The 47,768-nt window shown below is 72.0% G+C and carries 37 protein-coding genes; 23 read left to right on the plus strand and 14 right to left on the minus strand.

Going from position 1 to position 47,768, the window contains the following annotated elements; genetic code table 11:
• The first annotated feature begins 280 nt into the window (after window positions 1–280).
• From ACZ6D7_RS42965 to ACZ6D7_RS42985, 5 genes are all read left to right on the plus strand, one after another.
• Complete coding sequence (locus tag ACZ6D7_RS42965) at window positions 281–1,591, plus strand: glycoside hydrolase family 10 protein (RefSeq protein WP_469503317.1); 1,311 nt, start codon at window positions 281–283, stop codon at window positions 1,589–1,591.
• Window positions 1,592–1,674: 83 nt separating this feature from the next.
• Window positions 1,675–2,730, plus strand: a complete 1,056-nt coding sequence (locus ACZ6D7_RS42970; protein WP_469503238.1) for an LCP family protein — start codon at window positions 1,675–1,677, stop codon at window positions 2,728–2,730.
• A 114-nt stretch (window positions 2,731–2,844) separates the two neighbouring features.
• A complete protein-coding gene (locus ACZ6D7_RS42975; protein ID WP_469503241.1) occupies window positions 2,845–3,201 on the plus strand; it encodes a YciI family protein in 357 nt (118 codons plus the stop codon).
• A 46-nt stretch (window positions 3,202–3,247) separates the two neighbouring features.
• Complete coding sequence (locus ACZ6D7_RS42980; RefSeq protein ID WP_469503243.1) at window positions 3,248–4,534, plus strand: RNA polymerase sigma factor; 1,287 nt, start codon at window positions 3,248–3,250, stop codon at window positions 4,532–4,534.
• Window positions 4,535–4,734: 200 nt separating this feature from the next.
• Window positions 4,735–6,774 (plus strand): cell wall-binding repeat-containing protein, encoded by a 2,040-nt coding sequence (locus ACZ6D7_RS42985; protein ID WP_469503245.1) that lies wholly within the window; start codon window positions 4,735–4,737, stop codon window positions 6,772–6,774.
• A 33-nt stretch (window positions 6,775–6,807) separates the two neighbouring features.
• On the opposite strand, the gene ACZ6D7_RS42990 is transcribed toward ACZ6D7_RS42985, so the two are convergent.
• Window positions 6,808–7,974 (minus strand): class I SAM-dependent methyltransferase, encoded by a 1,167-nt coding sequence (locus tag ACZ6D7_RS42990; RefSeq protein WP_469503247.1) that lies wholly within the window; start codon window positions 7,972–7,974, stop codon window positions 6,808–6,810.
• A gap of 262 nt (window positions 7,975–8,236) precedes the next feature.
• On the opposite strand from ACZ6D7_RS42990, the gene ACZ6D7_RS42995 reads away from it, so the two are divergent.
• From ACZ6D7_RS42995 to groL, 4 genes are all read left to right on the plus strand, one after another.
• Window positions 8,237–9,103 (plus strand): polysaccharide deacetylase family protein, encoded by an 867-nt coding sequence (locus ACZ6D7_RS42995; protein WP_469503320.1) that lies wholly within the window; start codon window positions 8,237–8,239, stop codon window positions 9,101–9,103.
• Window positions 9,100–9,912: a polysaccharide deacetylase family protein gene (locus tag ACZ6D7_RS43000; protein ID WP_469503250.1), complete on the plus strand. Its 813-nt coding sequence runs from the start codon at window positions 9,100–9,102 to the stop codon at window positions 9,910–9,912. The genes ACZ6D7_RS42995 and ACZ6D7_RS43000 overlap by 4 nt, the downstream gene beginning before the upstream one ends.
• A 244-nt stretch (window positions 9,913–10,156) precedes the next feature.
• Window positions 10,157–10,465, plus strand: a complete 309-nt coding sequence (groES, locus tag ACZ6D7_RS43005; protein ID WP_020132158.1) for a co-chaperone GroES — start codon at window positions 10,157–10,159, stop codon at window positions 10,463–10,465.
• 112 nt (window positions 10,466–10,577) lie between these two features.
• Entirely contained in the window at window positions 10,578–12,200 is a 1,623-nt protein-coding gene (gene groL / locus ACZ6D7_RS43010) for a chaperonin GroEL (RefSeq protein WP_469503252.1), read from the plus strand.
• 120 nt (window positions 12,201–12,320) lie between these two features.
• Here groL and ACZ6D7_RS43015 read toward each other — a convergent pair whose 3' ends face one another.
• The 7 genes from ACZ6D7_RS43015 to ACZ6D7_RS43045 all read right to left on the minus strand — a co-directional run bounded on the left by ACZ6D7_RS43015 (window position 12,321) and on the right by ACZ6D7_RS43045 (window position 17,487).
• Complete coding sequence (locus tag ACZ6D7_RS43015; RefSeq protein WP_469503254.1) at window positions 12,321–12,962, minus strand: DUF6082 family protein; 642 nt, start codon at window positions 12,960–12,962, stop codon at window positions 12,321–12,323.
• Window positions 12,959–13,591, minus strand: a complete 633-nt coding sequence (locus ACZ6D7_RS43020) for a DUF6879 family protein (protein ID WP_469503256.1) — start codon at window positions 13,589–13,591, stop codon at window positions 12,959–12,961. The genes ACZ6D7_RS43015 and ACZ6D7_RS43020 overlap by 4 nt, the downstream gene beginning before the upstream one ends.
• The gene (locus ACZ6D7_RS43025) at window positions 13,584–13,853 is read right to left on the minus strand and encodes a hypothetical protein (protein WP_469503259.1); all 270 of its coding nucleotides are present in this window, start codon (window positions 13,851–13,853) and stop codon (window positions 13,584–13,586) included. Before ACZ6D7_RS43025 ends, ACZ6D7_RS43020 begins: the two co-directional genes overlap by 8 nt.
• A 223-nt stretch (window positions 13,854–14,076) precedes the next feature.
• Window positions 14,077–14,799, minus strand: coding sequence for a DUF4352 domain-containing protein (locus ACZ6D7_RS43030; RefSeq protein WP_469503262.1), 723 nt, complete (start codon window positions 14,797–14,799; stop codon window positions 14,077–14,079).
• 268 nt (window positions 14,800–15,067) lie between these two features.
• Window positions 15,068–15,775 carry an ester cyclase gene (locus ACZ6D7_RS43035; RefSeq protein ID WP_469503264.1) on the minus strand — a complete coding sequence of 236 codons (708 nt, stop codon included), beginning with the start codon at window positions 15,773–15,775 and terminating at the stop codon, window positions 15,068–15,070.
• A gap of 113 nt (window positions 15,776–15,888) precedes the next feature.
• Window positions 15,889–16,662, minus strand: a complete 774-nt coding sequence (locus ACZ6D7_RS43040) for an SDR family NAD(P)-dependent oxidoreductase (protein WP_469503267.1) — start codon at window positions 16,660–16,662, stop codon at window positions 15,889–15,891.
• 156 nt (window positions 16,663–16,818) lie between these two features.
• On the minus strand, window positions 16,819–17,487 hold the full coding sequence (locus ACZ6D7_RS43045; RefSeq protein ID WP_469503269.1) for an MOSC domain-containing protein: 669 nt from the start codon (window positions 17,485–17,487) through the stop codon (window positions 16,819–16,821).
• An 80-nt stretch (window positions 17,488–17,567) separates the two neighbouring features.
• Between ACZ6D7_RS43045 and ACZ6D7_RS43050 the strand changes: the two genes are divergently transcribed.
• On the plus strand, window positions 17,568–18,467 hold the full coding sequence (locus tag ACZ6D7_RS43050; RefSeq protein ID WP_469503272.1) for a LysR family transcriptional regulator: 900 nt from the start codon (window positions 17,568–17,570) through the stop codon (window positions 18,465–18,467).
• A 98-nt stretch (window positions 18,468–18,565) separates the two neighbouring features.
• Here ACZ6D7_RS43050 and ACZ6D7_RS43055 read toward each other — a convergent pair whose 3' ends face one another.
• Window positions 18,566–18,895: a WhiB family transcriptional regulator gene (locus tag ACZ6D7_RS43055; protein ID WP_057584636.1), complete on the minus strand. Its 330-nt coding sequence runs from the start codon at window positions 18,893–18,895 to the stop codon at window positions 18,566–18,568.
• A gap of 379 nt (window positions 18,896–19,274) precedes the next feature.
• Here ACZ6D7_RS43055 and ACZ6D7_RS43060 point away from each other — a divergent pair, with 379 nt between their 5' ends.
• The 4 genes from ACZ6D7_RS43060 to ACZ6D7_RS43075 all read left to right on the plus strand — a co-directional run bounded on the left by ACZ6D7_RS43060 (window position 19,275) and on the right by ACZ6D7_RS43075 (window position 23,793).
• Complete coding sequence (locus ACZ6D7_RS43060) at window positions 19,275–19,886, plus strand: response regulator transcription factor (RefSeq protein ID WP_003948568.1); 612 nt, start codon at window positions 19,275–19,277, stop codon at window positions 19,884–19,886.
• Window positions 19,887–20,290: 404 nt separating this feature from the next.
• Complete coding sequence (locus ACZ6D7_RS43065; RefSeq protein ID WP_469503274.1) at window positions 20,291–20,878, plus strand: sigma-70 family RNA polymerase sigma factor; 588 nt, start codon at window positions 20,291–20,293, stop codon at window positions 20,876–20,878.
• 165 nt (window positions 20,879–21,043) lie between these two features.
• Complete coding sequence (gene guaB, locus ACZ6D7_RS43070; protein ID WP_469503276.1) at window positions 21,044–22,552, plus strand: IMP dehydrogenase; 1,509 nt, start codon at window positions 21,044–21,046, stop codon at window positions 22,550–22,552.
• 116 nt (window positions 22,553–22,668) lie between these two features.
• Window positions 22,669–23,793 (plus strand): GuaB3 family IMP dehydrogenase-related protein, encoded by a 1,125-nt coding sequence (locus ACZ6D7_RS43075; RefSeq protein WP_469503279.1) that lies wholly within the window; start codon window positions 22,669–22,671, stop codon window positions 23,791–23,793.
• 78 nt (window positions 23,794–23,871) lie between these two features.
• On the opposite strand, the gene ACZ6D7_RS43080 is transcribed toward ACZ6D7_RS43075, so the two are convergent.
• Window positions 23,872–24,489 carry a hypothetical protein gene (locus ACZ6D7_RS43080; protein ID WP_469503281.1) on the minus strand — a complete coding sequence of 206 codons (618 nt, stop codon included), beginning with the start codon at window positions 24,487–24,489 and terminating at the stop codon, window positions 23,872–23,874.
• 140 nt (window positions 24,490–24,629) lie between these two features.
• Entirely contained in the window at window positions 24,630–25,838 is a 1,209-nt protein-coding gene (locus ACZ6D7_RS43085) for a nucleotide sugar dehydrogenase (RefSeq protein ID WP_469503284.1), read from the minus strand.
• Between the two features lie 320 nt (window positions 25,839–26,158).
• Between ACZ6D7_RS43085 and ACZ6D7_RS43090 the strand changes: the two genes are divergently transcribed.
• The gene (locus ACZ6D7_RS43090; RefSeq protein WP_469503287.1) at window positions 26,159–27,865 is read left to right on the plus strand and encodes a glycerol-3-phosphate dehydrogenase/oxidase; all 1,707 of its coding nucleotides are present in this window, start codon (window positions 26,159–26,161) and stop codon (window positions 27,863–27,865) included.
• A gap of 227 nt (window positions 27,866–28,092) precedes the next feature.
• Here ACZ6D7_RS43090 and ACZ6D7_RS43095 read toward each other — a convergent pair whose 3' ends face one another.
• The gene (locus ACZ6D7_RS43095) at window positions 28,093–29,097 is read right to left on the minus strand and encodes a serine hydrolase domain-containing protein (protein WP_469503323.1); all 1,005 of its coding nucleotides are present in this window, start codon (window positions 29,095–29,097) and stop codon (window positions 28,093–28,095) included.
• A 432-nt stretch (window positions 29,098–29,529) separates the two neighbouring features.
• Here ACZ6D7_RS43095 and ACZ6D7_RS43100 point away from each other — a divergent pair, with 432 nt between their 5' ends.
• The 8 genes from ACZ6D7_RS43100 (at window position 29,530) to ACZ6D7_RS43135 (ending at window position 45,175) form a co-directional block, all read left to right on the plus strand.
• On the plus strand, window positions 29,530–31,707 hold the full coding sequence (locus ACZ6D7_RS43100; RefSeq protein ID WP_469503291.1) for a serine/threonine-protein kinase: 2,178 nt from the start codon (window positions 29,530–29,532) through the stop codon (window positions 31,705–31,707).
• Between the two features lie 186 nt (window positions 31,708–31,893).
• Entirely contained in the window at window positions 31,894–34,584 is a 2,691-nt protein-coding gene (locus tag ACZ6D7_RS43105; protein WP_469503293.1) for a protein kinase, read from the plus strand.
• 190 nt (window positions 34,585–34,774) lie between these two features.
• Window positions 34,775–36,550 (plus strand): serine/threonine-protein kinase, encoded by a 1,776-nt coding sequence (locus ACZ6D7_RS43110; protein ID WP_469503295.1) that lies wholly within the window; start codon window positions 34,775–34,777, stop codon window positions 36,548–36,550.
• Window positions 36,551–36,608: 58 nt separating this feature from the next.
• Entirely contained in the window at window positions 36,609–38,258 is a 1,650-nt protein-coding gene (locus ACZ6D7_RS43115) for a serine/threonine-protein kinase (RefSeq protein ID WP_469503298.1), read from the plus strand.
• Between the two features lie 92 nt (window positions 38,259–38,350).
• Window positions 38,351–39,961, plus strand: a complete 1,611-nt coding sequence (locus ACZ6D7_RS43120; RefSeq protein ID WP_469503301.1) for a serine/threonine-protein kinase — start codon at window positions 38,351–38,353, stop codon at window positions 39,959–39,961.
• A 46-nt stretch (window positions 39,962–40,007) separates the two neighbouring features.
• A complete protein-coding gene (locus ACZ6D7_RS43125) occupies window positions 40,008–41,606 on the plus strand; it encodes a serine/threonine-protein kinase (RefSeq protein WP_469503303.1) in 1,599 nt (532 codons plus the stop codon).
• A gap of 126 nt (window positions 41,607–41,732) precedes the next feature.
• The gene (locus ACZ6D7_RS43130; RefSeq protein WP_469503306.1) at window positions 41,733–43,364 is read left to right on the plus strand and encodes a succinic semialdehyde dehydrogenase; all 1,632 of its coding nucleotides are present in this window, start codon (window positions 41,733–41,735) and stop codon (window positions 43,362–43,364) included.
• Between the two features lie 29 nt (window positions 43,365–43,393).
• Window positions 43,394–45,175: a GMC family oxidoreductase N-terminal domain-containing protein gene (locus tag ACZ6D7_RS43135; RefSeq protein ID WP_469503309.1), complete on the plus strand. Its 1,782-nt coding sequence runs from the start codon at window positions 43,394–43,396 to the stop codon at window positions 45,173–45,175.
• Window positions 45,176–45,282: 107 nt separating this feature from the next.
• Here ACZ6D7_RS43135 and ACZ6D7_RS43140 read toward each other — a convergent pair whose 3' ends face one another.
• Together ACZ6D7_RS43140 and ACZ6D7_RS43145 are read right to left on the minus strand one after the other, a co-directional pair.
• On the minus strand, window positions 45,283–46,332 hold the full coding sequence (locus ACZ6D7_RS43140; protein WP_469503311.1) for an LPXTG cell wall anchor domain-containing protein: 1,050 nt from the start codon (window positions 46,330–46,332) through the stop codon (window positions 45,283–45,285).
• A gap of 177 nt (window positions 46,333–46,509) precedes the next feature.
• Entirely contained in the window at window positions 46,510–47,559 is a 1,050-nt protein-coding gene (locus tag ACZ6D7_RS43145) for a hypothetical protein (protein WP_469503314.1), read from the minus strand.
• Window positions 47,560–47,768: the final 209 nt, after the last annotated feature.

Below are 47,768 nucleotides of genomic sequence, written 5' to 3' on the forward strand. Positions count from 1 at the left end.
CCCCATCGCGTCGACGCCCTCCTCCGCCTTGCAGCTGCACGCACCACACCCCCGCTCACCGGCGTGCCCAGGCACCGCCGCTTTCCTGCGACTTGTTCGGCCGGACAGGTCCTGGCGGCGCCCGCCTGGCCGGAAGTTGACGTATTGACGGGTGTGGCGGACGCCTCCACACTCCTCCCGAAGTCAATCGGTTGCACGACCGAAACTTTCGGAGGCACCCGCCATGAGATCCTCCAGTTCATCGTTCCGTGCACGCATCGCCACCGCCCTGCTCACCGCGATGGCCGGCGTCGGCGCCCTGCTCACCGCCGGCGCCCCCGCCGCGCACGCCGCCGACACCCCGCTGCGCGACCTCGGCGCCGCCAAGGGCAAGGTCATCGGTACGGCCGTCACCGGCTCCAAGCTCACCGGCACCTACGGCGACATCGCGGGGACCCAGTTCGGCTCGCTCACCCCCGGCAACGCCATGAAGTGGGGCTCGGTGGAGCCGACACAGGGCACCTTCAACTGGGCCGAGGCCGACCAGATCGTGGCCTTCGCCGAGGCCCACGGCCAGCAGGTGCGCGGCCACACCCTGGTCTGGCACAGCCAGAACCCGAACTGGCTGACCAACGGCAGCTGGACGCCGGCCCAGCTCGGCACCCTGCTCCAGAACCACATCGACACCGAGGTCGGCCGGTACAAGGGCAGGATCGCGGCCTGGGACGTCGTCAACGAGCCCTTCAACGAGGACGGCACCTACCGCTCCACCCTCTGGTACAACGGCCTCGGCGCCGACTACATCGCGACCGCCCTGACCCGGGCACGGGCCGCCGACCCGGCCGCCAAGCTCTACATCAACGACTACAACGTGGAAGGCGTCAACGCGAAGTCGACGGCCCTCTACAACCTGGTCAGGTCGCTGAAGGAGCGCGGGGTTCCGATCGACGGGGTCGGCCTCCAGGCCCACCTCATCCTCGGCCAGGTGCCGGCCACCTTCCAGCAGAACATCCAGCGCTTCGCCGACCTCGGGGTCGACGTGGCGATCACCGAGCTGGACATCCGGATGACCCTGCCCTCGGACAGCGCCAAGCTCGCCCAGCAGAAGGCCGACTACAAGGCGGTCACCGCCGCCTGCGTGGCGGTCGCGCGTTGTGTGAACTTCACCGTCTGGGGCTTCACCGACTCCGACTCCTGGGTGGAGAGCACCTTCCCGGGACAGGGCGCGGCGACCCCGTACGACGCGAACTACGCGCCGAAACCGGCGTACTACGGCATCTCCGAGGCGCTCGGGGGCACGACCACGCCGCCGCCTACCGGGGCGTGCACGGCGGCGTACAGCGTCGGGAGCCAGTGGAACACCGGGTTCACCGGGAACGTGACGATCTCCTGCTCGGGCGCCTCGCTCTCCTCCTGGCGGGTGAGCTGGACGTACGGGGCGGGGCAGCGGATCACCCAGGCCTGGAACGCGACCTGCACCCAGTCGGGAGCGGCGGTGTCCTGCCAGAACGCCTCGTACAACGGGTCCGTGCCGGACGGGGGTTCGGTGAGCTTCGGGTTCAACGCGAGCTGGAGCGGCAGCAATCCGGTGCCGACGGTGACACTGGGCTGAGAAGGATGAGATTCTCACAAGAAATCCCGCTCGCGTTCCCCGTCCTAACAGTCCGCTAATAATCCGGACCTACGTTCCTGACCGTGACGCGACATGAGGAGCACGGCGAAGACGGCAGAAGAGCGGGCCGGCGGTCGACAGCGCTGAAGGCCGCCGGCCTCACCCTGGCAGCCGCCCTGGTGCTGGGCATCGGGACGGCGGGCTGGGCCTACTGGCACCTCAACGACAACATCCGCAGCGTCGACATCGACAACGCACTCGGCGACAACCGCCCCGCGCGGGCCGTCACCACCCCGACGCCCTCCGGCTCGGCGTCCGCCACCCCGCTGCCCACCGAGGCCGTGAACATCCTGGTGCTCGGCTCCGACTCGCGCAGCGGCGCGGAGAACCAGGAACTCGGCGGCGGCGACAGCGGCGGCGCGCGCTCCGACACGGCGATGGTCGTGCACATCGACGCGGGGCGGACCGGCGCGACCGTGGTCAGCATCCCGCGCGACACCCTCGTCACCCGCCCGTCCTGCCCCCTGTCCTCGGGCGGCTCCACGGCGGTGGCGTACGGCGCGATGTTCAACACCGCGTACGCGGTGGGCGGGCCGGTCTGCGCGGTCAAGACGGTCGAGTCGATCACGGACGTCCGCATGGACCACTACGTCGAGGTCGACTTCTCGGGCTTCGCGAAGCTGGTGAACGCGCTCGGCGGGGTCACCGTCACCACCGACGAGGACATCGACGACGACGACAGCCACCTGCACCTCGCGGCCGGCACCCATCACCTCAACGGCAAGCAGGCCCTCGCCCTGGCCCGCACCCGGCACGGCATAGGCGACGGCAGCGACCTCGGCCGCATCGGCCTCCAGCAGAAACTGGTCAAGGCCCTGCTGGAGCAGATCGCCTCGACGGACCTGCTGACCAGCCCCACCAAGCTCTACGGGGTCGCCGACGCGGTCACCGGCAGCCTCACCACCGACACCGGTCTGGACTCCCTCGGCGAGCTGATGCGACTCGGCGAGAGCCTGAAGGGCCTGAGCGCCGAGAACGTCAGGACCGTCACCCTGCCGGTGGTCACGGCCCCCTCCGACCCCAACCGGGTGGTGGCCGACGAGCCGGAGGCGACCGAGCTGTGGGAGTCGCTGAAGTAGCGCGGAGAATCTTCCCGGAAAAAAATCGGGGGAGTGTGTCGATCCGGTCGTCTCGCGTTCGACGCAGGGGTGAGAGGCCGGGAACGACCCGGCCCCCGGACCCGAGGAGTCACCATGCCCCGCTACCTGTCCCTCGTGACGATCGACGAGGCCTCCGCCCCCGCCGAGGGCCCCAGCGCCGAGCTGATGCAGCGCATGGGCGAGCTGATCGAGGAGGTCACCAAGGCGGGCGTCATGCTCGACACCGCCGGGCTGACGCCGTCCGCGCAGGGCACCCGCGTGCACTGGGAGGGCGGCAGGATCTCCGTGACCGACGGACCCTTCACCGAGTCCAAGGAGGTCGTCGGCGGCTACGCGATCATGCAGTGCAAGGACATGGCCGAGGCCCTGGAGTGGACCAAGCGGTTCCTGAAGGTGCACGAGGAGTTCTGGACCGTGACCTGCGAGGTGCGGGAGATCGCGGAGGGCTGAGCGTTCCGCTTGGCCGGCCGGCGTGCGGGGTGTTCGATGGTGGGTTGTGGAACAGGAGCTGGAACAGCACCCGGGACAGCAGCCCGCCCCGGACCCCCGTAGCGCCATCGAGACCGTCTTCCGTCTGGAGTTCCCCCGGGTCGTCGCCACCGTCACCCGGGTCGTCCGGGACGTCGGCATCGCGGAGGAGCTGGCACAGGACGCGCTGGTCGCCGCGTTGGAGCAGTGGCCGCGCGACGGCGTGCCGGACCACCCGGGCGCCTGGCTCACCACCACCGCCCGGCGCCGCGCCGTCGACCTGGTCCGCCGCCGCGAGAACTACGCCCGCAAGCTCCAGGAGATCGGCCGCGACCTCGCCGACGTGCCGCCGCCGGAGGAACCCGCCGCCCCCGACGACATCGACGACGACCTCCTCCGGCTCGTCTTCACCACCTGCCACCCGGTGCTCTCCGCCGAGGCCCGCACCGCCCTCACCCTGCGCCTCCTCGGCGGCCTGACGACCCCCGAGATCGCCCGCGCGTTCCTGGTCCCCGAGGCCACGGTCGCCCAGCGCATCGTCCGCGCCAAACGCACCCTGGCCAAGCGGAACGTCGCCTTCGAGGTGCCGTACGGCCCCGACCGCGAGGCCCGGCTCGGCTCGGTCCTCGACGTCATCTACCTGATCTTCAACGAGGGGTACGCGGCCACCACCGGCGACGACCTGCTGCGCCCGGCGCTGTGCGAGGACGCGCTGCGGCTGGCCCGGCAGCTCGCGGCGCTGATGCCCAAGGAGCCCGAGGTGCACGGCCTCGTCTCCCTGCTGGAGTTCCAGACCTCCCGGACGGCCGCCCGCACCGCCCCCGACGGCACCCCGGTCCTGCTCAGGGACCAGGACCGCCGCCGCTGGAACCGCATGCTGATCGCCCGCGGCATCACCGCCCTGGACCGCGCCGGCGCCTCCGCCGGCGGCGCCCCGGGCCCGTACGCCCTCCAGGCCGCCATCGCCGCCTGCCACGCGCACGCGTACACCTACGAGGAGACCGACTGGGCGAGCATCGCCACCCTGTACGGCCTGCTCGCCGCCCGCGCCCCGTCGCCGGTCGTCGAACTCAACCGCGCCGTGGCCGTCTCGATGGCCGAGGGTCCCGCGGCGGCCCTGGAGATCGTCGACACCCTGACCGCCGAACCGGCGCTGCGCGACTACCACCTCCTGCCCAGCGTCCGCGGTGACCTGCTGGCGCGGCTCGGCCGTACGGCGCAGGCGCGGGCGGAGTTCGAACGGGCGGCGGCGCTGACGGGGAACACGCGGGAGCGGGAGCTGCTGCTGGCGCGGGCGCGGGAGTGCGGGCCCTGAGACGCCCTCAAGTCTCTTGAGTCACACGCCTGTTCGCTCGTAACTCTGTTCCCCTCTCCCTGTGTCGGCACTACAGTGATCGAGCCGCTGTGGAACGGCTGTGCGGTCGACGGGGGGTGACCCGGTGGGGGAACACGTCGACCCGGCCCGTCCGCGGCACCACTGACGTCATGTGATCCCCGGGGGTCGACAACTTGAGAATGTTCACGCGCCGCCGTGCCGCGGCGCTCGCCACCGTCGCCGCGTTCGCCGCGGTGGGGCCGCTGGCCACCGCACCCGGCGCCGCCGCCGACGACGCCGGGCCCTGGCCCGGCACCGAGGGCCGGATCCTCACCGACGGCGGTGCGCTGACCGACCCGGCCACCGGCGCGTACACCCAGGTGCCCAACGTGGCCTACCACGCCGCCTGGGCGCCGGACGGCAGCCGTCTGATCAGCGTCGAGAGCCAGATCTCCAGCGTCCGCCCCAACGGCACCGGGAAGATCACCCTGCCGTGGGCCCAGGGCGTGCGCTCCAGCGCCCCGTACGAGGACCTGACGTTCTGGTGGGGCGGCCGCTTCGTCGTCTTCTCCACCGGCGGTCAGATCGTCTACGGCCCCTCCGACGGCGCCTGGGCGCCCGTGCCGCTGATGCCGGCGAGCCTGGAACCGGCGTCCGTCTGCGACAGCGAGCCCACGGTCAACCCCAAGGGCCTGCTGGCGTTCGAGCGCCGCACCGGCGACTGCACGGCCACCGCCGCCGTCCACGTGTACGACTCCGTCGCGAAGACGGTCAAGCGGGTCCTGACCGACGCCGAGCAGCCCGCCTACTCCCCGGACGGCACCAAGCTGGCGTTCGTCCGCAAGGACGCCGACGGCAAGCCCCAGATCTTCACGGCGAACGCCGACGGCACCGCCGTCAAGCAGCTCACCACCGGCCCCCGGTGGTACGCCAACCCCTCCTGGTCACCCACCGGCACGCGGATCGTCTTCGACGCCCACACCTCGCCGTACAGCGACGACGTGCACACCGTCGAGTACATCGACACGGTCACCGGCGCGCTGACCCCGGTGACGGACGCGTCGCGGAGCAACTACGTCAACAACCCCAGCTGGCAGCCGCTGCGCAAGAACGGCACCGGCCGGGTCTGGGGCGCCGACACCTACGCCACCAACATCGCCTCCTCCCGCTGGACCTGGAACACCGTCGGCAAGAGCGAGCCGGGCCTGATGAACGCCAAGGCAGCGGTGCTGGTCAACCGGGACGACCCGGCGTACTCCGTCACCGCGCCCGCCCTGGCCGGCAAGAAGCAGGGGCCGGTGCTGATGACCCCGAAGTCCGGGCTGTCGGCGGCGGTGAAGAAGGAGCTGAAGCGGGCGGTGAAGCCGGGGGCGAGCGTCTACCTCGTCGGCGGCACGTCCATCCTCAGCGGGACGGTCGCCACCCAGCTGAAGTCGCTCGGCTACGTCCCCAAGCGGCTGTCCGGCGCCGACCGCTACGCGACCTCGGTCGCCGTGGCCAAGTCCGTGAGCGGCAGCCCGAAGTACGTGTTCCTGGCCGGCGGCACCGAGTACCGGGCGGCCCTCTCGGCCGCTGCCGCGGCCGGCTCCGACGGCAGCGGCAGCGCGGGCAGCGTCGTCCTCACCAAGGGCAGGACGCTGACCTCGTCGGTGAAGGCGTACCTCAACAGCCTGAACCCGGACAAGACCATGGTCATCACGGTCGGGTCGGCGGCGAAGTACGCGCTGACCCACACGAGTTACTCCCGGTGGCCGTCGACGTACTCCTACTACCCGATCTCGGGCAGCACGGACGCGGCGATCTCGGTGGCCATCGCCCGGTTCTGGTGGACCGCTCCGAGCCAGACCGCCCTGGCCTTCACCGGCTCCTGGCGGGACGGGGTGTCCGCGGCCGCCGCGATGAACGTCTTCGGCCCGGTCCTGTGGACCACCCGCTCCGCCCTGTCGAGCGAGGTCAAGAGCTACCTGCTGCGCGAGTCCGCGAGCACCAACTTCACGGCGGCCTTCGGCAGCACCGGCTCGGTCACGACCGAGGCGCTGAACACGGTGGGCGCCTCGATCAGCGCGGGCAGCAGCCACTTCACGTACCGCCCGTACTACAACGGCGTCATCCCCGCGACCACCGCGCAGAGCACCTTCGCCCTGCGCACCAACGACGGCGAGAGCGCCACGGTGCGACGCTCCACCCCGGTCGCGGCCGAGCCGAACCTGGCGCCGCTGAGGACGCTCCACCGGCAGTGACGGCAGCCGATCGGGCGGCCGGCCCGTCCCGCGTCATGCGGTGGCGGGTCGGCCGATCAGCATGGTCGGGGCGCCGGCCACCCGGGTCAGGAACACGGTGGCCGCGTTGGGCCCCTGTGGCTTGACCTTCTTGCGCAGTTCCTCCGGTTCCACCGCCGAGCCCCGCTTCTTCACGGTCAGGATCCCGACCTCCCGTTCCCTCAACAGGGCCTTCAACCTCTTCACGCTGAAGTGGAGTTGGTCGCTGATCTCGTAGGCGGACGCGTACGGGGTCGGGCGCAGCTCGTCCGCGGTGATGTAGGCGATGGTCTCGTCGATCAGCCCGCCGTCGAGCTCCCGGGCCACCTCGGCGACCAGATGGGCCCGGATGACGGCGCCGTCGGGCTCGTAGAGGTAGCGGCCGAGGGGCCGGACGTCCGGGTTCGGCAGCCCGGCGCCGAGCAGCGTGCGCGGCCCCGGCAGCAGGGTCGCGCGCACGGCCCCCGGCGCGGTGCCGAACCACAGCACGGCCTCCTTCACATCCCCGCCGTCCGAGATCCACTCGGCTTCGGCCTCGGCGGGGATCGCCTCGTGCGGCACACCGGGCGCGATCTTCAGGGCGGCGCGGGGAGCCGCGAGGGCGGCCCCGATCGCCCAGGAGAGGGGCGGGGAGTACGCCTCGGGATCGAAGATCCGGCCGCGGCCGCCGCGCCGGGCGGGGTCCACGAACACGGCGTCGTAGCCGGCCGTGTCGACCTCGGTGACGTCCGCCTCCCGTACGTCGATGAGACCGGCGAGCCCGAGTGCGTCGGCGTTCGCCCGTGCCGCCGCCGCGGTCAGCGGGTCGCGGTCGACGGCGAGCACCCGGATCCCGGCGCGGGCGAGCGCGATCGCGTCACCGCCGATCCCGCAGCACAGGTCGGCGACGGAGGTGATGCCCAGCGCCCTCATCCGCTCCGCCCGGTAGGCCGCGACGCTCGCGCGGGTCGACTGCTCGACCCCGTTGGGCGTGAAGAACATCCGCCGCGCGTCCTCGGCCCCGAACTTGGCCTCGGCCCGCTGCCGCAGTCGGGCCTGCCCGAGGGCGGCGGACACCAGGTCGGCGGGGTGGTCGCGGCGGAGCCGGGTGGCGACGGCGAGTTCGTCGGCGGGCGCGGTGCCGTGCACAGCGTCGAGGAGGGCGCGGCCCTCGGGGGTGAGGAGCGGGGCGAGGTCGTTCACCGGGTCATTGTGGGCCAGTCGGTGGATGGTGTGCCTGCGGTGGCGGTGTCGGGCCGGGATTCCCGGGGCGCGGCTGCGAAGATCCGGCGCCATGGGATCTATCGTACAAAATGATAAAAATAGTGGTTCTGGGGCGGAGGGCGGTACCTCCGGGGTGGTGGACGGTGCCGTTGGGGCGGGGCGTGCTGGTCGGACATCCGCAACGGTGCCCCGGGAGGCCCGCGCCGCGCGCCGGCGTGCCGGGATCCGTGGCGGCATCGCGATGCTGGCCCTGACCGCGATCGGGTCGGGCTGCGCCCAGGGCGGCGCGGACGGCGGCACCGATCCGGCCCCCGGCCGGCGGTCCGGCGCCGCGGCACCCCCCGCCGACGCCCTCCACCGGTACGCCTCCCGGCTCCACGCCGAACGCGCGGCCCGGGTCGCCGCCGCCAGAAGCTGGGGCCTGAAGAAGGTCCCGCTCACCCCGCCGGTGCCGCCCGCCAAGAAGCCGCTGATCACCACCCGCGAGGGCTTCGAGGTCGACGGCCATGAGGAACTCGGCCTGCCGCCGGTCTTCACCACGGTCCCGACCCGGCAGAGGGTCGTCTTCCTCACCATCGACGACGGCGCCGAGAAGGACCCGGCGTTCCTGCGGATGATGAGTGAACTGAAGGTCCCGTACACGGCCTTCCTCAGCGACTACGTCATCAACGACGACTACGCCTACTTCCAGAAGATGCAGGACCGGGGCGTGGTCCTGAACAACCACACGCTCCACCACCCCTATCTGCCCGGCCTGTCCTACCGGCAGCAGAAGCACGAGATCTGCGGCATGCAGCAGGTGCTCCGCGAGAAGTACGGCAAGCGGCCCACCCTCTTCCGGCCGCCGTTCGGCAACTACAACCGCGACACGCTGATCGCCGCGAAGTCCTGCGGGGTGAAGTACGCGCCACTCTGGGCGGAGGAGGTCTTCGTCGACCACTGGGAGTACCGCGAATGGGACCGGGACCTCCACCCCGGCGACATCGTCCTGAGCCACTTCCGGGGCAAGGGCGACTGGAAGGGCACCATGCCCGACATGGTCCGCCGGTTCCTGAACAAGGTCACGGAGAAGGGATACGCGGTGGCACGCCTGGAGGACTACCTGTGAGGACGCGGGGGCTGGTGGCCGCACTGCTGGCGCTGACGGTGACGGCGCTGAGCGGCTGCGCCCAGTCGGTCGACCCGATCGAACGGCTGGGCAAGAAGGCGGCGGAGCGGGTCCGTCCGGAGGACCCCGACGCCCGGCAGCCCCACCGCCGCTGGGGCCTGAGGGCCCCCCTGGCCCCCGCCCCCGCCCGGTCCGCCGGCCCTCTGTCCGGCAGTCCCGGCCAGGCGGCCCTTCCGCCGGTCGTGGACCACGTCCCCACCCGCGACCCGGTCGTCTTCCTCACCTACGACGACGGCGCCGAGCGCGACCCCCGCTTCGTCGACATGGTCCGCGAACTGCGCCTCCCGGTCAGCATGTTCCTCACGGACAGCGTGGTCGGCCCCGGCTACGGGCACTTCGCCCGCCTGCGGTCCGTCGGCGCGAGCCTGCAGAACCACACCCTCGACCACGCCGCCCCGCGTGGCCTGCCGTACGCCGGACAGCGCGCCGAGATCTGCGGCCAGCAGGAGAAGCTGCACGCCCGCTTCGGCCTGCGCCCCCGCTTCTTCCGCCCGCCCTACGGCACGTACGACACCACCACCCTGCGCGCCGCCGCCGACTGCGGCATCACGGCGCTCGTCCTCTGGCGCGCCTCGATGGGCCCCGCCGACCTCACGTACACCCACGGCACCCGCCGTCTGCGCCCCGGCGACATCATCGCCGTGGACCCGGACGAGCTCGGCCCGACCCTGCGGGAGCGCACGACGCGACTGCTGCGCACAGTGCAGGAACAGGGGCTGACGGTGGGGCGGCTGGAGGACTACCTGTAGGCCTCCGTCATCCCGGGCGCCGGGCAACCGAGGACACTCACGCGACCGAAATCAGCGCCGCGCCTCGCGGGGATTGGCACTCCGCTTGACCGAGTGCTAATCGCGGTCATAGTCTCGCTTCTGGCACTCCCCCCTGGAGAGTGCCAATAGCGACGGGCAGGTCCGGCACCCGCGACGACGGATCCACCTGGTCGCCACCTCAGACAGTTAGCCCCGTGAGATCTCCGAAGGGGGAGGTCGGATCGTGACGACCACCAGCTCCAAGGTTGCCATCAAGCCGCTCGAGGACCGCATTGTGGTCCAGCCGCTCGACGCCGAGCAGACCACCGCCTCTGGCCTGGTCATCCCGGACACCGCGAAGGAGAAGCCCCAGGAGGGCGCCGTCCTCGCCGTGGGCCCGGGTCGCTTCGAGAACGGCGAGCGCCTGCCGCTCGACGTCAAGGTCGGCGACGTCGTCCTGTACAGCAAGTACGGCGGCACCGAGGTGAAGTACAACGGCGAGGAGTACCTCGTCCTCTCGGCTCGCGACGTGCTCGCGATCATCGAGAAGTAATTCACCCAGTTCTGCAGTGAACTGCGCCCCTGGCCCCCGCTACTTTGTGAAGCCGGGTGCTGGGGGCGCGGTTCGTTTCACCCACGTTTTCCGAGAGGGCTGAACCGCTCCCATGGCGAAGATCCTGAAGTTCGACGAGGACGCCCGTCGCGCCCTCGAGCGCGGCGTCAACAAGCTTGCCGACACGGTCAAGGTGACGATCGGCCCCAAGGGCCGCAACGTCGTCATCGACAAGAAGTTCGGTGCCCCCACCATCACCAACGACGGTGTCACGATCGCCCGTGAGGTCGAGATCGAGGACCCGTACGAGAACCTCGGCGCGCAGCTGGTGAAGGAGGTGGCGACCAAGACCAACGACATCGCGGGTGACGGTACGACCACCGCCACCGTGCTCGCCCAGGCGCTGGTCCGCGAGGGCCTGAAGAACGTCGCCGCCGGTGCCTCTCCGGCCGCCCTGAAGAAGGGCATCGACGCCGCCGTCAAGGCCGTCTCGGAGGAGCTGCTCGCCTCGGCCCGCCCGATCGAGGAGAAGTCCGACATCGCCGCCGTGGCCGCGCTGTCCGCCCAGGACCAGCAGGTCGGCGAGCTGATCGCCGAGGCCATGGACAAGGTCGGCAAGGACGGTGTCATCACCGTCGAGGAGTCCAACACCTTCGGTCTGGAGCTGGACTTCACCGAGGGCATGGCCTTCGACAAGGGCTACCTGTCGCCGTACTTCGTGACGGACCAGGAGCGCATGGAGGCTGTCCTGGAGGACCCCTACATCCTCATCAACCAGGGCAAGATCTCCTCCATCGCCGACCTGCTGCCGCTGCTCGAGAAGGTCATCCAGACCAACTCCTCCAAGCCGCTGCTGATCATCGCCGAGGACCTCGAGGGCGAGGCGCTCTCCACCCTCGTCGTCAACAAGATCCGCGGCACCTTCAACGCGGTCGCCGTCAAGGCCCCGGGCTTCGGTGACCGTCGCAAGGCGATGCTCCAGGACATGGCCGTCCTCACCGGCGCCACCGTCATCTCCGAGGAGGTCGGCCTCAAGCTCGACCAGGTCGGCGTCGACGTGCTGGGCTCCGCCCGCCGTGTCACCGTCACCAAGGACGACACCACGATCGTCGACGGTGCCGGTGAGACCGCCGACGTGCACGGTCGCGTCGCGCAGATCAAGGCCGAGATCGACAACACGGACTCCGACTGGGACCGCGAGAAGCTCCAGGAGCGCCTTGCGAAGCTGGCCGGCGGCGTGTGCGTGATCAAGGTCGGCGCCGCCACCGAGGTGGAGCTGAAGGAGAAGAAGCACCGTCTGGAGGACGCCATCTCCGCGACCCGCGCCGCGGTCGAGGAGGGCATCGTCTCCGGTGGTGGCTCCGCTCTGGTCCACGCCGTCAAGGTCCTCGAGGGCAACCTCGGCAAGACCGGCGACGAGGCCACCGGTGTCGCGGTCGTCCGCAAGGCCGCCGTCGAGCCGCTGCGCTGGATCGCCGAGAACGCCGGCCTGGAGGGCTACGTCATCACCTCCAAGGTCGCCGAGCTGGAGAAGGGCCAGGGCTTCAACGCCGCCACCGGCGAGTACGGCGACCTGGTCAAGTCCGGCGTCATCGACCCGGTCAAGGTCACCCGCTCCGCCCTGGAGAACGCCGCCTCCATCGCCTCCCTCCTCCTCACGACCGAGACCCTGGTCGTCGAGAAGAAGGAAGAGGAGGAGCCGGCCGCGGGCCACGGCCACGGCCACTCGCACTGACACACGGCATCACCGAGGCCCGGCCCCCACAGGGGTGCCGGGCCTCGGCGCGTCCTGTGCTCCTTGCGCCCCGTCCGAGACGAGTTCAGCTCTGTCCAGTTCACTCTGCCCGAGGCGAGTTCAGCTCTCCCCGTCGCTTTCGCGGACGGCGCGCCGGAACTCCTCGTCCAGGACCTGATGGAAGCGGACCGAGCGCTTTCCCTGAGCCGTCGCCAGACGGCGGTCGCGAGCGCCTTCCCAGAAGCGGCGGCCGGGCGTGCCGCGGAACATGTCCGCGCACACATTGCGCAGGTGCGCCTCGCTGAGCGATCCCGTCTCGAACATGGACTCCCAATGCGAGACGATCATGTTGGTGAAGACGGTCTGCCGCAGCTGCCGCAGGTCCCGGCCCGGTCGGAAGGGCCCCCAGCACTCCATGAAGTCGGGGTCGGCCATGGACATCTTCATCAGCTCGTTGTGCAGCGACCGCAGTCCCTGCTCGCGGTTCGCCTTCGCCTCGCGGCTCTGCACGACGAGGGACGCCGCGATCCCGCCGAGCGCGAGCACGGCGAGGACGGCGGAGATCGCGCCGTAGGTCTGCCCGACCGTGCTCAGCGAGTCCCAGTCCACGTCGTCATTGTCGGCGAGGAGGATCAGGGAGAACGGGGACAGTATGACCAGGGTGAGCACCGCGAGGACCGCGAGCGTGAGGGACAGCGTGTTGACGTGCCGCCGGACGAGGTCGGCGGGACGTGCGGGCCGGGCCGGACCCGGACCCGTCACCGGGCTCTCCCGCTGTGCACGTGCGGAGGGGGCAGCGGGGCGATCTCGCGTGCGAAGAAGTCCGGCAGGTCCTCGCCCATCCGGAAGAGCGAGTCGATCGCGGGCACCACGTCGCCGACGGTCCGGGTGTCGCTGAAGTGACGGCAGCCGTCGCCCACCCCGTCCTCGGTGTACATCACCTCGTAGAGGCAGGCGTCGCCGAGGACGACCAGTTCCGGGAGCGGCCCGTCCTGCTCCCAGTGCCGTACCGCGTCCGTCCCCACGACCCGGATCGCCTCGCCCGCCTGGGCCGCGACACGCAGGGCGTGCAGTTCCCACTGGAGGTACGCGGTCACGGGCAGTTCGACCACCCGCACCCGCCGGTGGACCAGTCCCCGGCGGCTCAGCGCGGCGTAATGATCCTCCAGAGCCGGCCGGTTCGCCTCGAGCAGGCCGAGGGCCGTCTCCCAGTCGCCACGGCGAAACGCCTCCCAGCTCTCCGTCCCCGGTTCCTGGAACTCCTGCCTCCGCTCCAGCTTGTCGAAGCGGTTGATGTCCTCGCGGAAAGTCCGCCAGAAATGATCGAGGTATTCCCGGCGGGTGAGTCGTTGTGCGGGCGCGGTACGCAGATTGCGGAATACGTCATTCATGGGGAATGTCCGCCCGTGCTGCCAGCAGAGTCCTGCGGGGAATGACCACGAGCCTTTCGTCCGGGCTGATCGCCACGCCCTCCGGGAGCCGCTGACCGTAGGCGTCGGTCAGGTCGCGGCCGATCACGGCGATGTCCCCGTTGCCCAGCTCCCAGATGTCCGGGCATTCCGGACTCGCCGACGTCACACCCAGTTCCTGCGGCGAGAGTCCCAGGCGGCGCTTGAATCCGGTCGTCGGGTCGGCTTCCCATGGACGGGCCATGCGGGCTCCCTCGGAGAAGGGGTAGGGCTGTGAAAATAGCAGTCCTTATATGGTTCCAGTACTCTCCGAATTCGCCAATTCCGCCGGCACTCTCGACCGACCCCTCGCTTGGCGTACGGATTTTGCGGATTGCGTCTTATGGGGCCACGGGGGCGCTGCGCACGGAATCGCGGAATCACGGTGCGTCCACTGCCGGGGTCGCTGTCCTTCACCGGACGAGACGCTAGAGGCTCTCTCGGCGTGTCGACTTGCGGATCCGGCATCGGGTCACACCATCAGTGGAACTGCTCACGATCCGCTGGCCGTCCAGGCACCCGATATGGCACGACGGACCTGCGACGGCGCAACGGCCCGCGTCCGGGATCACCACGCAGGACACCGACCGTTGGAGATGGTCAGCGGGCGACGTCCCATGGCCCGTGTCGTCCGCGAAGCCGCTGTTCATCGTGAACTGCACCTTGTTCACCTTCGAGTCGACCGGCACCTCGAACGTCACGAAGCCCAGGCCGGTGTCGCCGGGGGCGAGCGCGATGCTTCCGGGGAAGCCCGGGCCGGCCGCGGTGTCCTCGTAGCTCGAGTCGAACTGCTGCCCCTGCGGGTCCACCAGCCGCGCCCCGTTTCCGGGGGAGTCCGAGTAGACGTCTGTGCCGGTGTTCCTCAACCGGAACTGAACGGCCACGAAGCGCTTTCCGGGATCCGGGGACGAGAACTCGTCCGCGGCATGGGCGGGGTCCACGACCTTCACGACGGTGACGGCGATCGACTTGCCGTCCTCCAGACCCCGGATGCCGAGAGCGTCCCCGACGGCCGCGGTGCCCTGGGACGGCACTGTCGCCGATGCCGCCGGGGAGGACGGGGCTCGTGCGGCGGAGGTACCGGATTCGGCGGAGCTGCTCTCGGGAGAGGTGGTGACCGTCTTCTCGGTGGAGCAGCTGACGGCTGTCACGGTCAGCCCGGCGAGAAGTAAGAGGGAAAGGCGGCGTATCGGTCCTCCTCGGGAGGCTGCGGACCGGTGGGGCTGACTCCATGATCTGCCCACCGGCCGAGCCCCGCACGTCGAGTGCCACGCAGCCGGGACCCGGCCAGGAAGCGGCAGCCGTACGTCTGGTGGCGGGCCGTTATGAAGGTCCGTACCGGGGGCTGCGCGAAGAAGCCCCCGTCCCGGTGCGGAACGGGGGCTTCTCCCTTCGCGGGCGGTGAGTGGATCGAGGGGCTCAGGCCTCCAGCGCGTCCAGCGCCCCCAGCTGCGCCATCAGTCCGAGCCGGTCGTACTGCCACCAGCCCTCGGCGATCTTGCCGTCCTCGTTGAACCGGAAAACGGTCGTCCCCGTCATGGCGACCTTCCGTCCGGTGGCCGCGATGCCCATGAAGTCGCCGCTGTGCGTGGCGTTGCAGGTCCAGCGGGTGCAGACGCGGTCGTCCTCGGAGAGCTGGTCCTCGATGGTGAACGTCATCTCGAAGCCGCCGCGCCACATCTCGACCTCGCGCCGCATCGCGTCCATGCCGATCGCGTCCTGCTCCCTGGACGGATCGTGGTCGTGGTAGCTCTCGGCGAACAGGTCGTCGAGCGGTGGCAGCTCGCCCCGGGTGGCCACTGTCTCGTAGAACCGCCGCGCGGTCGCCGCGTACAGCTTCTCGTCCCGTACGACGTCGAGATCCGTGAACGTCGGCATCTCGTCGCACAGCGCCACCAGCTCCCGGAAGACCTTGTCGGTCTCCGGCAGGTTCGAGTTCCGCATCGCTTCCTCGTACGAGGGGAACTCCACGATCTCGATGAAGTGCGACGAGTCCGAGCGGTCCTTTCCGACCACCGCGTGCGTCGCCGTCCGCTTCCCCTTGGTCTGCTCGACCCATGTGTCCATCAGCCGGTCCATCTCGTCGAACCGACTGGTCCTGCAATCGATGAGCTGTACGAACGTCATGACGCCGCCTCCGGTCCCCCTGGGTCCGGTGTTCTGACACGCCCATCTTCCCACCGGAGCGCCGACGTCACCCATCAGCGGCAGAAGCCGCGGTGCAAGCTGCGCAGAAGCCGCTACTGGGGCCCGTACTTACGGCCGGTCTTCGAGGAGATCCCGCCCAGCAGCGACCGCGGCGTCACCTTCACCAGCCCCATCAGCGCCTTGTACCGCGGATCGGGGATCGACAGCGACTTGCCGCGCGCCAGGTCCGCCAGCGCCGCCGCCACCAGCTTGTCCGCGTCCAGCCACATCCAGCCGGGGATGTTGTCCGTGCCCATCCCGGCCCGCTCGTGGAACTCCGTGCGCACGAACCCCGGGCACAGCGCCATCAGCCGCACCCCGCTGCCCGCCAGGTCCCGCGCCGCGCCCTGCGTGAACTGCACGACCCACGCCTTCGACGCCCCGTACGTCCCGCGCGGCACGAACGCGGCCACCGAGGCCACGTTGACCACACCGCCGCGCCCGCGCTCCCGCATCGCCTCGGCCGCGGCCGAGGTCAGCCGCAGCACCGCCTCGCAGTGCACCTTGAGCATCTTCAGCTCGTCGGCCATGGACACGTCGAGATAGTGGCCCTTGTTGCCGAAGCCCGCGTTGTTGATCAGCAGGTCGACGGGGTTCTTGCGGTCGCCGAGCCGGGCGGCCACCGCGTCGATGCCGGCGTCGGTGGCGAGGTCGGCGGTGAGCACCTTCGCCTCGATGCCGTGCCGGTCGTGCAGTTCGGTCGCCTGCTCGCGCAGCCGCTTGGTGTCCCGTGCCACGAGGACGAGATCGTGCCCGTCCGCCGCCAGTCTGCGCGCGAACGCGGCGCCGATTCCCGCGGTCGAACCCGTAATGAGAGCCGTTGTCATGGCAGAAGGTTAGTGACCCGGACTGCGCGCGTCCGTTCTCTGCACGCGCCCTCCCGAAGGTGAAGGCGACGTGGGCGGCCCCGTCGCGACGCGCGCGCCGCGGCCCCCGCCATGGCTCGGCGAAGGCCGTCCGCGCCCAGTCGCCCTGACGGTCGCTCAGCCGCCGTACCGCTCCACGTACTTACGGGCCGCGGCCCGAGCCTCGGGGTGCAGGGCCTCGCCCGCCGCCAGCAGCCGGGGCAGCAGCTCGCGGTGGGTGGTGGTGGCCTGGAACTCCATCCGGGCCGTCACCTCGTGCTCCGGGACGTGGACGATCTCGATCGCGTCCCCCGCGCGGATCTCGCCCGGCGCGATCACCCGCAGGTACGCGCCCGTCGCCGCCTTCGCGGTGAACCGTCTGACCCAGCCCTTCTCGCCCACGTGCCCCTGGAAGGTGCGGCACGGGATCCGTCCGGAGGTCACCTCCAGCACCACCTCCGGACCTATCCGCCAGCGCTCGCCGATCCGCGCCCCCGAGACGTCCAGCCCCGTGGTGGTGAGGTTCTCGCCGAACGCGCCGTTGCCCAGCGGGCGCCCCAGTTCGCGCTCCCAGTCGTCGAGGTCCTCGCGCGCGACGGCGTACACCGCCTGGTCGTCGCCGCCGTGATGGCGCAGGTGGCACACCGCGTCCCCGGCGAGACCGCTGCCCGCGACGCCCTTGGGGCCGGGCGCCGCGACCCGTACCGGCCCCTCGGCCGGCCGCTTGTCGATGCCGGTCACGCCCTGCGGGTTGTCGGTGTAGGGCACGGCCTTCGGGCGCCCCAGGTTGACTGACAGAAGCCTCATAACGGCACGGTACGGGACCGCTGATCAAAGTGTCGACGCATTTTTCGACGCCGTACCCAAGCTGGGCTTATGCTCGGAGAATGATCGAGGCCCGTCATCTCCGTGTGCTGCGCGCCGTCGCCGCCACCGGCTCGTTCTCGGCCGCCGGGCGCGAGCTGGGCTGCACCCAGCCGGCCGTCAGCCAGCAGATGAAGGCCCTGGAGGCGTCGGTCGGCACGCCCCTGCTGGTGCGCAGCGGCCGTGAGATGCGGTTGACCCAGGCCGGCGAGGCCCTCGTACGGCACGCGGTCGGCATCCTCTCCGGGCTCACCGCCGCCGAGGAGGAGGTCGCCGCCATCGCCGGACTGCGCGCCGGCCGGGTCCGCCTCGTCTCCTTCCCCAGCGGCAGCTCCACCCTGGTCCCCACCGCGCTGGCCGCCCTGCGCGCCGCGCACCCGGGCACCCGCGTCTCCCTGGAGGAGGCCGAACCGCCCGAGTCGGTCGACACCCTGCGCAACGGCGACTGCGATGTCGCGCTCGCCTTCCACTACCCGCGCGCGGGCGCCGCCGCCGAGTGGGAGGACCTGGTCGTACGGCCGCTGCTGGCGGACCGTCTGGTCGCGCTCGTCCCCGAGCGGCACCGGCTCGCGCGCGCGGAGACCGTCGCCATCGGCGAACTCGCCGCCGAACCGTGGATCGCGGGCTGCCCGCGCTGCCGCGGCCAGCTGGTGGAGGTGTGCGAACGCGCGGGCTTCACGCCCCGTATCGACTTCGCCACGGACGACTACCCGGCGGTGGTCGGCCTGGTGGGCGCCGGCCTCGGCGTGGCCGTCCTGCCCCAGCTCGCCATCGAGTCCGTACGGCCCCGTGGCGCACGCGCGGTGCGGCTGGAACCGGCGGTCCGGCGGGAGATCGTCGCGCTGACCCTGCCCGACCTGGCCCAGGTGCCGGCGGTGGCGGCGACGCTGGAACAGCTGGAGCGGGCGGCCGCGCGCCCCTGACCGGGGCCCGGCCGGACATAGAAAACGGCGGGCACGCGCGTGTGCCCGCCGTTCTCAGGAACTCCGCAGCCCTCACAGGAGCGTGCAGAAACGTTCCTTCATGTGTTCGAGGCGGTGTCTCTCGCGCCCGACGACGCCGACACCAGACGGTTGCGCGCCCGTCCCATCAGCTCCTCACGCTCGTCCTCGGTCAAACCGCCCCACACGCCGTACGGCTCGCGGACCGCCAACGCGTGTGCCGCGCACTGCGCGCGGACCGGGCACCTCATGCAGACCTCCTTGGCCGAGTTCTCTCGAGCGCTCCGAGCCGCCCCGCGCTCGCCCTCCGGATGGAAGAAGAGCGAGCTGTCCACCCCGCGGCAGGCGGCCAGGAGCTGCCAGTCCCACAGGTCCGCGTTCGGTCCGGGAAGGCGGGAGAAATCTGCCATTGCGTGACCCCTTGTAGCCGTTCTGAGCGGATACGGTGCCCACGACCGTACAACTACGATCTAAGGAGATGAAAATATGACTCATTGCGAATCTAGCCTCAGACACCAGCTAAAGGGAAGAAATGGCGCCAAATGGGGCATGGGTTGTGATGAAAGATTGAGGGTCCGCGCGGCTGCCTCCACCGTGTCCGCCCCCTCACGTAGAGTGCCGAAGAGTGCACGTAGCCCCGTAACTCTTTCGAGTGACCGTCGTTGAGAGTGCGAGGCGGTTGAAAACACAAACGCTCGGGCAGGCGTCCGAGACGGTCGACCGCACAGGTGACGATTTCGTACCAGCCTGGAGGCACAAGGTGACGCGCATCAGCTGCGGAGGGCGGCCATGACATCCGTCCTCGTCTGCGACGACTCCCCGCTTGCCCGAGAGGCGCTCCGCCGCGCGGTCGCGACCGTGCCCGGCGTCGAGCGCGTGACGACGGCGGCCAACGGCGAGGAAGTCCTCCGCCGCTGGGGTGCCGACCGCTCGGACCTCATCCTGATGGACGTACGCATGCCCGGACTGGGCGGCGTCGAGACCGTACGGCGGCTGCTCTCCGCCGACCCCGGGGCCCGCATCATCATGCTCACGGTCGCCGAGGACCTCGACGGCGTGGCCCTCGCGGTCGCCGCCGGCGCCCGCGGCTATCTGCACAAGGACGCCTCGCGCGCGGAGCTGCGCGCGACCGTCACCCAGGCCCTCGCCGACCCGACCTGGCGCCTGGCGCCCCGCCGGCTGCGCTCGGCCGAGATGGGCGCCGCGCCCACGCTCACCGCGCGTGAGATCCAGGTGCTCGAGGGCATGAGCCACGGCCGCTCCAACGCGGAGATCGGCCGTGAGCTGTTCCTCTCCGAGGACACCGTCAAGACACACGCCCGACGCCTGTTCAAGAAGCTCGGCGCCTCGGACCGCGCGCACGCCGTGGCGCTCGGCTTCCGGTGGGGGCTGGTCCGTTAGGACCCGTCCCCACGGTCCGGGCCCCCGCGGTCCCGGACCGGCGCGCGGGCGGCGCACCGCTCGGCCGTCCGGTGGACCGGGCCGGTGTCGGGGGTGCCGTCGGTCACTCAGCGGAGGGAGCGGGGGTATGAGTGAACCTCCCTGCTCAGGCGGGGTCGAAGGCTCGGGGGAGAACCCCGCCTGCCGTGCGGCGGGCGGGGGTGGCGCGGGGCCGCGTCGGATGCCCGCTGCTCGTTTCGCCGCGGATGCCGCATCCTTGAGGTGTGGAGTTCCTCGGGAACGAGTCGGTCGAGCGGAAGCGGAGGGCGCAGGGGATGACTTCCGGCGCACCTGCTCATAACGCTTCGGTGCACAACGACGGGCACGGTGCCGCGGACGAAAGTGCCGCAGTGCACCATGGACCGATGCGCGACGACGAGGCGGTCACCACCGTGGGCACCATCGGGGCACTCGTCCACCGCGCAGTGGACGGCGACGAGCAGGCCACACACGACCTGCTCGCCCACGTCCATCCGCTGGCGCTGCGTTACTGCCGCACCCGGCTGTCCCGGCTGCCCGGAGACGCGCGCCACTTCGTGGAGGACCTCGCCCAGGAGGTCTGCGTGGCGGTTCTCCTCGCCCTGCCCCGCTACCGGGACACGGGCAGGCCCTTCGAGGCCTTCGTCTTCGCCATCGCCGCCCACAAGGTCGCCGACCTCCAGCGGGCCGCCATGCGCCACCCCGGCTCCACGGCGGTCCCCTCGGACGAGATGCCGGAGCGCCCCGACGACTCCCTCGGCCCCGAGGAACGCGCCCTGCTCAGCAGCGATGCCGAGTGGGCCAAGAAACTGCTGGCCAACCTGCCCGAGAACCAGCGGGAGCTGCTCCTGCTGCGCATCGCGGTGGGCCTGACGGCCGAGGAGACCGGACAGATGTTGGGAATGTCACCCGGAGCGGTCCGGGTCGCCCAGCACCGTGCGCTGAGCCGGCTGCGCGCGCTCGCCGAGCAGTAGAGGAGCCCCCGGCTGCCTTCGGTTTCGGCGCTTTCCGAGAAGAACGACCGCCGATTCCGTATGAACATACGAAGCCCGGAAGGGTGTCGGACCGTGGAATTCGGGGGGTGCACTTCCCGTTAGCATGGACATCCGCACCGATCAAGGCCATTTGGGGAAGGTGTCATGACTGCCAACGTCGACGGAGTGCCCGGTAAATTCGCAACCCTCGGGCTGACCTACGACGACGTGCTGCTGCTGCCGGGCCCGTCGGACATGGCTCCCGACGAGATCGACACCGCCTCGTACGTCTCCAAGAACGTGCGGGTGAACATCCCGCTGCTCTCCGCCGCCATGGACAAGGTCACCGAGTCGCGCATGGCGATCGCGATGGCCCGCCAGGGCGGCGTCGGCGTTCTGCACCGCAACCTCTCCATCGAGGACCAGGCCAACCAGGTCGACCTGGTGAAGCGCTCCGAGTCCGGCATGGTGGCCAACCCGATCACCGTCCACCCGGACGCCACGCTCGGCGAGGCCGACGCGATCTGCGCCAAGTTCCGCATCAGCGGCGTCCCGGTCACCGACGCCGGCAAGAAGCTGCTCGGCATCGTCACCAACCGTGACATGGCCTTCGAGACGGACCGCACCCGCCGGGTGCGCGAGGTCATGACGCCGATGCCGCTGGTCACCGGCAAGGTCGGCATCTCCGGCGTCGAGGCCATGGAGCTGCTGCGCAAGCACAAGATCGAGAAGCTTCCGCTGGTCGACGACGAGGGTGTCCTCAAGGGCCTGATCACGGTCAAGGACTTCGTCAAGGCCGAGAAGTACCCGAACGCCGCCAAGGACGCCAAGGGCCGTCTGCTGGTCGGCGCCGCGGTCGGCGTGGCCGGTGACGCCTTCGAGCGCGCCCAGGCCCTGATCGAGGCGGGCGTCGACTTCATCGTCGTCGACACCGCGCACGGCCACTCCCGCCTGGTCGGCGACATGATCGCCAAGATCAAGTCGAACTCCTCCGGCGTGGACGTGATCGGCGGCAACGTCGCCACGCGTGACGGCGCCCAGTCCCTCGTCGACGCCGGCGCGGACGCCATCAAGGTCGGTGTCGGTCCGGGCTCCATCTGTACGACCCGGGTGGTCGCCGGCATCGGCGTCCCGCAGGTCACCGCCATCTACGAGGCCTCGCTGGCCGCCCGGGAGGCCGGTGTCCCGGTCATCGGCGACGGTGGCCTCCAGTACTCCGGTGACATCGCCAAGGCCCTCGTCGCGGGCGCCGACACCGTGATGCTGGGCTCGCTGCTCGCCGGCTGCGAGGAGTCCCCGGGCGAGCTGCTGTTCATCAACGGCAAGCAGTTCAAGTCGTACCGCGGCATGGGCTCGCTGGGCGCGATGCAGACCCGCGGCGAGCGCAAGTCGTTCTCCAAGGACCGCTATTTCCAGGAGGGCGTCGCCTCCGACGAGCAGCTGATCCCCGAGGGCATCGAGGGCCAGGTGCCCTACCGCGGCCCGCTCTCCTCGGTCGTCCACCAGCTGGTCGGCGGCCTGCGCCAGTCGATGTTCTACGTCGGCGGCCGGACCGTGCCGGAGCTCCAGGCCAACGGCCAGTTCGTCCGGATCACCTCGGCGGGTCTGAAGGAGTCCCACCCGCACGACATCCAGATGACCGTCGAGGCGCCGAACTACAGCCGCCACAAGTGAGCCGTACGCGCGCGTGAAGCACCACGAGGGCGGCCCCGGAACGCACCGGGGCCGCCCTTGTCGTGCCCGTCGGCGATACTGGAAGACGCTGAACGCATCAGGGAAAGGCCACACACGTGACTGAGATCGAGATCGGGCGCGGCAAGCGCGGCCGCCGGGCGTACGCCTTCGACGACATCGCCGTCGTCCCCAGCCGCCGTACGCGGGACCCGAAGGAGGTCTCGATCGCCTGGCAGATCGACGCCTACCGCTTCGAGCTGCCCTTCCTGGCCGCCCCCATGGACTCGGTCGTCTCCCCGGCCACCGCGATCCGCATCGGCGAACTCGGCGGCCTCGGCGTCCTGAACCTCGAGGGCCTGTGGACGCGCTACGAGGACCCGCAGCCGCTGCTCGACGAGATCGCCGGGCTGGACGCGGACACCGCGACCCGCCGCCTCCAGGAGATCTACGCCGCTCCCATCAAGGAGGAGCTGATCGGCGCACGCCTGAAGGAGGTGCGCGACGCCGGCGTGGTCACGGCGGCCGCGCTCTCCCCGCAGCGCACGGCCCAGTTCTCCAAGGCCGTGGTCGACGCCGGCGTGGACATCTTCGTCATCCGCGGTACGACGGTCTCGGCGGAGCACGTCTCGGGCTCGCACGAGCCGCTGAACCTGAAGCAGTTCATCTACGAGCTGGACGTCCCGGTGATCGTCGGCGGCTGCGCCACCTACACGGCCGCCCTGCACCTGATGCGCACCGGCGCGGCGGGCGTCCTGGTCGGCTTCGGCGGCGGCGCCGCGCACACCACGCGCAACGTGCTCGGCATCCAGGTCCCGATGGCCACGGCCGTCGCGGACGTGGCGGCGGCCCGCCGCGACTACATGGACGAGTCCGGCGGCCGGTACGTGCACGTGATCGCGGACGGCGGTGTCGGCTGGTCCGGCGACCTGCCCAAGGCCATCGCCTGCGGTGCCGACTCGGTGATGATGGGCTCGCCCCTCGCGCGCGCGACCGACGCGCCGGGCAGGGGCCACCACTGGGGCATGGAGGCAGTCAACGAGGAGCTGCCGCGCGGCAAGAAGGTCGACCTCGGCACGGTCGGCACCATCGAGGAGGTCCTCACCGGTCCGTCCCACACCCCGGACGGCTCGATGAACTTCTTCGGCGCCCTGCGTCGCGCCATGTCCACCACCGGCTACAGCGAGCTGAAGGAGTTCCAGCGCGTCGAGGTGACGGTCGCGGACTCGGTGCACCGCCGCTAGGGGCGTCGGCACGCACACGCGTGAGGGCCCGTCCGTGGGAACGGACGGGCCCTCACGCGTGTGTGCCGTGGGTGGGTGTTACGCCGCGGCCTTCTTCGCGCCGGAGAACGCGGCGAACGCGCCGATCGCGAGGAAGACGAAGGTCAGCGGGTCGGCGTCCTCGCTCCAGGCCTCGGTGATCAGGCCGAAGTGCTCGGTGAAGACGGTGGTCGCGGAGACCCCGGCGAGGTCGGCCATGATCAGGGCGATGCCGATGATCTGGCCCAGGTAGACCGCGCCCAGGGAGAGCACCGCGCTCACGACGGGCAGCACCGGGTTGGCGCCGCCGACCTTGCCGGCCGCGAGGCCGACGAGGAAGCCGACGCCGACGGCCGCGTAGCCGATCTCGTACTTGGTGGTGCCCACGATGCCGCCGTAGATACCGGCGGTGACCAGGGCCACCACGACGGCGGTGAGGATGCCCAGGGCGACGTTGCCCTGGCGCGGCGCGGCCGGGTAGGGCGGGGGCACCGCGCCCGCCGGGACGGCGCCCGGCTGCTGGGCGAAGGGGTTCCCGCCGGCGGCCGGCGCGGGGTACGGGGCCGCGGTGGCGCCCGCGGGCGGCTGGGCGTCCGGGGCCGGCTGGGCGTACGGGTTGCCGTCGACGGGCTGCGGCTGCGGCTGGGACGGGGACGGCGGCGGAGTTGACTCGGTCATGACAGGATCCCCCCACGGGACGAGCGAAAGAGAGCGGCGACTGAGCGGTGGTGTCCACGCACGCGTGTGCGAGAAGTCGCCGCAGAGTAGCAGGGCATCGCCGCCCTCTTCATCCGCGATTTTCCGGGGATCTCGCACGCTCAGAGCCGGTGCGCGGCCCCCGTGGGAGTGGCTCCCCGGGTGTCCAGCAGCAACTGGGCCTTCACGGAGAGACCTTGGAGGTCGTACGTGCGGTGCTGCTGGAGCAGGATCGTCAGGTCGGCGTCGGCCGCCGCCTCGTAGAGCGAGTCGGCGCGCGGGACCGGGCGGTCCAGCACGCTCCAGGACGGGACGTGCGGGTCGTGGTAGCTGACGGAGGCGCCCAGCTCCATCAGCCGGATCGCGATCTCGTGCGCGGGGGTGCCCTGCCGGTCGGCGAGGTCGGGCTTGTAGGTGACGCCGAGCAGCAGCACACGGGCGCCGCGGGCCGACTTGCCGTGCTCGTTGAGGAGCGCGGCGGCGCGCTGGACGACGTACCGCGGCATCCGGCTGTTGACCTGCTGGGCGAGTTCCACCATGCGCAGCGGGCTGCCGGGCTGGCCGGTGCGGTCCAGGGGGACGGAGTGGCCGCCGACGCCGGGTCCGGGGCGGAAGGCGTGGAACCCGAACGGCTTGGTCTCCGCGCAGCGGACGACGTCCCACAGGTCGACGCCCAGGTCGTGGCAGAGGACGGCCATCTCGTTGACCAGCGCCATGTTCACATGGCGGAAGTTGGTCTCCAGGAGCTGCACGGTCTCGGCCTCCCGCAGGCCACGCGCGCGTACCACCTTGTCGGTGAGCCGTCCGTAGAACGCGGCTGCCGACTCGGTGCAGGCGGGGGTCAGCCCGCCGATGACCTTCGGCGTGTTGGCCGGCGTGAAGGCGCGGCTGCCCGGGTCGACCCGGCTGGGGGAGTACGCCAAGTGGAAGTCGCGGCCCGCGCGCAGACCGGACGCCTCCTCCAGTAGCGGCCGCAGCAGGTCCTCCGTCGTCCCGGGGTACACGGGCGACTCCAGGATGACGGTGGTGTGCGGGCGCAGCCGGGCGCCCAGGGTGCGGGCGGCCGCCTCCACCTGGCCGAGGTCGAGCCCGCCGTCCGCGTCGCGCGGGGTGGGGGCGCAGATGACGGCGGTGCGCACCCGGCCCAGCTCGGCGGGGTTGGTGGCGTGCCGGAAGCCCCCCGAGAGCATCCGGCGCAGTTCGGCGGGGCTGAGGGAGCCCGCCTCGGGGCCGGTCCGGTAGCCGAGCGTGGGGATGCCGGTGGCCACCGCGGCCTGGGCCAGGGGCAGGCCCAGCGGGCCGAGTCCGATGACGGCGAGATCTGCGGGCATGGCGTGGGCCGTCCTTCCCAATAACCGAAGCGGGACAGGTGCGCAAGCCCTGTGGACAGGACGGGCGAGCGCAATGTCAGACTAGGAGTAAATATGACCGTTATGCGGGATTGATCGGCTGTGTTGATCTGCTGTTTTGATCTGCGGTTTTGACCGGCTTGTCTGCCGACGGGCCCGCTGGGGTTCCGTGAGAGTTGTCCACAGGCTGGGGGCGAGTGGTGGCTGAAGCGGGGCAACACGGTCAGAATTTGGGCAGGGGTGGTACGGGACGGGCCTCGCCCTGACGGGTGCGGCCGCGTGACGGACAGCGGGAGGCAGCGGTGAGGACAGCGACACTGGGGCCGGAGCGGCGAGCCGAGTCACTGGCGGCCATGGCCGAGCGCGAGCTGGACATTCTGGTCGTGGGAGGCGGTGTGGTCGGCGCGGGCACCGCCCTCGACGCCGTGACCCGCGGCCTGTCCACCGGCCTGGTCGAGGCACGCGACTGGGCCTCGGGCACGTCGAGCAGATCCAGCAAGCTGATCCACGGCGGCCTGCGCTATCTGGAGATGCTCGACTTCGCCCTCGTCCGCGAGGCCCTGAAGGAACGCGGACTGCTGCTGGAGCGGCTCGCTCCACATCTGGTGAAGCCCGTGCCGTTCCTCTATCCGCTCCAGCACAAGGGCTGGGAGCGCCTGTACGCCGGCTCGGGCGTCGCGCTCTACGACGCGATGTCCATGGCCCGCGGCCACGGCCGGGGCCTGCCGACGCACCGCCACCTGACCCGCCGTCACGCCCTGCGCATCGCCCCCGCTCTGAAGAAGGACGCCCTGATCGGCGCGTTGCAGTACTACGACGCTCAGATGGACGACGCCCGTTACGTCGCCACCATGGTGCGCACCGCGGTGTCCTACGGCGCGCAGGCCGCCAACCGCGCGCGCGTGACCGGGTTCCTGCGCGAGGGCGAACGGGTCGTCGGCGCACGCGTGCAGGACGTCGAGGCGGGCGGGGAGTACGAGGTCCGCGCCCGGCAGATCGTCAACGCCACCGGCGTGTGGACCGACGACACCCAGGCGATGGTCGGGGAACGCGGCCAGTTCCACGTCCGCGCCTCCAAGGGCATCCACCTCGTCGTGCCGAGGGACCGCATCAGCTCCTCCACCGGGCTGATCCTGCGCACCGAGAAGTCCGTGCTGTTCGTCATCCCCTGGGGCCGGCACTGGATCGTCGGTACGACCGACACCGGCTGGGACCTCGACAAGGCCCACCCGGCCGTCTCCAGCGCCGATATCGACTATCTGCTGGAACATGTGAACTCGGTGCTCGCGGTACCGCTGACCAGGGACGACGTCGAGGGCGTGTACGCCGGCCTGCGGCCGCTGCTGGCCGGTGAGTCGGACGCCACCAGCAAGCTGTCGCGCGAGCACACCGTGGCCCACCCCGTGCCCGGGCTGGTCGTGGTCGCGGGCGGCAAGTACACGACCTACCGGGTGATGGCCAAGGACGCCGTCGACGAGGCGGTGCGCGGGCTCGACCAGCGGGTCGCCGAGTGCGTCACGGAGGACGTGCCGCTGCTGGGCGCGGAGGGCTACCACGCGCTGTGGAACGCGCGAGCGCGGATCGCCGCGCGGACCGGACTGCACGTGGTCCGGGTGGAGCATCTGCTGAACCGGTTCGGCTCGATGGCGGAGGAGTTGCTCGATCTCATCGCCGCGGACCCGTCGCTGGGCGAGCCGATGCAGGCCGCCGACGACTATCTGCGCGCCGAGATCGTGTACGCCGCCTCGCACGAGGGCGCCCGCCATCTCGACGACGTGCTGACCCGGCGCACCCGTATCTCCATCGAGACCTTCGACCGGGGGACGCGCAGCGCCCGGGAGGCGGCCGAGCTGATGGCTTCGGTGCTGGGCTGGGACAAGGACCAAGTCGAGCGCGAGGTCCAGCACTACGAGAAGCGGGTGGAGGCGGAGCGCGAATCCCAGCTCCAGCCGGACGACCTGACGGCGGACGCGGCGCGGTTGGGGGCGCCGGACATCGTGCCGTTGTAGCCGGTTGATCGGTGGGTGCGTGTGCGTGCGTCTGGGTTCCTGGGTGCCCTGGGTTCCTGGGTGCCCTGGGTACGGGAGTGCTTGGGTGCCTGGGTGCGGGAGTGCGTGACTCCGTTACGACGTCACGGCGTCACGGCGTCACGGCGTCACGGCGTCACAGAGTCACAGCGCCAGCGTCACTCGAACGAGTGTCGTGAACCGGGATCTCCGTTCGGAACCGGCTCGTTCTAAGGGGTGCGAGGGCAGAACTCGGCGGCGAGCAGGGCCGGTTCGAGGCCGGGGTCCGCCATCGCCGTCGTGTTCACCCGAAACGTGAGGACACGCCGGCCGTCGAGGGTGACCGCGGTGCGTACGTAACTGCCCGAGATCCGGCCGTTGTGCCCCCACACCGTGACGCCGCACGGAAGCCTCGTGGGGAACAGCCCCATGCCGTACGAGCCTTGTGCGGCACGGGTGTCGAGCATCTCCCGCAGCTGTCGTGCGGGCAGCAGCTCACCGCCGAGCAGTGCCGCGTAGAAGCGGTCCAGGTCGGCGAGCGTGGTCACCAGCTCGCCCGCGGCCCCGGCCACCCGCGGGTCGAGCACGGTGGCATCGCTTCCGTCCGTGTCGTAGGCGCGGCCGTGCGGCGTCGGGAGTTCGGTGCGGGATCCGGGAAAGGAGGTACCGGTCAGACCCAGCGGAGCGATCACGCGCCGCTCGGCCTCCGTGGCGTACGAGCGGCCGGTGACCTGTTCGACGACCAGGCCGAGCAGGACGTAGTTGGTGTTGGAGTAGGCGAATCGGCCGCGGTCGGCCGGAGGGTGGGTGAGTGCGATTCGGACGGCTTGACGGGGAGTCACGGGCGTGGTGCCCCCGGTGTCCCGGGTGAAGTCGTACAGGCCGCTGGTGTGGTTGAGCAGGGAACGAAGGGTCAGCGCGCGCCCGTCGTTGCCGGCTCCGCGCACCAGGCCGGGCAGGTGCGTCTCCACCGTGTCGGACAGGGACAGCCGGTGTTCGGCGGCCAATTGGAGCACCACGGTCGCGAGGAAGGTTTTGGTGATGCTGCCGGCCCGGAAGTGGTCGGCCCGGGAGATGCCCGGCCCCGCCTCGGCGTAGCGGGTGCCGGCCTCCTCACGGGCCAGCAGAGCCGCGGCGGGGGCGCCGCCCTGGCTGACGAGCAGGGGGACGAGGGTGTCCGTGGGCGGGACCGTGGTGGCCTGGGACCCGGTCGTGGTCAGGCCGAGGAGGACCATGGCCACGGGCGTGGTCAGCAGGCTCCGCAGTGGTGGCGGCACGGGCTCTCCTCTCCTGGCCGGGCCATCATGCAGGGCGACCCGGCGCGGACTTCACGCGGGGCCGCGGCGGGGGCTGATGGTGGGCCGAGGCGGGTGCTGACGCTGGGCTGAGCCGGGTGCTGGCCGAGTGCTGGGCGGGGGCTGACGGTGGGCTGGGGCGGGGTCCGCGGCTGGGGTGCGCGGTGGCCAGGTGTGGGGCCGAGTTGGGTGTGAGGCAGTGCCTGAGACCGGGCCCGAGACCGGGTCCGAGGTGGGCTGGCCGGAGTGTGCTGCACCTTCTGGCCGGAATGCTCCCCTCCTGGGGTGCGGTGAGGGGCACCCTGGGCGTCGGGCACTTGTCGGGTGAGGGACAATGGAGGCTCTGTCAGGGCGGGTTGCATGAGGGGACGCATGTCGGAGGCGGAGCGGGCGGGGACATCCCGTCAGGACAAGAGCGCACGTCTCCTCGCCGGGCGGTACCGGCTGGGAGACGTACTCGGCCGCGGCGGCATGGGGACGGTGTGGCGAGCCGAGGACGAGACCCTCGGGCGCACGGTCGCCGTCAAGGAGCTGCGGTTCCCGGGGAACATCGACGACGACGAGAAGCGCCGACTGATCACACGGACGCTGCGCGAGGCCAAGGCCATCGCGCGGATCCGCAACAACAGCGCGGTCACGGTCTTCGACGTGGTCGACGAGGACGACCGGCCGTGGATCGTGATGGAACTCGTCGAGGGCAAGTCCCTCGCCGAGGTCATCCGCGAGGACGGCGTGCTGGAGCCGAGGCGCGCGGCCGAGGTCGGGCTCGCCATCCTCGACGTGCTGCGCTCGGCGCACCGCGAGGGCATCCTGCACCGTGACGTGAAGCCGTCCAACGTGCTCATCGCCGAGGACGGCCGGGTCGTGCTCACCGACTTCGGCATCGCCCAGGTCGAGGGCGACCCGTCCATCACCTCCACCGGCATGCTCGTCGGCGCGCCCTCCTACATCTCCCCGGAGCGGGCCCGCGGGCACAAGCCGGGACCGGCGGCCGACCTGTGGTCGCTCGGCGGGCTGCTGTACGCGTCGGTCGAGGGCTCGCCCCCCTACGACAAGGGTTCCGCCATCGCGACGCTCACCGCGGTGATGACCGAACCGCTGGAGGAGCCCAAGAACGCGGGTCCGCTGAGGGACGTCATCTACGGGCTGCTCACCAAGGACCCGGCGCGGCGGCTCGACGACGCGGGTGCGCGGGCGAAGCTCAACGACGTGCTCCACGCGCCCGACCCCAAGGACGCCGAGCCGGCGGACGCGACGAAGGTCGTGCCGCTGCCGGCGCAGCCGGGTGGCTCCGAGGGCCGGGGGAGTTCGGTCGGCGAGGCGGGCGTGAAGCTGCGCGGGGCGCTGCGTTCCGTGCGCAAGGCCGCCGTCGCGGCGGGCGCGGCCACCACCGCGGCCGCGTCCCGGAACAAGTCGGGGAACGGCACGGCGACTTCCGCTTCCGTGGGGACGGACGAGACGCGGCGGGGTGTCGGTGGGGCGGGTACGTCGTCCACGGCGGCGTCCTCGTCGCCCGCGTCGGCGCCCGCGTCCTTGGGCAAGGCCCAGGGTGCGGCCTCGCCCTCGGCGACGACCTCGGCCATGCCTTCGAGCGCGGCTTCGAACGCGGCTACGCCTTCGGCCGGGTCCGCGGCGGGCTCCGGTGCCCGTCCTGGTTCCGGCTCTGGTTCCGTCTCCGGCTCCGGTTCTGGTTCCGCTGCCGCTGGGGCCGCCGGGGCCGACCTTGGTACCGGTGGTACCGGTGGGCGGAGTTCCGGGTGGCCCGTGATGACACCGCCGGATCTGCCGCCGCGGCCGGTCCCGAGGGCGCCGCTGACCGACGTCGTGCCCAAGCGGACGCTGGTCATCATCGCCGTGGTCGTGGCGCTGGCGGTGCTCGGCACCGTGCTGGGCCTCATGTACGGCGGCGGTGACGACGACAACGCGGGCGGCTCGGGGAGCGGCGGCACCAAGACGGTGGCCAGCGGCAGCGCGAGCGCCGACACCAAGGAGGACGAGAACGGCGGGACCGGCGCCGACGGATCCGCTTCGGACTCCGCCACCACCGGCACCACGCCCAGCGGCGGCGCCACCACGGCCGGCGGCGCCGGGTCGGACGTCTCCGCCACCGAGGAGAGCCAGGCCGCGTCGACCCACAAGGGCGGCCAGGGGTACTCCATCGGGCTGCCCACGGGGTGGAAGTTCCAGTCCTCGGACTCCGCGGGAGACCGGTTCGCCGGTCCCGACGGGCAGCGGCTGCTCGTCGCCTGGACGACCACGCCCAAGGACGACCCTGTCGCCGACTGGAAGAACCAGGAGCGCTACATGACGCGCTCGCAGTACAAGAAGATCCGAATAGAGGCGGTGGACTACCGCGGCTGGAACACGGCCGACTGGGAGTTCACCTACCAGGAGAGCGGCACCAAGTACCGCACCATCGACCGCGGGTTCGTCGTCAGCGACAGCCAGGGGTACGCGCTGATGTACACGGCGAAGGCCGCCCAGTGGGGGTCCGACCTGCGGGAGTCCACCTGGAAGACACTGACGGACACCTTCACGCCGAAGAAGTAGCAGCGGTTCAGGGGGTGTTCGGGCCGCGTTCGAAGCGGGATATCTGGGCATCCCCTCTCTGGGCTTGCCTCCGGCACGTATCGTGAGTGGCTGCGGACCGTACGCGTCCAGCGGTACGGCTGGATACGGCCGAATGCGGTCCAATACGGCCGACTACGGCTGGAACGGCGCGCAGGACGAACGGATGTGACCGACCAGGTGGCCGGGGGAGGCAATGTGGACGACTACGCGGGTCGGGTGCTCGCCGACCGCTACCGCCTGCCGCTGCCGCCGTCGGACGAGTACGAACTCACCGAGACACGCGCCTTTGACACCTACAGCGGACAGGAAGTCCTGGTCCGGCAGGTGCCGTTGCCGGAGGTCGTCGAGGCCGAGGTGCTCGACGCGGAGGGGCTGCCCGCGGGGTTCACGGCGCGTGAGCGCGCGGCGGGGCGGCCGGGTGCCCGCCCGGGAGCCGGCGCGGGGCCGCGCAGGCCCGCCGATCCCGTCGTACGGCGCGCCGTCGAGGCGGCACAGGCCGCCGCGAGCATTCCCGACCATCCCCGGCTGGACCAGGTCTTCGACGTGTTCGCCGAGGGCGGTTCGCTGTGGATAGTGAGTGAACTGGTGGCCGCGCGGCCGCTCGCCGCACTGCTCGCCGAGCAGCCGCTGACGCCGTACCGGGCGGCCGAGGTCGCCTCCGACGTGCTCATGGCGCTGCGGGTGCTGCACGCGCACGGCTGGGTGCACCGGAACATCACCGCGCGCACGGTCATGGTCTGCGACGACGGACGGGTCATGCTGACCGGGCTGGCGGTCGGCGCCGCGGAAGAGGCGCTGTGCGGGTACGACCCGGTGCCGGTGGAGGAGGGCGACGCGCCCGGGGCCGTGGGGCGGGGTTCCGTGCCGGTGCCCGGAGCTGGCGGTCCCGCGGGTCCCCGGCCCGGCCTCACGGCAGGTCCCGCCTCGGGCCCCGCGATCGGCGCTGTGGGCGGTCCGGGCGGGACCGGCGGTGTCGGTGGCTCGGTGGATCCCGAGGCCGCTCGGCGTGCCGCCATCGAGGCGCGGGCGGCCGGCGGGCTGCCGGGGCCCGTGGGGGAGCAGCCGAGCGCGGGCGGGCCGTCGGGAGCGGTGGCCCGCAGGGCGGCCGTGGAGAGCGGCGATGACATCCGTGCCGCGCGGGCCGGTGCGATCGCCGCGTACCGTGCGGGGGCGCGGGCCGCAGCCCGGGTCCAGGAGGCCCAGCAGAACGGGCGGGCGGCCCTGCCCGGGGCCCGTACCCCGGCCGACAGCGACAACGGAGCGGGAGCGGTGACCCCGTCGCCGTACGGGACGCCCGGCACCGGCCCGGGCGGTACGCCTCCCGGCACTGTCGCCGCCCCGTACGGCACCGCCCCCTACGGCGCCCCCGGCACGCCCCCCGGCCAGATCGCCGACCCGTACGGCGTACGAGGCGCGCCGGGCCGGGCGGGGTACTCGCCCGCCTCCGCCCCCGCCCCGGCACCCGCCGAAGCACCCCCCGGCACCCGCTGGGACGACCTGGTCGCGGCCGGAGCGTCCACTGGCGTTCCCGTGGCTCCCGAGGTTTCCGTCGCCCCCGTGCCCCCCTCCGCGCCCGGCGCGTCCCCCCGGCGAGGCCCCGCCACCGCCCTCGCCGCCGAGCGGGCGCGGCAGGCGCGGATGGCCGTGGTCGGGCCGGTCACCGAGCGCTGGGCGCCGGAGCAGGCCGGTCCGGTGCACGAGAACTGGCAGCTGGCCGCCCCGATCGGTCCCGCGACCGACCTGTGGGCGCTCGGCGCGCTGCTCTTCAGGGCCGTCCAAGGGCATGCGCCCTACCCGGAGGAGTCCACGGCCGAGCTGGTGCAGATGGTGTGCGCCGAGCCGCCCGCCTTCGCCGAGGAGTGCGGTCCGCTGCGGCCGGTCGTGGAGTCGCTGCTGCGCCAGGACCCTACCGAGCGGCTCGACTTCGAGGAGCTGCGCGGCTGGCTGCGCTCGCTGGTGCGGTCGGCACCGGAGGCGGAGGCGGGGACGTACGTCGTCGCCGCGCCGCCCGCCGATCCCAGCCGACTGCCGATCGTGCGCCGCAAGGGCGAGCTGGTGCGCAGGCGGCGCGCCGGGCTGCCCGCGGCCGGCGCGCACGGGCGGCACAAGCGGGCCCGGCGGGAGACCGGCGGTTCGCCGCGCAGCCTCGGCCGCACGCTGTTGCTGTTCATACTGCTGGCGCTGGCCGCGGCGATCGCGTACGCCCTGCTGTTCATGCCCAGGACCGACGAGGACGGGGCGGCCGGGACCGGCGCCACCCAGCCGGCCGGGGCGTCCGCCCCACCGGCCGGCCAGGCGCCCGAGGCGAGCAGCGAACCCCGGCCCGACCAGACCACGCCGGGCTCCGGGAGCGGCTCGTCGGCGTCGCCCGACGACGGCGCACCGACGGAGTCCGGCTCCGACGTGGCGGACGGGTTCACCGTCCGCGAGGACGAGGCCGGTTTCCAGGTCGCCGTCGCCAACGGCTGGGACCGCACGCCGAAGAACGGGCGCGGCCAGGTCGTGTACGCGCACGGCGACTTCGAGCTGATCGTCGTACCCGGCCGGGACAGCGCGTCCGCGAACGGCAGCGACCCGATGGTGTACCAGCGGGAGAAGGAGAGCGAGCTCCAGCCGTACCGCGACTCCAGCTGGGCGACGGCCTCCGGGCTGCGCACGACGACGGTGGGCACGCGGACCATGGCCGAGGGCCAGTTCACCTGGAGCGATGGCGGCCGTGAGCTGTATGTGCGCAACGTGGCGATCCTCATCGACGGGCGTTACCACGTCGTACAGGTCCGCGGTCCGGAGGCGGAGCGGGACGAGGTGACGCGGCTCTACGAGCAGGCGGCGGCCAGTTACCAGTACACCGGCTGAGCCGCATCCAGCACACCGGCTGAGCCGCATCCAGCACACCGGCTGAACCCATCCGCCCCATTGGTTCCCGGTAAGTGGCAGAAGCGACAACCGTCACAGTGCGGTCTCCTTGGGACCCCGATGGTTCCCCGGTTGCCGCCCGATCCTTACGCTGACCCTGTCAAGAGCATTGCGGGGCAACGTGAATCAGATGCAGGGCCTGCTCGTCGCGGGCCGCTACCGGCTGGCCGACGCCATCGGCAGCGGCGGCATGGGCCGTGTGTGGCGCGCGCACGACGAACTGCTGCACCGGGCCGTCGCGATCAAGGAGCTGACCGCCGCTCTCTACGTCTCCGAGAGCGACCGGGAGCGGCTGCTCGCACGCACCCGGGCGGAGGCCCGCGCGGCCGCGCGGATCAACCACTCCGCCGTGGTCACCGTGCACGACGTGCTGGAACACGACGGCCGCCCGTGGATCGTGATGGAGCTGGTCGAGGGCCGCTCGCTGGCCGACGCGGTCAAGGAGGACGGACGGGTCGAGCCCGCCGAGGCGGCCCGGGTCGGCCTGTGGGTGCTGCGCGCCCTGCGCGCCGCGCACACCGCCGGCGTCCTGCACCGCGACGTCAAGCCGGGCAACGTGCTCCTCTCCGACGACGGCCGCGTGCTCCTCACCGACTTCGGCATCGCCCAGATCGAGGGCGACAACACCATCACCCGGACCGGCGAGGTCGTCGGCTCGGTCGACTACCTGGCCCCCGAGCGGGTGCGCGGGCAGGACCCCGGCCCGTCCTCCGACCTGTGGGCGCTCGGCGCGACGCTGTACACGGCGGTGGAGGGGCGCTCGCCCTTCCGGCGGACCTCGCCGCTGTCCACGCTCCAGGCCGTGGTCGAGGAGGAGGCCGTCGAGCCGCGGAACGCCGGCCCGCTCGGCCCCGTCATCGCCGCCCTGCTCCGCAAGGACCCGGCCACCCGCCCCGGCACCAGTGAGGCCGAACAGCTCCTCGCCGAGGCGGCGGAGGGCCGCGCCCCGAGGGGGGCGCAGGCCTTCGTGCCGACCCAGTTCGGCGGCCCGGACGGAGCGACGAACGGCACGGGGACGCCGTACGGCTCCACCGGCACGGGAACGGCGTACGGCTCCACCGGCGCGGGAACGCCGTACGCGTCCGACGGCACGGGGACCGCGTACGCCTCCCACGGTGGCGGGACCCCGTACGCCCCCGAGACGGCGACCTCCGCCCCCAACGGTCCGACGGTCGTCGGCCCCGCGCACACCACCACCCAGGACCCGGCGCACGCGCCCACGCACATCGGCCCGCACGCCCCCGCGCGCCCCTCGCGCCGCCGCAGACTGCGCACCCTGGCGCTCGTGGTCGCCGTGGCCGCGCTGGTCGGCGGCGGAACGGCGGTGTTCCTCCAGCAGTTCGACGGGTTCGGGACACCGGCCGAGGGGTCCACCTCCGCCGCCACCTCGCCGAGCGCCTCCACCACCGGCACCCCCGGCGAGCCGGGCGCCGCGGACTCCTGGGTGCCGGTCACCGACCCGCTCGGCTTCGGGCTCTCGCTGCCCAAGGGCTGGCAGCGGGAGGTGTACCAGGACGACGGCGACCTCAAGCAGATCGACTACACACCCGACGGCGGCGAGCACTTCGTCCGGATCGCCGTCGACTCCTCGCCCGACTTCGACGACCCGTACGCCCACCAGAAGGACCTCGAGCAGCAGCTCCAGCGGCTGGTCGACTACGAGACGGTCACCCTGGAGAAGAACGTCTACCGCGACCGCCAGGGCTCCGAGTGGGAGTACACGTGGACCGCGCTGGAGAAGGACACGGAGTTCCCCGGGCCGCGCCGGGCGATCGAGGAGACGTACATCTCCCGCGACGGCACGGAGTACGTGATCTACATGTCGTCCCCGGCGAAGGACTGGGCGACGACCGCGGAACAGTTCAAGTCCGTGCTCCGGAGCTGGCGGGAACCGGGCGCCTCCTGACCGGGGTTGGCCGGTCGGTGACCCGGAGGCCGGGCGTCCGTTGGGGCATGATGGGCGCATGGGGACCGAGGGGGACGCCGTCCGGGTCATCGCGGGCCGTTACCGGCTGGAGGCGAGGCTCGGGCGCGGCGGCATGGGCGTCGTGTGGCGCGCGACGGACCAGCTGCTGGGACGGCGTGTCGCGGTCAAGGAGCTGATCCAGGACGACACGCTCTCCGCCGAGGAGGCCCGCGGCCGCCGGGACCGCACGCTGCGCGAGGCCCGCGCGGTCGCCCAGCTCAGCCACCCGCACATCATCGTCGTGCACGACGTCGTCGAGGACGGCGAACGGCCGTGCATCGTCATGGAGCTGATCGACGGCGGCTCGCTCGCCGACCGGATCGCCGAGCAGGGCCCGATCGGGGCGGACGAGGTGGCCCGGATCGGCATCGCCCTGCTGGGCGCCCTGCGCGCCGCGCACGCGGCCGGTGTCCTGCACCGCGACATCAAGCCCGCGAACGTCCTGCTCGACGGCGACAGCGACCGGGTCGTCCTCACCGACTTCGGTATCGCGCAGGTCGCGGGCGCCACCACGCTCACCGAGACCGGGTCGTTCGTCGGCTCGCCCGAGTACACCGCGCCCGAGCGGATGTCGGGGGCGCGCACCGGTCCCGAGTCCGACCTGTGGTCGCTGGGCGCGCTGCTGTGCACCGCGCTGAGCGGCGAGTCGCCGTTCCGGCGCGACTCGCTGGGCGGCATCCTGCACGCCGTCGTCTTCGCCGAGATCCGTACGCCCGCGCAGGCCGCGCCGCTCCTGCCCGTCGTACAAGGGCTGCTGGAGCGCGATCCCGAGCGGCGGCTGGGCGCGGCGGAGGCGGAGCGGATGCTGCGCGCCTTCCGGGAGACGGGGCGTACGCCGCCGCCGGTGACGTCCGGATACACGCCGACCCGGGCCGACCTGCCGCGGACGCCGCCGCCCCCGCCCGCCCGGGAGCGGTCGCCGCACGGTGTGCTGGTGGCCGCGCTGCTGGTCGCCGCGATGGCGGGCGCGGGAGTGTCGGCGGCGGCACTGCTGGTGAACCGGGACGGGGACGGGGGCGGTGGCTCGCCCACGAGTTCGGCGTCCCGGGAGACGACCAGCGCGGCGCCGGGCCCGACCGCGAGCAGCTCACCGGGCGACCCGGCCTCGGCCACGCCGCCTCCGAGCGCGACCCGCACCACTCCCACCCCCACGGCCACGCCCACCACCACCCCAACCCCCGCTCCTGCCTCGGACGACCACTCCACCGCCCCCTCCGGCTACCGCCTCGCCGACGACCCCGCCGGTTTCTCCCTCGCCGTCCCGGACGACTTCACCCGGGTGCCCCAGGGCGAGCGGGTCTTCTACATGTCACCGGGGGACACCGTCCGCCTCGGCATCAAGATCGGGGACCCCGAGCCCGGCGGCCCCCTCGGCGTGATGGAACGCGCGGCCGCCGAGGGCCCGGACACCAACCCCGGCTACCACGACGGCAAGGTCACCGAGACCGTGCACGCCGGAAACCCGGCCGCCTTCTGGGAGTTCACCTGGAACGGCTTCAGCGCGGCCGAGGGCGCCCGGCACACCTACGACCTGTGCTGGGAGGCGAACGGCCGGCTGTACGACGTGTGGGTGTCGGCGCCGGTCGGGAAGGTGCGGGAGGCACGGGAGTACTTCGACGTGGCGATCGACACGTTCACAGTCCGGTAAAAGGTGCATAAGGAGCGCTACGGGTCACGGGTCTGTGACCGGTGTCCCCGCCCGGTGGATACCGGCCTGCCTGGCGCGATATGGATGGAACCATGAGCCACAACGGGGGAGTCGGCCACGAGTCCGACGAGACGACGAGTTTTGTTCTGCAACCGCCGAACCCTCAGCCGGCCGTGCCGCCCCAGCAGCCCGCCCCCGCACAGGAGCCGGGCACCGGGCGGCTCATCGCGGGCCGCTACCGCCTGCTCGCCAAGCTCGGGCACGGTGGGATGGGCACGGTGTGGCGCGCCAAGGACGAGACGGTGGACCGCGAGGTAGCCGTCAAGGAACCCCGCGTCCCGGACCACCTTCCCGAGCGGGAACGGGCCAACGCGTACGAGCGGATGCGGCGCGAGGCACGGGCCGCGGCCCGGCTCGACCACCCGGCCGTGGTGAACGTGCACGACGTCGCGGTCGTCGACGGCCGGCCGTGGATCGTGATGGAGCTGGTCCACGGACGCTCCCTCGGCAGCGCCCTCCAGGAGGGCACGCTCAGCGCGCGCGAGGCCGCCCGGATCGGCCTGGAGGTGCTCGGCGCGCTGGAGGCCGCGCACGCGGCGGGCATCCTGCACCGGGACGTCAAGCCGGACAACGTCCTGCTCGGCCGGTACGACCGGGTCGTCCTCACCGACTTCGGCATCGCCCAGATCGAGGGCGAGACGAACCTCACCGACACCGGCGGCTTCGTCGGCTCGCCCGAGTACATCGCCCCGGAGCGGGTATTGGGCCAGCGCCCCGGCCCGGCGTCCGACCTGTGGTCCCTGGGCGTCGTGCTGTACGCGGCGACGGAGGGCGTGTCGCCGTTCCGTCGCAGCAACACGCCGGCCACCCTCCAGTCCGTCCTGAACGCCGCGCCCGCGCCGCCCGCCGCCGCGCAGGGCCCGCTCGCCGAGGCCGTCAACGGCCTGCTGGAGAAGGACCCCGCACGCCGTCCGGGGGCCGCGCGGGTACGCGCCCTGCTGGAGGCCGCCGCGAACCCGCCCGCGCCGCAGCCGGCGACGCCCACCGAGATCGTGCGGCACGTCGAGGTGCCGGTCGCGCGCCGCCGGTTCGGCCGTACGGCGTGGATCGGGCTCGGCGCCGCGGTCGTCGCGGCGGCGGTGACGGCGTACCTGGTGCTCGCCGACCCGTTCGCCGGGCCGCTGCCGGACGACTGGAAGACGGCCCATGAGAAGGACCTCACCGCCACGCTCGCTGTCCCTGACGGCTATGAGCGGGCCGTGCCTGAGCGGGACTCGGACGACAGCCACTGGGTCAGCTACACCGACCCCAGCGGCGCGGTCTCCGTCGTGCTGGCGGTGGCCCGCAAGGCGGAGGACACCGGCAACGAGATCAAGCCGTCCGCGGCCGCCGAGATGTACGCGGACGACGCCAAGTTCAAGGAGAGCGGCAGCTACGCCCTCGACATGCCGGAGGGCGTGAAGACCGAGACCGAGGGCAGCCTGGACTTCCAGGGCCAGAAGGCCGCCGCGAACACCGTCCCGTACACCACCGACGACTCCCAGGACCCGCGCCCCCGCGAGCTGCGGATCTTCTACTACAAGTCCTCCGCCGGCGACATGTACAAGCTCACCGTCGCCTACCCCGGCAAGGGCGACTTCACCGAACGCGGCCGTGAGGTGGCCCGCACGGCCATCGCCAACCTGGAACTCGACAAGCTCTGACGGCGCCGGGGCGGCGGGGTGACGACGACCGTGGTAGTCATGGGACATGAGCGACGACGGTGACCCCGGAGGTGCCAACAGCCGTACGGTCGGCGGCCGTTACCGGCTCCTCGAACGCATCGGCACCGGCGCCGCGGGTACCGTCCGACGGGCCCGTGACACGCTCACGGAGCGCGAAGTCGCCGTCAAACAGCCCTGGTTGCCCGGCGACCCCGAGGACGAGGCCCACCGGCGGGCCGTCCACCGCCTCTACCACGAGGCCCGCGCGGCGGCCCGCATCGACCATCCCAGCGCCGTCACCATCCACGACGTGGTGGTGGAGGGCGCCGAGGCGGACGGCGGACCGCCCTGGATCGTCATGGAGCTGGTCCCCGGCGAGTCCCTGCGCGAGGTGCTGGCCCGCGGTCCGCTCGACCCGGCCGAGACCGCCCGGATCGGCCTCGCCGTCCTGGGCGCCCTGCGCGCCGCGCACGCCGTCGGGATCGTGCACCGCGATGTGAAACCGGCCAACGTCCTGCTCGGCCCCGAAGGCCGGGTCGTCGTCACCGACTTCGGCACCGCGCACCCCCGGGGCGAGGAGCCCTGGGACGTCACCGGCGAGTCCGTGGGCGCCCTGGAGTTCCTCGCCCCCGAGCATCTGTCCGGACGCGGCGCCGGCCCCGCGTCCGACCTCTGGTCCCTCGGCGCCCTGCTGTACGCCGCCGTCGAGGGCACGTCACCGTTTTCCCGTACGAGCCCGGAGGCCACGGCCGCCGCGATCCTCGCCGCGGCCCCACCCGAACCGCGACGGGCCGGCCCGCTCGGCCCGCTCCTCCTACGGCTCCTGACCCGCGATCCGGAGCTACGGCCGGACGCGGCGGACGTGGCGGGGGAGTTGGCGGGGGTGGCGGGAGAGCCGGCGGGAGTGACAGGGGAGCCGAAGCAGGAATCGAAGCCGGAACCGGAACCAAAACCGGAACTGGAACCAAAACCGGAGCCGGAACCAAAACCGGAGCCGGAACCGGAAAGCACGCGCACTCCCAGCCCGACGACCCCCACCCGAATACCCCTCCACCACCGCCCCCTCCACCACCGCCCCCTCCACCACCGCCCCCTCCCCCTCACGCTCCTCACCCTCCTCCTCGCCGGCGGCGCCTGGCTGGGCTCGGCCTTCCGCGGGGAGCCCGACAGCGGGGCCGCTCCGCAGGCGGCCATCTGGGTCACGCACCCGGAGCCCGCCATGAGCGCCGTCCTCACCCTCCCGACCCGCTACCGGGAGTCCGCCCGGCGCGGCGGCGGGGCCGCGCAGCCCCGGCTCGTGGTCTACTCGGCCGGCTCCGTCGACGTACGCCTCACGCAGTGGGACCGGGCCCCCGCCGACCCGATGGCCCGCGCGGCCGAGGCGCGCAGGGCCTGGAGCGGCCAGGACGCCGATGCCCGCACCCGCGCCACCCGCACCACCTTCCACGGCTACGAGGCCGCCCTCGCAGACACGACCTACCGGATGGCCGAGTCCCCGACCCGGGTCATGGAACTGTTCGTGCGCACCGACGACAGCCGGATGTACGAGCTGCGCGTCGACATGCCGAAGGGGACGGCGGCGGAGCGGCAGGGCACGACGGTGTTCGAGGAGGCGCGCGACCGGCTGGAGATCGAGAACGGCTGAAAATCCGGGTACAAGGTCCTGATCAGCAGGTTTGTTGCCAGTGAACACTGGCACTGTGTGTGCGGTCGGTGAATCCCTATTACCCGCGGGTACCCAAAGTCCTTCCCGCGTCATACCCTGCGCGTCATGACGGACTCGCAGGCCCCGGCACAGCCCGGTACCACCCCCAGCACGGGTACCAACCCCCTCGCCCCCGCCCCCACCGGCGTCCGTACCGCCGCCGACGTGGTCACCCCCCAGCTCGTCGCCCAGCTCACCAGGGGTGTCGTCGGCTCCGGCCGTACCGCGAACCACACGCCGTTCACCGGCGAGAAGCTCGCCGACCTGCCCGAGTCCACCCCCGAGGACGTACAGCAGGCCTACGCCGCGGCCCGCGCCGCCCAGGCCGTCTGGGCGGCCACCCCGGTACGGGAGCGCGCCGCCGTCCTGCTGCGCTTCCACGACCTGATCCTGGCCCGCCAGGCCGAGGTCCTCGACCTGATACAGCTGGAGACGGGCAAGGCCCGGCTGCACGCCCACGAGGAGGTGCAGGCCGTCGCGGTGGCCGCCCGGCACTACGGCCGCAAGGCGCCCGCCTACCTCCGGCCGAAGCGGCACGCCGGCGCCATGCCGACGCTGACGAAGGTCACCGAACTGCGTCACCCGCGCGGGGTCATCGGTCAGATAGCCCCCTGGAACTACCCGCTGGAGCTGTCCGTCGGCGACGCGCTTCCCGCGTTCGTCGCGGGCAACGCGGTCGTCATGAAGCCGGACACGGAGACCTGCCTGACCGCGCTCTGGGCCCGGGACCTCCTCATCGAGGCCGGTCTGCCCGCCGGTGTCTTCCAGGTCGTCATCGGCGAGGGCCCGGTGGTCGGCCCCGAGGTCGTGCGGCACGCCGACTACGTCTCCTTCACCGGCTCCACCCGCACCGGCCGCGAGGTCGCGCAGGGCGCCGCCGCCCGCCTGGTCGGCGTGTCCCTCGAACTCGGCGGCAAGAACGCCATGCTGGTCCTGGAGGATGCCGACATCGAGAAGGCGGCCGCGGGCGCGGTCCGGGCCTGCTTCTCCTCCGCCGGCCAGCTCTGCATCTCCATCGAGCGGCTCTACGTCCACGAGTCGGTCGCGGACACCTTCCTGGACCGCTTCGCGACCCGCACCAAGGGCATGCGCCTCGGCAACTCCCTCGCGTACGGCGCCGACATGGGCTCCCTGGTGGGCGACCGCCAGCTGGAGACCGTGACGCGGCACGTGGAGGAGGCGGTCGCCAAGGGCGCGAAGGTCGTCGCGGGCGGTACGGCCCGCCCGGACATCGGCCCCTACTTCTACGAGCCGACCATCCTCGACGGCGTCACCGAGCCCATGGCGGTGTGCGGGGAGGAGACCTTCGGCCCGGTCGTCTCGATCTACCGCTTCAAGACCGACGACGAGGCCGTCGAGCTGGCCAACTCCACGCCGTACGGCCTGAACTCCTCGGTCTGGACGAAGGACGGCCGCCGCGGCCGCGAGGTAGCCGCCCGCCTGCGCACCGGCACGGTGAACGTCAACGAGGGCTACGCCCCGGCCTACGGCAGCGTCCAGTCCCCGATGGGTGGCATGAAGGACTCCGGCCTCGGCCGCCGCCACGGCTCCGAGGGCATCCTCAAGTACACCGAGGCCCAGACGGTCGCCCAGCAGCGCCTGCTGCCGATGGCCCCCTCCCTGGGCATGACCGACGAGAAGTACGCCCAGTTCATGAGCACCAGCCTGAGGGTGATGAAGGCACTCCGGCTGCGCTAGACACCACCCGTTCTCAACGAGGAGAGCATGTGCCCCAGGACGCCTACGACTACGACGTCATCGTCGTCGGATCCGGCTTCGGCGGCTCCGTCACCGCCCTGCGCCTGACCGAGAAGGGCTACACCGTAGGCGTCCTGGAGGCAGGCCGCCGCTTCACCCGGGAGAGCCTCCCCAGGAACTCCTGGGACCTCAAGAACTACCTCTGGGCCCCCAAGCTGGGCTGCTACGGCATCCAGCGCATCCACCTGCTCGGCAACGTCATGGTCCTCGCCGGCGCGGGCGTCGGCGGCGGCTCCCTGAACTACGCCAACACCCTCTACGTCCCGCCGAAACCTTTCTTCGACGACCCCCAGTGGCGCCACATCACCGACTGGCAGGACGAGCTGAAGCCGTACTACGACCAGGCGCAGCGCATGCTCGGCGTACGGCTCAACCCGACGACGACCCCGTCGGACGTCCACCTCAAGGCGGCCGCGCAGCGCATGGGCGTCGGCGACACCTTCCACATGGCCCCGGTCGGCGTGTTCTTCGGCGACGGCGAGGACGCGGACGGCGCCGCGAAGGCGAGGGCGGGCGAGCAGGTCGCCGACCCGTACTTCGGCGGCGCGGGCCCGGACCGCAAGGCCTGCACCGAGTGCGGCGAGTGCATGACCGGCTGCCGCCACGGCGCGAAGAACACCCTGAACGAGAACTACCTCTACCTCGCCGAGAAGGCGGGCGCGGTGGTGCACCCCCTGACGACGGTCGTGTCGGTCACCGACGACTCGCAGGGCGGTTACGCGGTCACCACCGTGCCGACCGACGCGAAGAAGAAGGGCGGGGGCCGGACCTTCAAGGCCCGCAGGGTCGTCCTCGCCGCCGGCACGTACGGCACCCAGACCCTGCTGCACCGGATGAAGGCGAGCGGCCGGCTGCCGTACCTCTCCGGCCGGCTCGGCGAGCTGACCCGTACCAACTCCGAGGCCCTGGTCGGCGCCCAGACCGACGATCGCCGCTACCGGAGGGCGACGGGCACGGCGAAGGTCGACTTCACGCGCGGCGTCGCCATCACCTCGTCCATCCACCCGGACGAGAACACCCACATCGAGCCGGTCCGCTACGGCAAGGGCTCCAACTCGATGGGCGGGCTCTCCATCCTCCAGGTGCCGTACGCGGAGGGCTCGTCGCGGGTGGCCGGCTGGCTGGCGAACGCGGCCCGCCACCCGCTGCTGGTCCTGCGCTCGCTCTCCAACCGGCGCTGGTCGGAGCGGACCATCATCGGCCTGGTGATGCAGTCGCTGGACAACTCGCTGACGACGTACCTGAAGCCGTCCGGCGTCGGCAAGGGGCTGCTCACCGCACGCCAGGGGCACGGCGCGCCCAACCCCAAGCAGATCAGAGCCGCCTCGGAGGCCGCCTCCGCGATCGCCGCCGACATCAACGGCTTCGCCGGCTCCAACGTGGGCGAGCTGATGGGCACCCCGCTCACCGCCCACTTCCTCGGCGGCTGCCCGATCGGCGACTCCCGCGAGACGGGCGTCATCGACCCCTACCACCGGCTGTACGGCCATCCGGGCATCTCGGTGGTCGACGGCGCCGCGGTCTCCGCGAACCTGGGCGTGAACCCGTCGCTCACCATCACCGCGCAGGCCGAGCGCGCGATGTCGTACTGGCCGAACAAGGGCGAGGCAGACCCGCGCCCGGCGCAGGGGGAGGCGTACGAGCGGCTGCGGCCGGTGGAGCCGCGCGACCCGGCGGTCCCGGCGGAGGCGTTCGGCGCGCTGCGGCTGCCGTTCCTGGGCATGCCGACGGTGCCGCCGAAGAAGGACTGACGCCGTCCTCACAGGCCGCGGACACGACCGAGGGACCTGCACCCCCCTCCGAGCACAGGTCCCTCAGTCTTTTTCCCGTCGGCCGCGAGGGCCGGTTCAGGTCTGTGTCACGCCCCCGGCCTGCGTCGGCGCACCGCGATCACCGCGCCCGCGCCGGCCACGACGGCGACACCGCCGACGAGCGCGATCACCGGGAGCGCGGAGCCGGCGCCGGTATCGGCGAGGCTGCCGCTGATGGGGCGGGCCGGGCCGCCCTGGGGCCGCGGGCCGTCGTTCTGCCGGCCGCTCGGCTCGGCGTCGTCGACGTCGCCCACGTCGCTGCCGGCGGCGAGGATCCGGACGTCGTAGAAGTCACCGGCGACATGGCAGGTGGCGTCGGCGTCCGCGTAGACGGCCTCGCTCATCGCGAACGACGAGCCGGCCGGGGCCGACGCCTTGACCTTGACCCGCAGGTCGAAGGTGGCGGAGCCGTCCTTCTCCAGCGAGTCGAGCAGCGCCACGAAGGAGCCCGTGACGTTGACCGTCCTGCCCTGCTCGTCCTCGTAGGAGTCCTGGTAGCCGTCGGTCCACTTCCCGTCCTCCTTGACCTGGATGACGGCGAGGCCCTCGGACAGCCAGGCGTCCGAGTCGTCGCCGTACTCCAGGTACGTGTCGAGGTACAGGTTCTTCAGGTCCGCGGCGGAGTCGTTCTCGACCTCGAAGGTGAAGTCGTGCCAGCCGGAACCGGCGACGATCTTGTTCGGCAGGCCGGTGATCCGGGCCTTGAGCTGCTTGTCCAGCTCGAAGTCCCGGCAGTCCTGGTAGGGGTCGAACGGCTGCTCGTCCGCGCCGCCCGACGGGCTCGGCGAGGTCGACGGGCTGCCGGACGGCGACCCGGACGCGGATCCGGAAGCGGAAGCGGATCCGGAGGCCGGTGTGGACGGGGGCTGTGCCTGCCCGTCCTGCCGCGGCGCCGAGGGGGACGAGCTGTCGGACGCCGCGGCGGACGGGCTGGAGTCGTCCGACCCGGACGGCGAGGCGGAGGTGTTCTGTGACGCGGACCCGCTGGGCGACGGCGAGCCGCTCTCCTGCGCGAAGGCTCCGGGCGCGGCCAGCAGGGCGGCCGGCGCCAGTGCGGCGCCGACGGCCAGGGCGGCGAGCGCGGGGCGGAGCTTCATCGAGGACCTCGTGGATCGGGTGCGCTGCGACTGCGAAGACCGCGGCGCTGTTGGGGGAGGCCAACCGCATGTGGGGAGCGGAAGTGGCCCTTGTTTCGGTAGGTGTGACCCGCGAAGTCTGTGAAGAGTTGCGTCGCCCTCACGGATTCTTTATGTGATGTGAGTCACACCTGTCGCTCATTCCCCGGTGTCGGTCGGCAGCAGGTCCCCCACGTCGGTCCCGCACTCCTTCTCGACCACGGCGACCGAGGCCTTCCGGGCGCTTTCGTCCACCGGGCCCGAGCCCGCGTCGAGGGAGGCCGCGTAGGTACGCAGGGCCGTGGCGTCGCCCGGCGCCAGGTCGGCGAGGTCCGTGAGAACGCCGGCCAGCTCCTCCGGTGTGTAGCTGCTGTCCTCGGACACCGCGAGCGGCGACGCCATGGTGCAGAAGGAGTCGGCGGGCTCGGTCACCCCCGCGACCTTCTGATGGCGGGCGGGCGCGTCCAGGTCGAAGTACTGGGCCGCCTTGGGCTCGGGAGTCGCGCCGCGCAGGACCGCGCTCACCTCGGTGGCCGGCTTCCCCGCGGTGCGGAAGGCCACGGGTTCCTCCTCGCCGGGGACCAGCTGCCGCTCCAGCGCCGAGCGGTACGCGTCCACGGTGACGGGCTCGCCCTCGAACTCGCCCTCGCCGATCCGGCCGTTGTCGTAGGGCAGGACGCCGCCCGATCCGAGCGCTGCCCACACCCCGTCGGAGTACCGGGCGAACGTGACCACGTAGGAGTGGCCGACCTCCAGCCGCGACGCGCCCTGGGAGCCCACACGGACCCGGGCGCCGTCCTTCATCTGCCACCCGTCGACGGCCACCGACAGGGACCCGGGCAGCGCCGGCGCACCGGACCGCGCCCACACCCGCTCCGTGACCTCGAGGTCGACCCTCCTCGACACGTACTCCTCGGCCTCCTCGCCCGTGCCGGGGTCGGGGTCGGGGTGTTCGGCCGCCACCCGGACGACGGCGACCTGGTCGCCGTACGACACCCAGTCGGTCGCCGTCCTGGAGGGGACGGCCTCCTTGGCGTCGGTGAACACGACCTGGCCGGGGGCGCGTTCGCCGCTGTTGCTCGTACCGATGCCGGTGGAGGCGGTGCCGTCCTCGCCGCCGCCGTCCGGTAACGCGACGAGGGCGACGGAACCGGCCAGGGCCGCGCCGAGCAGGGCCCCCGTGATCTTCGTGCGCGTGGTCAGGGCCACGTGACTCCCCCTTGTTCTGGTCCAGTGGTCGTGGCGGGCCCCTCTCGGTCCGCCGCCACTGTGACGCGGCAGGAGCCCGGTTCGTTCATGCGACTGGCGGGGGGGGGGGGGGTGGGGGGGAGGGAGGGCGCCCACGCCCCCAGCCCTGGGATGGTCACCCCCCCCGCCCGCTTCTGTCTGTGGCCCCCGCAAACCCCATCGGGACCCCC

It is taken from the genome of Streptomyces sp. NPDC041784 (assembly GCF_055591025.1).

Coding starts and splice junctions, on each gene's coding strand:
- ACZ6D7_RS43035 (WP_469503264.1), bottom strand. CDS start 15,775: ATGACGTTCGTACAGCTCATCGATTGCAGGACCAGTCGGTTCGACGAG.
- ACZ6D7_RS43040 (WP_469503267.1), bottom strand. CDS start 16,662: ATGACAACGGCTCTCATTACGGGTTCGACCGCGGGAATCGGCGCCGCG.
- ACZ6D7_RS43055 (WP_057584636.1), bottom strand. CDS start 18,895: ATGGCAGATTTCTCCCGCCTTCCCGGACCGAACGCGGACCTGTGGGAC.
- ACZ6D7_RS43025 (WP_469503259.1), bottom strand. CDS start 13,853: ATGGCCCGTCCATGGGAAGCCGACCCGACGACCGGATTCAAGCGCCGC.
- ACZ6D7_RS43050 (WP_469503272.1), top strand. CDS start 17,568: ATGATCGAGGCCCGTCATCTCCGTGTGCTGCGCGCCGTCGCCGCCACC.
- guaB (WP_469503276.1), top strand. CDS start 21,044: ATGACTGCCAACGTCGACGGAGTGCCCGGTAAATTCGCAACCCTCGGG.
- ACZ6D7_RS42965 (WP_469503317.1), top strand. CDS start 281: ATGGCCGGCGTCGGCGCCCTGCTCACCGCCGGCGCCCCCGCCGCGCAC.
- ACZ6D7_RS42985 (WP_469503245.1), top strand. CDS start 4,735: ATGTTCACGCGCCGCCGTGCCGCGGCGCTCGCCACCGTCGCCGCGTTC.
- ACZ6D7_RS42975 (WP_469503241.1), top strand. CDS start 2,845: ATGCCCCGCTACCTGTCCCTCGTGACGATCGACGAGGCCTCCGCCCCC.
- groL (WP_469503252.1), top strand. CDS start 10,578: ATGGCGAAGATCCTGAAGTTCGACGAGGACGCCCGTCGCGCCCTCGAG.
- ACZ6D7_RS43120 (WP_469503301.1), top strand. CDS start 38,351: ATGAGCCACAACGGGGGAGTCGGCCACGAGTCCGACGAGACGACGAGT.
- ACZ6D7_RS43140 (WP_469503311.1), bottom strand. CDS start 46,332: ATGAAGCTCCGCCCCGCGCTCGCCGCCCTGGCCGTCGGCGCCGCACTG.
- ACZ6D7_RS43060 (WP_003948568.1), top strand. CDS start 19,275: ATGACATCCGTCCTCGTCTGCGACGACTCCCCGCTTGCCCGAGAGGCG.
- ACZ6D7_RS43080 (WP_469503281.1), bottom strand. CDS start 24,489: ATGACCGAGTCAACTCCGCCGCCGTCCCCGTCCCAGCCGCAGCCGCAG.
- ACZ6D7_RS43065 (WP_469503274.1), top strand. CDS start 20,291: ATGCGCGACGACGAGGCGGTCACCACCGTGGGCACCATCGGGGCACTC.
- ACZ6D7_RS43085 (WP_469503284.1), bottom strand. CDS start 25,838: ATGCCCGCAGATCTCGCCGTCATCGGACTCGGCCCGCTGGGCCTGCCC.
- ACZ6D7_RS43125 (WP_469503303.1), top strand. CDS start 40,008: ATGAGCGACGACGGTGACCCCGGAGGTGCCAACAGCCGTACGGTCGGC.
- ACZ6D7_RS43115 (WP_469503298.1), top strand. CDS start 36,609: ATGGGGACCGAGGGGGACGCCGTCCGGGTCATCGCGGGCCGTTACCGG.
- ACZ6D7_RS43045 (WP_469503269.1), bottom strand. CDS start 17,487: ATGAGGCTTCTGTCAGTCAACCTGGGGCGCCCGAAGGCCGTGCCCTAC.
- ACZ6D7_RS43095 (WP_469503323.1), bottom strand. CDS start 29,097: ATGGTCCTCCTCGGCCTGACCACGACCGGGTCCCAGGCCACCACGGTC.
- ACZ6D7_RS42995 (WP_469503320.1), top strand. CDS start 8,237: ATGCTGGCCCTGACCGCGATCGGGTCGGGCTGCGCCCAGGGCGGCGCG.
- ACZ6D7_RS43100 (WP_469503291.1), top strand. CDS start 29,530: ATGTCGGAGGCGGAGCGGGCGGGGACATCCCGTCAGGACAAGAGCGCA.
- ACZ6D7_RS43130 (WP_469503306.1), top strand. CDS start 41,733: ATGACGGACTCGCAGGCCCCGGCACAGCCCGGTACCACCCCCAGCACG.
- ACZ6D7_RS43020 (WP_469503256.1), bottom strand. CDS start 13,591: ATGAATGACGTATTCCGCAATCTGCGTACCGCGCCCGCACAACGACTC.
- ACZ6D7_RS43110 (WP_469503295.1), top strand. CDS start 34,775: ATGCAGGGCCTGCTCGTCGCGGGCCGCTACCGGCTGGCCGACGCCATC.